Source organism: Janthinobacterium sp. BCJ23, assembly GCF_059617945.1.
The window spans coordinates 288358-336394 of sequence record NZ_JCAQAW010000006.1 but is presented as its reverse complement, the minus strand read 5'-3'; the positions used below and the strand labels follow the sequence as shown (position 1 = coordinate 336394).

The 48037-nt window shown below is 61.8% G+C and carries 38 protein-coding genes and 3 tRNA genes (1 of these 41 cut by a window edge); 14 read left to right on the top strand and 27 right to left on the bottom strand.

Going from position 1 to position 48037, the window contains the following annotated elements; genetic code table 11:
- Positions 1–174: 174 nt before the first annotated feature.
- The 4 genes from AC54AG_RS20215 to AC54AG_RS20200 form a co-directional block, all read right to left on the bottom strand.
- Positions 175–450 (bottom strand): hypothetical protein, encoded by a 276-nt coding sequence (locus tag AC54AG_RS20215; RefSeq protein ID WP_139248290.1) that lies wholly within the window; start codon positions 448–450, stop codon positions 175–177.
- A 312-nt stretch (positions 451–762) separates the two neighbouring features.
- Complete coding sequence (locus AC54AG_RS20210) at positions 763–1551, bottom strand: hypothetical protein (protein ID WP_456131023.1); 789 nt, start codon at positions 1549–1551, stop codon at positions 763–765.
- Positions 1552–1594: 43 nt separating this feature from the next.
- Complete coding sequence (locus AC54AG_RS20205; protein WP_034748568.1) at positions 1595–1807, bottom strand: hypothetical protein; 213 nt, start codon at positions 1805–1807, stop codon at positions 1595–1597.
- A gap of 404 nt (positions 1808–2211) precedes the next feature.
- Entirely contained in the window at positions 2212–2757 is a 546-nt protein-coding gene (locus tag AC54AG_RS20200; protein WP_139248277.1) for a hypothetical protein, read from the bottom strand.
- A 138-nt stretch (positions 2758–2895) separates the two neighbouring features.
- On the opposite strand from AC54AG_RS20200, the gene AC54AG_RS20195 reads away from it, so the two are divergent.
- Positions 2896–4335 (top strand): IS1182 family transposase, encoded by a 1440-nt coding sequence (locus tag AC54AG_RS20195; RefSeq protein ID WP_496631431.1) that lies wholly within the window; start codon positions 2896–2898, stop codon positions 4333–4335.
- Between the two features lie 226 nt (positions 4336–4561).
- Here the strand turns inward: AC54AG_RS20195 and AC54AG_RS20190 are convergent, their stop codons facing one another.
- The 3 genes from AC54AG_RS20190 to AC54AG_RS20180 all read right to left on the bottom strand — a co-directional run bounded on the left by AC54AG_RS20190 (position 4562) and on the right by AC54AG_RS20180 (position 9129).
- A complete protein-coding gene (locus AC54AG_RS20190) occupies positions 4562–5134 on the bottom strand; it encodes a TetR/AcrR family transcriptional regulator (protein ID WP_331776731.1) in 573 nt (190 codons plus the stop codon).
- Positions 5135–5214: 80 nt separating this feature from the next.
- A complete protein-coding gene (locus AC54AG_RS20185; RefSeq protein ID WP_496631430.1) occupies positions 5215–7641 on the bottom strand; it encodes a membrane-bound PQQ-dependent dehydrogenase, glucose/quinate/shikimate family in 2427 nt (808 codons plus the stop codon).
- Positions 7642–8082: 441 nt separating this feature from the next.
- On the bottom strand, positions 8083–9129 hold the full coding sequence (locus tag AC54AG_RS20180; protein ID WP_496631429.1) for an NAD(P)-dependent alcohol dehydrogenase: 1047 nt from the start codon (positions 9127–9129) through the stop codon (positions 8083–8085).
- A gap of 179 nt (positions 9130–9308) precedes the next feature.
- Here AC54AG_RS20180 and AC54AG_RS20175 point away from each other — a divergent pair, with 179 nt between their 5' ends.
- Entirely contained in the window at positions 9309–10256 is a 948-nt protein-coding gene (locus tag AC54AG_RS20175; protein ID WP_496631428.1) for an AraC family transcriptional regulator, read from the top strand.
- Here the strand turns inward: AC54AG_RS20175 and AC54AG_RS20170 are convergent.
- A complete protein-coding gene (locus AC54AG_RS20170; RefSeq protein ID WP_496631427.1) occupies positions 10238–13810 on the bottom strand; it encodes a hydantoinase B/oxoprolinase family protein in 3573 nt (1190 codons plus the stop codon). The genes AC54AG_RS20175 and AC54AG_RS20170 overlap by 19 nt on opposite strands.
- Before the next feature lie 144 nt (positions 13811–13954).
- On the opposite strand from AC54AG_RS20170, the gene AC54AG_RS20165 reads away from it, so the two are divergent.
- Positions 13955–15499 (top strand): bifunctional ADP-dependent NAD(P)H-hydrate dehydratase/NAD(P)H-hydrate epimerase, encoded by a 1545-nt coding sequence (locus tag AC54AG_RS20165; protein WP_070301857.1) that lies wholly within the window; start codon positions 13955–13957, stop codon positions 15497–15499.
- 117 nt (positions 15500–15616) lie between these two features.
- Here the strand turns inward: AC54AG_RS20165 and AC54AG_RS20160 are convergent, their stop codons facing one another.
- Positions 15617–16369 carry an ABC transporter ATP-binding protein gene (locus AC54AG_RS20160; RefSeq protein ID WP_046685128.1) on the bottom strand — a complete coding sequence of 251 codons (753 nt, stop codon included), beginning with the start codon at positions 16367–16369 and terminating at the stop codon, positions 15617–15619.
- Between AC54AG_RS20160 and AC54AG_RS20155 the strand changes: the two genes are divergently transcribed.
- A complete protein-coding gene (locus AC54AG_RS20155) occupies positions 16368–17057 on the top strand; it encodes an arylesterase (protein WP_496631426.1) in 690 nt (229 codons plus the stop codon). The genes AC54AG_RS20160 and AC54AG_RS20155 overlap by 2 nt on opposite strands.
- Before the next feature lie 231 nt (positions 17058–17288).
- Here the strand turns inward: AC54AG_RS20155 and AC54AG_RS20150 are convergent, their stop codons facing one another.
- The 8 genes from AC54AG_RS20150 to tig form a co-directional block, all read right to left on the bottom strand.
- Positions 17289–19214, bottom strand: coding sequence for a SurA N-terminal domain-containing protein (locus AC54AG_RS20150; RefSeq protein WP_496631425.1), 1926 nt, complete (start codon positions 19212–19214; stop codon positions 17289–17291).
- 410 nt (positions 19215–19624) lie between these two features.
- Positions 19625–19701: transfer RNA gene (locus AC54AG_RS20145), tRNA-Asp, on the bottom strand.
- A 17-nt stretch (positions 19702–19718) separates the two neighbouring features.
- A tRNA-Asp gene (locus tag AC54AG_RS20140) sits at positions 19719–19795 on the bottom strand.
- 125 nt (positions 19796–19920) lie between these two features.
- Positions 19921–20193 carry an HU family DNA-binding protein gene (locus AC54AG_RS20135; protein WP_010398442.1) on the bottom strand — a complete coding sequence of 91 codons (273 nt, stop codon included), beginning with the start codon at positions 20191–20193 and terminating at the stop codon, positions 19921–19923.
- Positions 20194–20397: 204 nt separating this feature from the next.
- The gene (gene lon / locus AC54AG_RS20130; RefSeq protein ID WP_086138046.1) at positions 20398–22809 is read right to left on the bottom strand and encodes an endopeptidase La; all 2412 of its coding nucleotides are present in this window, start codon (positions 22807–22809) and stop codon (positions 20398–20400) included.
- 276 nt (positions 22810–23085) lie between these two features.
- On the bottom strand, positions 23086–24354 hold the full coding sequence (gene clpX / locus AC54AG_RS20125; RefSeq protein ID WP_034751010.1) for an ATP-dependent Clp protease ATP-binding subunit ClpX: 1269 nt from the start codon (positions 24352–24354) through the stop codon (positions 23086–23088).
- A gap of 200 nt (positions 24355–24554) precedes the next feature.
- The gene (gene clpP, locus AC54AG_RS20120; protein ID WP_374106865.1) at positions 24555–25172 is read right to left on the bottom strand and encodes an ATP-dependent Clp endopeptidase proteolytic subunit ClpP; all 618 of its coding nucleotides are present in this window, start codon (positions 25170–25172) and stop codon (positions 24555–24557) included.
- 85 nt (positions 25173–25257) lie between these two features.
- Complete coding sequence (gene tig, locus AC54AG_RS20115; protein WP_034751396.1) at positions 25258–26598, bottom strand: trigger factor; 1341 nt, start codon at positions 26596–26598, stop codon at positions 25258–25260.
- A 600-nt stretch (positions 26599–27198) separates the two neighbouring features.
- Here tig and AC54AG_RS20110 point away from each other — a divergent pair.
- Both AC54AG_RS20110 and AC54AG_RS20105 read left to right on the top strand, forming a co-directional pair.
- Positions 27199–27381: a hypothetical protein gene (locus tag AC54AG_RS20110; RefSeq protein WP_034751016.1), complete on the top strand. Its 183-nt coding sequence runs from the start codon at positions 27199–27201 to the stop codon at positions 27379–27381.
- Positions 27344–28903 carry a hypothetical protein gene (locus AC54AG_RS20105; protein ID WP_496631424.1) on the top strand — a complete coding sequence of 520 codons (1560 nt, stop codon included), beginning with the start codon at positions 27344–27346 and terminating at the stop codon, positions 28901–28903. Before AC54AG_RS20110 ends, AC54AG_RS20105 begins: the two co-directional genes overlap by 38 nt.
- Positions 28904–28962: 59 nt before the next feature.
- Here the strand turns inward: AC54AG_RS20105 and AC54AG_RS20100 are convergent.
- The 3 genes from AC54AG_RS20100 to AC54AG_RS20090 all read right to left on the bottom strand — a co-directional run bounded on the left by AC54AG_RS20100 (position 28963) and on the right by AC54AG_RS20090 (position 33490).
- Positions 28963–29045 (bottom strand) — tRNA-Leu (locus AC54AG_RS20100).
- 186 nt (positions 29046–29231) lie between these two features.
- On the bottom strand, positions 29232–32330 hold the full coding sequence (locus AC54AG_RS20095; RefSeq protein ID WP_070301861.1) for an efflux RND transporter permease subunit: 3099 nt from the start codon (positions 32328–32330) through the stop codon (positions 29232–29234).
- On the bottom strand, positions 32327–33490 hold the full coding sequence (locus AC54AG_RS20090; RefSeq protein ID WP_496631423.1) for an efflux RND transporter periplasmic adaptor subunit: 1164 nt from the start codon (positions 33488–33490) through the stop codon (positions 32327–32329). The genes AC54AG_RS20095 and AC54AG_RS20090 overlap by 4 nt, the downstream gene beginning before the upstream one ends.
- Positions 33491–33778: 288 nt before the next feature.
- Between AC54AG_RS20090 and hpnC the strand changes: the two genes are divergently transcribed.
- From hpnC to AC54AG_RS20060, 6 genes are all read left to right on the top strand, one after another.
- Positions 33779–34660 carry a squalene synthase HpnC gene (gene hpnC, locus AC54AG_RS20085; protein ID WP_034751023.1) on the top strand — a complete coding sequence of 294 codons (882 nt, stop codon included), beginning with the start codon at positions 33779–33781 and terminating at the stop codon, positions 34658–34660.
- A 46-nt stretch (positions 34661–34706) separates the two neighbouring features.
- Positions 34707–35540 carry a presqualene diphosphate synthase HpnD gene (gene hpnD, locus AC54AG_RS20080; RefSeq protein WP_139092815.1) on the top strand — a complete coding sequence of 278 codons (834 nt, stop codon included), beginning with the start codon at positions 34707–34709 and terminating at the stop codon, positions 35538–35540.
- Positions 35533–36906, top strand: a complete 1374-nt coding sequence (hpnE, locus tag AC54AG_RS20075; RefSeq protein WP_496631422.1) for a hydroxysqualene dehydroxylase HpnE — start codon at positions 35533–35535, stop codon at positions 36904–36906. Before hpnD ends, hpnE begins: the two co-directional genes overlap by 8 nt.
- 124 nt (positions 36907–37030) lie before the next feature.
- Entirely contained in the window at positions 37031–37186 is a 156-nt protein-coding gene (locus AC54AG_RS20070; protein ID WP_161781480.1) for a hypothetical protein, read from the top strand.
- Between the two features lie 28 nt (positions 37187–37214).
- The gene (locus AC54AG_RS20065) at positions 37215–38003 is read left to right on the top strand and encodes a DUF1700 domain-containing protein (RefSeq protein ID WP_496631421.1); all 789 of its coding nucleotides are present in this window, start codon (positions 37215–37217) and stop codon (positions 38001–38003) included.
- Between the two features lie 10 nt (positions 38004–38013).
- The gene (locus AC54AG_RS20060) at positions 38014–38820 is read left to right on the top strand and encodes a head GIN domain-containing protein (RefSeq protein WP_496631420.1); all 807 of its coding nucleotides are present in this window, start codon (positions 38014–38016) and stop codon (positions 38818–38820) included.
- On the opposite strand, the gene AC54AG_RS20055 is transcribed toward AC54AG_RS20060, so the two are convergent.
- Positions 38807–40057, bottom strand: a complete 1251-nt coding sequence (locus tag AC54AG_RS20055) for a TIGR03862 family flavoprotein (protein WP_496631419.1) — start codon at positions 40055–40057, stop codon at positions 38807–38809. The two genes, AC54AG_RS20060 and AC54AG_RS20055, sit on opposite strands and share 14 nt — an antisense overlap.
- Before the next feature lie 152 nt (positions 40058–40209).
- Between AC54AG_RS20055 and AC54AG_RS20050 the strand changes: the two genes are divergently transcribed.
- Positions 40210–40443: a hypothetical protein gene (locus tag AC54AG_RS20050; protein ID WP_034751041.1), complete on the top strand. Its 234-nt coding sequence runs from the start codon at positions 40210–40212 to the stop codon at positions 40441–40443.
- 41 nt (positions 40444–40484) lie between these two features.
- Here AC54AG_RS20050 and moaD read toward each other — a convergent pair whose 3' ends face one another.
- The 3 genes from moaD to thrC are packed head-to-tail and all read right to left on the bottom strand — an operon-like array spanning position 40485 to position 43457.
- Entirely contained in the window at positions 40485–40739 is a 255-nt protein-coding gene (gene moaD, locus AC54AG_RS20045) for a molybdopterin converting factor subunit 1 (RefSeq protein ID WP_072453747.1), read from the bottom strand.
- A 10-nt stretch (positions 40740–40749) separates the two neighbouring features.
- Positions 40750–41976, bottom strand: coding sequence for a molybdopterin molybdotransferase MoeA (locus AC54AG_RS20040; protein WP_496631418.1), 1227 nt, complete (start codon positions 41974–41976; stop codon positions 40750–40752).
- The gene (gene thrC / locus AC54AG_RS20035) at positions 41976–43457 is read right to left on the bottom strand and encodes a threonine synthase (RefSeq protein WP_496631417.1); all 1482 of its coding nucleotides are present in this window, start codon (positions 43455–43457) and stop codon (positions 41976–41978) included. Before thrC ends, AC54AG_RS20040 begins: the two co-directional genes overlap by 1 nt.
- A gap of 270 nt (positions 43458–43727) precedes the next feature.
- Between thrC and AC54AG_RS20030 the strand changes: the two genes are divergently transcribed.
- Positions 43728–44468 carry an AAA family ATPase gene (locus tag AC54AG_RS20030; RefSeq protein ID WP_070301880.1) on the top strand — a complete coding sequence of 247 codons (741 nt, stop codon included), beginning with the start codon at positions 43728–43730 and terminating at the stop codon, positions 44466–44468.
- 176 nt (positions 44469–44644) lie between these two features.
- Here the strand turns inward: AC54AG_RS20030 and AC54AG_RS20025 are convergent, their stop codons facing one another.
- The 3 genes in view from AC54AG_RS20025 to kbl are tightly spaced (at most 46 nt apart) and all read right to left on the bottom strand, a layout consistent with a single transcriptional unit that may run on beyond the window.
- The gene (locus AC54AG_RS20025) at positions 44645–46057 is read right to left on the bottom strand and encodes an L-serine ammonia-lyase (RefSeq protein WP_072453750.1); all 1413 of its coding nucleotides are present in this window, start codon (positions 46055–46057) and stop codon (positions 44645–44647) included.
- A gap of 46 nt (positions 46058–46103) precedes the next feature.
- The gene (locus tag AC54AG_RS20020) at positions 46104–47069 is read right to left on the bottom strand and encodes an NAD-dependent epimerase/dehydratase family protein (RefSeq protein WP_496631416.1); all 966 of its coding nucleotides are present in this window, start codon (positions 47067–47069) and stop codon (positions 46104–46106) included.
- Positions 47070–47089: 20 nt separating this feature from the next.
- Positions 47090–48037: the 3' portion of a glycine C-acetyltransferase gene (gene kbl / locus AC54AG_RS20015; RefSeq protein ID WP_046685113.1), read on the bottom strand. The gene runs 276 nt beyond the window's last position; only the last 948 of its 1224 coding nucleotides appear in the window; its start codon lies beyond the right edge, outside the window; the stop codon is at positions 47090–47092.

Sequence of the window (48037 nt, the reverse complement as noted above, 5' to 3'; positions counted from 1 at the left end):
AATCAAGACGAACAACTCCCGTTTGGTTTCCTGACGTCCCATCATCGCAGCCTCCGTCTTTTCTTTGCTTAGACAGCGGCAAATCGTGAAGATCGCGTGCTCAACTGGAGTTTTTCAACGCAATAGGCCCAAAGCGGCCCATCAACCTTGGGCATTGTTTGGAAGGTTGCTCACCTATATTCCATAAATACGCTTGAGTTCAAGAATCCAAGAAAGCAAGCGTTCTTGAGCTAAGTCTTGCCGAGACTCAAACCCTTCCTCATCAAAATAACCTTCTGTTTCGATAGCATATTCGTGCCGTCGAAGTTCATGGGTAACACTAATCGGAACACCTTCAAGCGCTCGGATGCTATTGCTGAGAAAATCTACAAACGCATCGCGAGTCAACTCACCTTTGCCATAAGCCGAAAGTGAATCTTCCAGCCGTTCGAGAATCGAAAGATTTGACACCAAATTCCTCTTACTTTCCACTGGCGTTAACGAAATGCGACTGTCCGCTTCTGGCCTATTGTGTTGAAAAACGCCGGTACGTTGATGTTTAGATAGAAAACCTGTCAGCCTCGACTGGCCAGAACCGCCGCTATTGAACGATCACCGACTGCTTGGAGGTTCTAGGCATCCCGAAATGGTTGCCGCTCGACATTTTCAACACAATAGGCCGAAAGCGGAACTCCCCGAGAGCATGTCTATCTCGGCCTCCTGTGCCAAACATTATTGTTTTGTGCCTGACTTCAATAGGCGCGCTCCATTGAGGCAGCCGGATTAATCCACTGCATCGCTGAGCAGCGCATCCATCAGTGAAAAAACGTGACCGCATCCGGCGCAACATGCGCTGCCAAACAGGAAAGGTAAGCGAAACGCGATGTCATCCAGCAATGGCAAAGCGTCCGTTTGCGCTTGCAACCAGGCAAAGGCGGCAAGATGGGGTGAATTGTCGGCAGGGCCGGCAATCACCAGCAGCGTTTTCGCTGCTGGCGTAAAGACGGGATCCTCGGCGGCGACCGACAGCCCTTGCGCTACCGGCCAGACATAGAGCTCTACGCCGCAGGCAGGGCATGCCAGGCAGAACTCCTCGTTGGTAAAGCCGCCCAGCACTCGCGCCACGTCGGCAAATCCAGCGAATGAAGCGGCGGCCTTAAGCATGTAGATGCCAGTCACCGTGTCCTCGACCTGCCGCAAGTCGGAGGTTGCCATGGCAAGCGCGGCCGGGACTGCGGCATTAAAGGCCGCGACATAAGGGGATGCCTTCAATTCCTCGTCGAGGCCGGCGCTTTCATGAATCGATGCCGCCAGCGACAGCACGCCGGCGCGCAGGTCCGGCGATGTCACCGCGGCCAGGGAAACCAAGTGCGGGAATGTGGCGACTGACGCCGGATAAATCGAGCCCTGGTGACAAATATGGCCATACAAATCGTCCAGGGCCTCGGCGTCTCCCCGCCGCAGGTCTTGCAGCATCGCGGGAATTTTTTCAGCGCCGCCGTAGCCATCCGTCAGACTTGCCCATGCGGCAGAACGCAGATCGAGTGGTGTCGTTTCAGTGTGTTTTTCCATTGCATCAACTTAAACGATGGACGACAGACCGTCAAGCCTGACGCTACGTGGCCGTGTACTGCCCGGGACCGGTCCAGGCGATGATCCTGGACGGGCCGTTGATATGGCCTTGATCCCTGTAGTACGTTACCACCTCGGCCGCATTCCAGCCCCAGCCGGCGAAGAATACGGAGCGCAACGCGATCAGCCGAAGGATGAGCGATATACGCTCCTCGTCTTTTTTCACCGGCAAAATGAAATAGCCGTCCTCTTCCACAAAACTCAATGCCGCGATGGAACCGCCGCGTGCCGCTGCCGTCGCGTGGATGCGCGCTTGGGAGCCGGCTATACCTGCCTATGTGACTGCCGGGATACCCGACAGCGGCGCCAAAAACAAGGATTTCATAGGAAGGGTTTGATCTTCATGGGCTTTCCCGTGGTTTTTTGTCTGCTTATGGCCTATCGTGTTGAAAAACGCGGGTAGGTTGACGTTTAGCTAGAAATTCTGACAGCCTAGACTGGCCAGAACCGCCGCTATTGAACGATCTCCGACTGTTTGGAGGTCTGAGACCTCCCGAAATTGTTGCCGATCGACTTCTTCAACACAATAGGCCAAAAGCGGACGGTCAGTCGCCGCGGTTTTGCTTGAGCATGTCCTCGATCAGGACGGCAGGATATTGGTCAGACCTGCCGCTTTATCCCCGGTATTGCAGCGTAGACGTGCAGCACATCTCCATCAATATGTATCACCTGCGCCGGTGTTCCTTCGAACACGGGCGCAAGCAGCAAGGGGCGCAGGTCGCCACTTGCCACTGCCGCATCAAGAAATACCAGCAGCTCAGTGACGCTGGCCTGCGCCACACGGCCCTGGAAGATAACGCGCTTGCCGGCATGTGCGACCAGCTTGTGGGCCACGTAATATGCTGGCGCCGTCAACTGCATCCGCAAGTCGGTCATCGAATCGTATGCGACCAGCGGGCCGCCGCGCAGGACCGGCGCCAGCATGCTGAAAAACAGCGCATCGGCATCCGGTCCCGGCGCGACTTCCTGCTTTGCCAGCGCCGCAAAAGTGTACTCGTTCTTCATGCAGCCCTGGCCTGGTATGGGATGTGCCGACGAACGTCGATGTGTGCGGTTTTCATGGGCAAAGCATAGCACGGCGAGCAAGCATTCATTTGAATGCCGGTTGTGGCAGCCTTCAAGCATACGTGAGATCAAATGCTTCAATCCCACGCCAATTTCAACAGACTGCAAACGAACTTTGAAGGTCCGCTTCGGGGCCAGAGTGTGTGAAAACGCACCCCAATGTAAACGAGATTTTTTCTGAAGCGTTAATAGCTCATTTGACGTAATCAGGAGAGCAGGATGAAGCGTTTTGTCGAGGGAACCGACCGCAGCCAGAGTGTTCTCTTTCCCGAGCATCTGGATGACTACGTTGCAGAGGACAATATCGTTCGGATTGTAGAGGCATTCATTGAAGCGCTTGATCTCAGGACCCTTGGCTTTGCCGGTGCCGACCCGGCACGCACCGGTCGCCCGTCCTACCATCCTGCAGTTCTCCTTGGGATTTACATCTATGGTTACCTCAATCGAATCCAGTCGAGCCGCCGCCTGGAGCGTGAGGCGCAGCGTAATATCGAACTGATGTGGTTGACCGGGAGGCTATCTCCCGACTTTAAAACCATCGCTGACTTTCGCAAAGATAACGGCCCCGCCATCTGCAAAGTGTGCCGCCAATTCGTGCAGGTATGTCGCAGGCTTGATGTTTTCTCGGACAGCAGCGTGGCAATCGATGGCAGCAAGTTCAAAGCGGTAAATAATCGCGACCGAAACTTCACCAACAACAAGCTGGAAGCCCGCATTGAGCAGATCGAGGAAAGCATCAAGCGCTACATGGACGAGCTTGATCGCGCCGACCGTGATCCTGCGCTTGTCCCCGCAACTCGCGTGATGCGTATTAAAGAAAAAATCGCAGGTCTGAAAGAACAGATCGAAAGCCTGGGTGAGCTCGACAAGAAATTGAAGCAGACGCCAGATCAGCAGATTTCGCTGACTGATCCTGATGCACGCTCGATGTCGACCAGCGGACGCGGAACCGCCACCGTCGGATACAACGTGCAATCTGCCGTCGACACAAAGCACCACTTGATCGTGGCGCATGAAGTCACCAACATAGGAAATGATCGCGCCCAGCTGGCGTCAATGGCAAAGCAAGCCAATGAGGTGATCGGTCTGAAGCATCTAGAAGTGTACGCTGATCGCGGCTATTACAGCGGTCCCGAAATTTTGGCGTGCGAGGAATCGGGGATGGTGCCATTAGTTCCTAAACCGCTCACTTCGGGCAATCGTGCAAAGGGGCTATTCGATAAACGCGACTTCCGATATCTGCCCGAGAGCGACGAGTTCCAATGTCCTGCTGGAGAACGCGCAATCCGACGATTCAGCACGCTAGAAAAAGGGCTGCTGTTTTACAAATACTGGTCGTCATCTTGTCCCAAGTGCCTGATGAAATCTCAGTGCACCACCGGCGCAAATCGCCGTATCGCCCGCTGGGAGCACGAAGACGCCCTCGATAGGATGAGCAAGCGGATAGCTGAGCACGGAGACGTCGCGAGAATCAGGCGGCAAACAGTCGAACATCCATTCGGTACGTTAAAAGCTTGGATGGGTGCTACACATTTTTTAACTCGAACGTTACCACGCGTGAAAACAGAGATGAGCTTACATGTTCTAGCCTACAACTTGAAACGCATGGTGAACATCATGGGAAATCAGGGGCTGAAAGCGGCGTTGTTGGGGGCGTGAGCCCTTTTTAACTTCGACTCGCGCGTCGGGGAAAATCGGGGGCTTGCACGGAGCGGCCGCTCCCGATACAACAACTCGGGTTTTCACACAGCCTGGGGCGAAAGCAGACGAACACGACGGCCAGGGACAAGATGGCGAACAGCACTGATGCTATGACTAATGCAACGCTGCCCGACGGCTTCAGCTGCTCACCTTTCAGCACAGTCGGATTGCGGCCCTCCCGGGCCTAATCCGCCCTGCGTTCCACCCGCGCCACCACCAGCTCAATCAACTCCGCGATCAACGGCCGGAACGTGGCCGCATTACCGCCCTGCCCCAGCATCACGGTGCGCGTGGTCAGGTGCGAGAAGACGGCGTCGAACAGGATTTGCGGCAGGTTGGAAAATGAGGTATCGGGCGCGATGCGGCCCTGGGTGCGCTGCTGTTCCAGCAGGCGCAGGATGAGCGCATGCCACACTTGCGGGCCGTGTTCGTACCAGGTCTGGCCCACGGCCGGCACGGCGGCGGCGCCCGTGACGACGAGGCGGTAGAAATCCACGTGGCGGGGGCTGGTGACGACGGCTACCAGTTCGTCGAGGATCAGCTGCAAGCCCTGTTCCAGGCCCGCTTGCGACGTATCGAGCTGGCGCAGCGCGATGATGAAGTCGGCGCACAGGTATTCGACCACGGCCACCAGCAATTCCTGCTTGCTGCCGAAGTAGCGGTAAGCGGTGGCTTTCGAGCCGCCCGCCTCGGCCACGATGGCGTCCATGCTGACGCCGTCGTAGCCGGAGTCAAGAAAGAGTCTGGATGCCGCCACCAGCAGCTTTCGCCGCCGCTCCTCGCTTCGGGTACTCGGGGAAGCGGGAACGGTGCGCAACTGGGGCATGAAGCAAACTCTTACTGTGTCTTGGGAAGCGCGTATGCTATCACGTAATCCCCCCGGTCCGGGCTCTGGCGGGCGCCGCCCGCGACCACCACGACGTACTGGCGGCCCGACTTGGGCGACACATAGGTCATCGGCGTGCCTTGCGAACCGACAGGCATGCGCGCCTTCCACACTTCATGGCCGGTGGCGATATCCATGGCGCGCAAATAATAATCCTGCGTGCCCGCATAAAACACGAGGCCGGACGCCGTGCTCATGCCGCCGCCCAGAGTCGGCATGCCCAGCGGGATGGGCAGCCTCGCCTTGACGCCATTGACCACCGCATCCTGCACCGTGCCGGCCGGACGCTCCCACACTTTTTTCTTCGTCTTGAGGTCGATGGCGGCAAACACGCCCCACGGCGGGCTTTGGCACGGTATGCCCAGCGGCGAATTGAAGGCCTTGTGGTCGATGACGAACGGCGTGCCATCCATCGGATAGGTGCTGCCCACGCCGTGGCCAGCCGTCAGCTTGGCCACGTCCACCGTTTCGCGCGGCACCAGCTTGACCACTTGCGGCATGCGGATATCGTTGACGAACATATAGCCATTGCTTTCATCGACGGCCGCGCCGCCCCAGTTGAAGCCGCCGTAATAGCCGGGGTAGATCAAGGTCTCTTTCGTGCTTGGCGCCGTGAACTCGCCCTGGTAATTGAGCTTGCGGAAGCTGATGCGGCAGGCCAGCTGGTCGAAGAAAGTGGCGCCCCACATGTCGCGCTCCGTGAGCGTTTCCGCGCCGAGGGCCGGCATGCCCGTCGAGTATGGCTGCGTTTTCGACACCCAGTCGCCGGCCGCGTGCTCCTGTGGCACGGGTTTTTCCACGACTTCCGCAATCGGTTTGCCCGTGCGGCGGTCCAGCATGAAGATCTGGCCACGCTTGGTCAGCTGCACCAGCGCGGGGATCTTGCCGCCCTTGCCGTCCGGGACGTCGTACAGCGCCGGCTGCGCGGCCACGTCGTAATCCCAGATATCGTGGTGGACGGTTTGATACGTCCAGCGCTCGCGGCCCGTGGCCATGTCGAGGGCAACGATGGCCGAGGCGTACTTTTCCGTCAGCGGCGGACGCTTGCCGCCCCAGAAGTCCGGCTGCTCGTTCCCCGTCGGCAGGTAGACCAGGCCCAGTGCATCGTCGAATGCGGGCGCCGACCACATGTTCGGCGTGCTGCGCGTGTACGTCTGCCCTTCCGGCGGCAACTTGGTAATGGCTGGATTGCCCAAGTCCCAGGCCCACACCAGTTCCCCCGTGTCGGCACTGTAGGCGCGCACGACGCCCGACGGTTCATCGGTCGAGCGGCCATCGAACACCCAGCCGCCGAGGATGATCAGGTTGCGCGCCACCGTGGGCGCGGACGTGTAGGCGTAGTACGGCACGTTCATCTTGACCTTGCCCAGGCCGACCGTCAGGTCGACCGAACCCTTGTCGCCGAAGCCTTCGCACTGCTTGCCCGTCTGCGCGTCGATCTGGATCAGGCGCGCATCCATGGTCACTTGCACGATACGCTTGGCGCACGCTCCCGCGACAGGCGCGCTGGCCGCCTGCATGCCGTCAAAACGGAACGGATTCGTCACCTTCGCCGGCTCGTAATAGCCGACGCCGCGGCAGCGGTTCCACGTTTTGATGTTGGCCGGCTTCGGGTCGAAGGTCCAGCGCTCCTTGCCCGTATCGGCATCGAGCGCGATGACCTTGCTCGTCGGCGTGCACGTATAGATGGTGTCGCCGATCTGCAGCGGCGTGTTTTGCGATTCGGACGCGCCTTCGGCCAGCTCGCCCGAGCGGTAGGTCCACGCCACTTGCAGCTTGTCGACATTCTGCTTGTCGATCTGCGTGTACGGCGCGAAGCGCGTGCCCTTCGGCCCATAGCCGTAATGCGCCCAGTTGGCGCTGCCGCCATTCACCGCCGCGATCGCATCCTGCTGCGGCTGCACGGTGGCGTCAAGCACGCCGTGCGGCTTGAACATGGCAGCGAAACCGGCCACCAGCGCGACGGCGAGCAGCGCCGCGAAACCGCGCGACTGGCCAGTGTGCTTGCGCCCCGCCAGCCACGGATGCAGCAAGGCGGCCACCAGGCCGATGACGAGGAACGGCGCCAGGCGCGGTACCATGGGCCAGAAGGCGAAGCCGATTTCCCACACGGCCCAGACCAGGGTGGCGATGACCAGCGCGGCGACGATGCCGCTCGCCAGCGGTTTGCGGCGCAGATACAGCACGCCGGCGAGGAGCAGGCCGAGACCGGCCAGCAGGTAGTACCAGGAACCGCCGAGGGTAATAAGTTCGATGCCGCCGGCGGCCAGGGCCAGGCCGGAAAATCCGAGAAAGATGCCGAAAACCGTCAAGGCAAGCCGCTTGCCCCTGAAGACCGCCGGGATCGCCGGCGCTCCTTTATTTACTGAAGTGTCCATTTTTTATCCATGACGCCTCCCCTGCCCAGGCAAATACGCCGGGGATGGCTGGTTTTTTCAAATCTACGTAGTGAAACTGTACTGTACGGTTTCATTTTATGCCGATTTTTGATGCAAGGAAAGAAAAATTGACGCGGGAGCTTGATTTTTGGCGGGGATGGGGAGTTGGTGGGGGTGTCGGATTACGCGCTTGCGCGCCTCGGCGGCCCCGCTAATCCGACCTACCCGACCTAGCGGACTTGGCCGGGTTTAATGCGTAGGTTGGATTAGCGCAAAGCGCGTAATCCAACAAACACAGGTCAACCAGATAGCAGCCGGTTTTGCTTTTAAAGCATAGCGGTTGGAACGCCCGAAAAATGCCCAGGGCTAGGCGCCGCGTCGAAGACAGTACGAATAGTACGGCGAGACGCGGCAACAACGCCCTGGGCTTTTTCTCGAGCGTTACAAAGATGCCATGTCGATCACGAAGCGATAGCGTACATCGCTCTTGACTACCCGCTCAAACGCCTCATTGATATCTTGGATGCGGATGATCTCGATGTCCGACACAATATTGTGCTTGCCGCAGAAATCCAGCATTTCCTGGGTTTCCTTGATCGAGCCGATCATGGAGCCGGACAGGCTGCGGCGCGCGCCCACCAGGCCGAAGGCGTTCACGGGCGGCACGGCGCCGTCGGGGATGCCGACGATGACCATGTTGCCGTCGACTTTCAGCAGGTTGATATACTGGTTCCAGTCGATCGCCGCGCCCACGGTACAGATGATCAAATCAAACGTGCCCGCCAGTTTGGTGAACGTTTCCGCGTCGTTGGTGGCGTAGTAATGGTCGGCGCCCAGGCGCAGGCCGTCTTCGCGCTTCGACAGGGTCTGGCTCAGCACCGTCACTTCGGCGCCCATGGCGTGGGCGATTTTCACGCCCATGTGGCCCAGACCACCCATGCCCAGGATGGCGACCTGCTTGCCAGGACCGGCCTTCCAGTGGTTCAGCGGCGAATACAGGGTGATGCCGGCGCACAGCAGCGGCGCGGCGGCGTCCAGCGGCAGGTTGTCGGGAATCGACAGCACATAGCCTTCCTTGACGACGATGCTGTCCGAATAGCCGCCCTGCGTGGCCGTCTTGCCGTCCGCTTCGACGCCGTTGTAGGTCTGGATCAGGCCTGGCATGTACTGTTCCAGGTCCACGTTGCGCGTCTTGCAGGTGGTGCACGAGTCGACGAAGCAGCCCACGCCCACGTGGTCGCCCACCTTGAACTTGCTGACGTTGGCGCCGACGGCCGTGACGACGCCGGCGATTTCATGGCCGGGCACCATCGGGAAAGCGGCACCGCCCCATTCGTCGCGCGCCTGGTGGATATCGGAATGGCACACGCCACAGTATTTGATCGAGATGGCCACGTCGTCTTCGCGCGGGGCGCGGCGCTCGAACGTGAACGGTTGCAGTGCGGAAGTCGGGCCCAGTGCGGCGTAGCCTTTGGCGATGGTGGTCATGAAAACTCCTGTGTCTAGATGTGTGTGGCGAGGGATGACGCGTGCCATGCATGCGATTGCACAAGTGTGCCCGAGATGCCCGGTCGCCGTTACCGCGATCCTGCAAGACCTTTGCACGATCCTCCAAATCTGCGTAAGATCAGCCCCTGCCCTTCTTCGCCTCATGCATACTGAACGCCATGTCCACGCCACTTACTCCGCAAGATGAAATCGCCGCCCTGATCAGCCGCCACGCGCCGCGCACGGGCGACTACACGACGGCCATCGGCAACCTCAGTTTCCACCGCCAGTCCTCGGTCACGGAATCGCTGTTCCATGCGGCGCGCCCCAGCGTGGCCATCATCGCGCAGGGCGCGAAAGACGTCACCCTGGGCACGGAAACCTTCCATTACAGCCGCATGCAGTATCTGCTGACGTCCGTCGACTTGCCGGTGCAGGTGCGCGTGGTGGAAGCGAGCGTGGACAAGCCGCACCTGTGCGTGGTGCTGGGCATCGACATCGCCGACGTGGCTGCGCTGCTCGACAGCGAAAGCGGCAGCGACAACGTGGCGCAGCAGAAAATCCTGCCCGCCACGCGCGGCATTTCCGTCAGCGACGTGTCGGCCGAACTGCTCGACGCCATGCTGCGCCTCGTGCGCCTGCTCGACAAACCGGCGGAAATCGCCACTTTGGCGCCATTGATCCGCCGCGAGCTGACCTACCGTCTGCTCAATGGCCCCGTCGGTGCGCGCCTGCGCCATATGGCGCTGGCCAGCAGCCAGTCGCACCAGGTGGGGCAAGCCATCGACTGGATCAAGCACAATTATTGCGAGCCGCTGCGCATCGAGCACCTGGCCGGCATGGCGAACATGAGCATGTCGTCGCTGCACCACCACTTCAAGGCGATTACAGCCATGACGCCGATGCAGTACCAGAAGCTGCTGCGGCTGCAGGAAGCGCGGCGCCTGATGCTGGTCGAGCAGATCGACGCGGGCACGGCCGGCTACCGGGTCGGCTACGCCAGCGAATCGCAGTTCAGCCGCGAATACAGCCGCCAGTTCGGCCGCGCGCCCATGCGCGACGTGGGCCAGGTGCGTGCGCAGCTCAGCGGTGCCAATGGCGGCACGGCCTATTCCGTCTTGCCGTAAGCGCCGCCACCCGGCGTCTCGATCACGAACACGTCGCCGAAGCACATATCCGTCTTGCCGATATGGGGCAAGTGCTCCACCGTGCCGTCAGCCCGCTCCACGTAATTGCGCCCCAGCGCGCCTGCCTCGCCGCCGTCCATGCCGAAAGGCGGATGGATGCGGTTGTTCGACAAGATCGCCGCCGTCATCGGCTCCAAAAAACGCACCCGGCGCACGCCGCCATTGCCGCCGCGCCAGCGCCCCACCCCGCCCGAACCTGCGCGAATGCTGTAGCTGTCGAGCCGCACGGGAAAGCGCCACTCGAGGATTTCCGGGTCCGTCAGGCGCGAATTGGTCATGTTCGTCTGCACCACGTCCGTGCCGTCAAAACCGGGACCGGCGCCCGAGCCGCCCGATATCGTCTCGTAATACTGGTATTTGGCGCTGCCGAACGTGAAATTGTTCATCGTTCCCTGCGACGCGGCCATCGCTCCCAGCGCGCCATACAGGGCGTTGGTGATGCAGGTCGAGGTTTCCACGTTGCCCGACACGACGGACGCAGGATACTGCGGGTTGAGCATGGAACCGGGCGGGATGATCACCGTGAGCGGCTTCAGGCAACCCGCGTTCAGCGGTATATCGTCGTCGACCAGGGTGCGGAACACGTACAGCACGGCCGCCATGCAGACGGCGGACGGCGCATTGAAGTTGTTCGGCAGCTGGCTGGACGTACCCGTGAAATCGATGACGGCGCTGCGTGCAGCTGCGTCGACCCTGATCGCCACCTGGATGCGCGCGCCGTTATCGAGGTCCAGCGCGTAGCTGCCATCCTTCAAGGTCGTGATGACCCTGCGCACGGCTTCCTCGGCATTGTCCTGCACGTGGCCCATGTAGGCTTGCACGACCGGCAAACCGAAATGCGCGACCATCTTGTGCAGTTCCTCGGCCCCCTTCTGATTGGCCGCCACCTGGGCGCGCAGGTCGGCCAGGTTTTGCCGGGGATTGCGGGCCGGCCAGCTGGCGCCCGCCAGCAGGGCCAGTGTTTCCGCCTCTGCTAACCGCCCCGTGTCGCCGTCGACCAGTTTGAAATTGTCGATCAACACGCCCTCTTCCTCGATGCGCGTGGAGTCGGGCGGCATGGAGCCTGGTGTCGTGCCGCCGATATCGGCATGGTGGCCGCGCGAGCCGACATAGAACAGGATGGCGCCGCCCGCTTCGTCGAACACGGGTGAAATGACCGTCACGTCGGGCAGATGCGTGCCGCCGTGGTACGGGTCGTTGAGCATGTAGACATCGCCCGGCCGCATGGCGCCCGCATTGCGCGTCATGACCGTCCGGATGCTCTCGCCCATGGAACCCAGGTGCACGGGCATGTGCGGCGCATTGGCGATCAAATGGCCTTGCGCGTCGAAGATGGCGCAGCTGAAATCGAGCCGCTCCTTGATGTTGACGGAATGGGCCGTATTTTGCAGGCGCAGCCCCATCTGCTCGGCGATCGACATGAACAGGTTATTGAAAATTTCCAGCATCACGGGGTCGGCATTGGTCCCGATGGCATGGCGTTCAGGCAAGGCGGCGACCCTGCGCAAGACCAGATGGCCGTGCGCCGTCACTTCGGCGCGCCAGCCCGGCTCGATGACCGTGGTGGCATTGGCGTCGCTGACGATGGCCGGGCCATCGATGATGTCGCCCGGACGCAAGCTGTCCGCCGCATACAGGCCGCTTGGCCGCCAAGCACCGGCGCAGTACATATCCACCGTCTGCACGGACGCCAGCCCACCCGCGCGCGCCGCATGGGCAGGCGTGGCCACTTGCGGCGCATCGGACGCGCCGATGGCTTCCACGGAGATCGCTTCGACGATCAGCGCGCGCGCCGGCATCAGAAAGGAAAAGCGTTTTTTGTACGCCGTTTCGAACTGCGCCTGCATGCTCGCCACCGTATCGAACAGCACGACAAGGGCCGAATCCGTGCCTTCGTAGCGCAGGTGCACGCGCGACACCAGCGCGATGCGCTTCCCTTCCACGCCCTGGCGCAGCAAGTCGCCACGCGCCAGTTCGCCCAGTTGCGCGAATTCGCCGGCCAGGTCCGCGCCCAATGCCGCCTCGATGGCGCGCTCGCGCATGGCGCTCTGGTCGGCCAGGCCCATGCCGTAGGCCGACATCACGCCCGCCAGGCTATGGATGAACACCGTGCGCATGCCCAGCGCATCGGCCACCAGGCAGGCATGCTGGCCGCCTGCGCCGCCAAAGCTGGTCAGGGTGTATTCGGTGACGTCGTGGCCGCGCTGCACGGAAATCTGCTTGATGGCGTTGGCCATGTTGCCGACCGCGATGGCGACATAGCCTTCGGCCACCTGTTCCGGCGTCGAGTTCACCGTGCGCGCCAGCGCTTCGAACTGGGCGCGCACGGTGGCCATGTCCAGCGCTTCATTGGCGTCGGGGCCGAAGACGCGGGGGAAGAACGCAGGCTGCAGTTTGCCCAGCATGACGTTGCAGTCGGTGACGGCCAGCGGACCGCCGCGCCGGTAGCTGGCGGGGCCGGGATTGGCGCCCGCGCTGTCCGGCCCCACCTTGTAGCGGGCGCCGTCGAAATGCAGGATGGAGCCGCCGCCCGCGGCCACCGTGTGGATGCTCATCATGGGCGCGCGCATGCGCACGCCGGCGATCTGCGTCTCGAACACGCGTTCGAACTCGCCCGCGTAATGCGACACGTCGGTGGAGGTGCCGCCCATATCGAAGCCGATGACTTTATCGAAACCGGCCAGCGCGCTGGCGCGCACCATGCCGACGATGCCGCCCGCGGGGCCGGACAGAATGCTGTCCTTGCCCTGGAAGGCGCGCGCATCCGTCAAGCCGCCGTTCGACTGCATGAATTGCAGGTGCACGCCGGGCAGCTCGGCCGCCAGCTGGTCGACGTAGCGGCGCAAAATCGGCGACAGATAGGCGTCGACCACCGTGGTATCGCCGCGCGCCACCAGCTTCATCATGGGGCTCACTTCGTGCGACACGGACACCTGTGTAAAACCGGCCTCGCGCGCCAGCTGCGCCACCCGCGCCTCGTGCGCGTGATGGCGGTAGCCGTGCATCAGCACGACCGCAATGGCGCGCACGCCGCGCCCATAGGCCTGTTCCAGCGCCGTGCGCGCGGCCGCCTCGTCGAGCGGGGTCACGACGTCGCCATGGGCGCCCACGCGCTCATCGATCTCGATCACGTCGCCGTACAGCAGTTCCGGCACGATGATTTGGCGCGCGAACAGCTGCGGGCGGTTCTGGTAGGCGATGCGCAAGGCGTCGCGGAAACCGCGCGTGATGGCCAGCACGGTCGGCTCGCCCTTGCGTTCGAGCAGCGCATTGGTGGCCACCGTCGTGCCCATCTTGATGGCGCCCACCAGTTCGACGGGCAGCGGCGCACTAGGCGCCAGGTCCATCAGTTGGCGCATGCCTGCCAGCGCCGCGTCGCGGTACTGGCCAGGATTCTCCGACAGCAGTTTATGCGTGGCCAGGCTGCCGTCAGGACGGCGCGCCACGATGTCCGTAAAGGTGCCGCCCCGGTCGATCCAGAATTGCCAGTCCATCGCCTTGCTCCCATGCTTGTGTGAGATCCTATGTGAGATGGCTATTGTAGCCGCACAATTACGGCGCACCGCAGGCGTGCGCGCCTTGCCTTTCGCCCGCTTCGGCCTTATGTTGAAGACATGCTGACTAACGGAACACGCTCCATGAACCTGATCGACTCTGCCGCCCCCTTGTATTCCATCGCCGAACTGCGCGCCATCGAACAGGCGGCCATGCGCGACCTGCCGCAAGGGCTGCTGATGCAGCGCGCGGGCCAGGCTGCCGCCAGTGCCGCCCTGAAGCTGCTGCACGCCCAGGACGATGGCGAAGACGCGGGCCACCGGCGCGTCCTGGTGCTGGCCGGCCCCGGCGACAACGGCGGCGACGCACTGGAAGCGGCCGCGCACCTGGCCGGCAGCGGCACCGAGGTACTCGTCTGGCTGGCGCCCGAAGCGCAAGCCACGTCGCCCGAGCGCGAACAGGCGCTGAGCCGCGCGCGCAACAGCGCCGCGCGCTTCATGGATGCGGCAACGTCGATGGCGTCGGCCGCCGTGGGCGCGGCGCCATGGCACCTCGTCATCGATGGCCTGTTCGGCATCGGCGCGTCGCGCCCCCTGGACGGCGAATGCCGCGACATGGCGCAGCTGGTCAACAATCTCGATTGCCCCGTGCTGGCCCTCGACGCGCCCAGCGGCCTACACGCGGACACGGGCGCCATCGACGGCGTCGCCATCCGCGCCACGCATACGCTCACCTTCATCGGCGACAAGCCTGGCCTGCACACGGCGAATGGCCGCGACCATGCGGGGGATGTGGAAGTGGCGGAACTGGCCATCGATCCCTCCCTGCTGCCGCCCGCCAGAGCCCAGCTGGGCGGCCTGCACCTGTTCGCCCGCCATTTGCTGCCGCGGCGCCAGAACACGCACAAGGGCAGCTACGGCAGCGTGGCCATCATCGGTGGCGCGCAAGGCATGGCCGGCGCGCCCATCCTGGCGGCCCGCACGGCCCTGCATGCGGGCGCGGGACGAGTGTATATCGCGTTTCCCGACGCACCGCCCGCCTTCGACAGCGGCCAGCCGGAGCTGATGTGCCGGCACGCGAGGGACGTGGATTTCTCGGGCCTGCACTTCGCCGCGCTGGTGGCCGGTCCCGGCCTCGGCGACAAGGCCGGTACGGTGGAACTGCTGCAGCGTGCCATTGACAGCGACAGCCCCCTGCTGCTGGACGCGGACGCGCTGAACCTGATGGCGGCCGAGCCGGAACTGCAATCGGCGCTGGCCGTGCGCACGGGCGCGGGGGCGACGATATTGACACCGCATCCGCTGGAAGCGGCGCGCCTGCTCGACCTGACGGTGGCCGAGGTGCAAGCCGACCGCCTGGGCGCGGCGCGCCAGCTGGCCACGCAGCTGGGCGTCATCGTGGTATTGAAAGGTTCGGGCACGGTGATCGCCGCGCCCGATGGCCAGATTGTCGTCAACAACACGGGCGGCCCCGCGCTGGCGACGGCCGGCACGGGCGACGTATTGTCCGGCCTGTGCGGCAGCCTGCTGGCGCAAGGCTGGCCGGAATGGGAAGCGGCGATAGGCGCCGTCTGGCTGCATGGCGCGGCGGCCGATGCGCTGGTGGCCGCAGGCAGCGGCCCGATCGGGCTGACGGCCGGGGAATTGATACCGGCGATACGCCGGTTGATCAATGCCTTGTCGGCATAGGCATTTGGCGCGCTTGTGTTGGATTACGCTGCGCTAATCCAAGCTACGGCCCGGAGGTCGGATAGGTCGAGTAAGGTCGGATTAGCGGAACGCGTAATCCGACAACACCACCAGCAATCACACCAATCGACCAGCAGCAATCGTAATCGTGCGCCCGCAACGGGCCGCGATCGAGCTGTCATGCGTGACGAGCACCAGGGTCGAACCGCGTTCGCGGTTCAGCTCGAACATCAGCTGGATCACGGCTTCGCCGGTGGCCGCATCGAGACTGCCCGTCGGTTCATCGGCGAACAGCAGCGGCGGCTCCGTGACGAACGCGCGGGCCAGGGCCACGCGCTGCTGCTCGCCGCCGGACAGGTATTTCGGATAATGCTTCAGGCGGCTGCCCAGGTTGACCCTGCCCAGCATGGCTTGCGCCTTTTCCTTCGCATCCGGGTCGCCGCGCAACTCCAGCGGCAGCATGACGTTTTCCAGCGCCGTCAGGTGGGCCAGCAGCTGAAAGGACTGGAATACGAAACCAAGCTTTTCCTTGCGAAAGCCGGCGCGGCCGTCTTCGTCGAGGGCGAAGATATCGGTGCCATCAAGGATGACCTTGCCTTCGCTCGGCGTGTCCAGGCCGGCCAGCAAACCAAGCAAGGTGGACTTGCCGGAACCGGAGGCGCCGACGATGGCCAGCGTCTCCGCCGTTTGCACGGTAAAATCGACTTGATGCAGGATGGTCAGCTCACCATCGGCATCGGGTACGCGCTTGGCCAGCTGGACCACTTCGATGGCCGGCTGGGCATTTTGGCTGTTGGGTGCGGCGGGCCGCTGGGCCGCTGCGTCGGACGGGAGAAAACTGGTGGAAGTCGCTTTAGGGAATTCGGGCATGCTGATCTATCTTAAAAAATTTCGTGAACAAATAAGTGTCGAGGGCAGCAGCCGCATGCGGCGGCGCACCCTGTCCTTGCTTCCTGCGGCAGCCCTGCTGCTGGTATCGAGCATGACGAACGCCTATTCTGCACCAAAAACGCTGCTGGTGCTCGGCGACAGTCTGTCGGCCGAGTATGGGCTGGCGCGCGGCACGGGCTGGGTGGCGCTGCTGGAACAGCGGCTGCAAGCGCAAAAGAACGACACGCGCATCGTCAACGCCAGCATCAGCGGCGAGACCACGAGCGGCGGCCGCGCGCGCCTGCCTGCCCTGCTGGCCAAGCACCAGCCCGATGTCGTGCTGATCGAACTGGGCGCCAACGACGGCTTGCGCGGCTTGCCCGTGGCAGCCGCCGAGGCAAATCTGCGCGCCATGGGCGAGGCAGCCAAAAAATCGGGCGCGCAAGTGGTGCTGGTGGGCATGCGCATGCCGCCCAACTATGGCCGCGCGTATGGCGAACAGTTTTACGGCGTGTACGGCAAGCTGGCCAGGGAATGGAAGGCGCCACTGGTGCCCTTCATGTTCGAAGGCATCGCCGACCAGCCGCAGCTGTTCCAGGCCGACCGCATGCACCCGAATGCGAATGCGCATCCGACGATCTTGAGGAATATCTGGCCGCGGCTGGCGCCGTTGCTGGGGGCCAAATAAGCAAAAGGCTCGTGTTACCTCTAGCCCAAGGCAGAATCCGGGGTCAGACGGGGTCGCCGAGACCCGGCGGGGGGATATGCCCCAGTGGGGCATATCCCGATCGCGAAGCGACTGACCCCAGCTTTATGCTGACGATCCCGCTCGCGTCCATGGCACGCTCACTCCACAGACAAAATCCACAGACAAAAAAATAGCCGCTCAAGAGCGGCTATTTTTATGGGCTAAAACTGATTACGGCGCTTCCGGCGCTGCTGCAACCGGTGCGGTCACCGGCTTGACGATCTTCACCTTGGCCTTGGCTTTCAGGTACTCGACGTAATCGAACATTTCCTGTTGTGCCAGGATACCGCTGATCTGGTCTTTCTCTTGCTGGCGGCGCGCTGCGTCCACTTGTGCTGGCTGCTGCACCTTGGCGATGCGGTAGATGCCGTAGCCCAGGGCTGGCAGATCCACGCCCACATAGGCTGGCAGCTTGCTCGTGTCCGCTTTCATGACTTGCGCGATGGCGGCACGGTTGATGCCGTCCAGCTTGCTACGCGATACCCATTGTGCCGCGCCGAAACCGGTGGCGTCACCGGAAGCCTTCAAGGCGGCCAGCTTGGTCTCGCCCGCTTTCTTGGCCAGCTTTTCCGCTTCTTCCATGGTCACGCGCTGACGGATCATCGCTTCGACTTCGGCCAGCGGACGCTTCGAGGCAGGCTTGAATTCCACCACGCGGCCGGCGATCAGCACGTTAGGCGCGACGGTGACGGCTTCCGTGTTGCGCTTGTCTTTCAGCGAGTCGTTCGAGAAGATGGCGGTCAGGAACTTGGCGTTGTTGAACGGCGCCTTGCCCAGTGCTGGCGACGGCGTGCGCGACAGGTTGGCGACGGTTTCCACTTTCAGCTTCAGCTTGTCGGCCACCGGCTTCAGGCTGTCCGATTGCTCGTAGACCGTGTTGGTGAACGTTTCGGCCATTTCCGAGTATTTCTTGGCGGCAAATTGCTTGCGCAGGTCGGCCGTGATTTCGCCGCGCACTTCGTCCAGGGCACGGACGTGCTGTGGCTTGAGCGAGGTGACGGTCAGGATGTGGAAGCCGAAATCGGAAGCGACGACGTCGCTGATTTCGCCTTGCTTGAGTTTCGCGACAGCGCTCAGCAGCGGTGCCGGCAAACCATCCTTGCCAATCACGCCCAGGTCGCCGCCCTGCTCTGCGGACGCCGGGTCTTCCGACTTGGCTTTCGCCACGGCGGCAAAGCTGGCTGGCGCCTTGCGCACTTCCGCCAGGATGGCTTCTGCCTTGGCCTTGGCGGCAGCCTTGTCGGCGGCCGACGCGTCTTTCTTGACGGCTACGAGGATGTGGCTGGCCTGGCGCGCTTCTTCCGTCGTGTAGGCTTTCTGGTTCTTCGCGTAGTAGCCGGTCACGTCGGCGTCGGTGACGTCGACCTGCTCGCCAGCGGCGCTGTCATCCAACACGACGTACTCGACCTTGGCTTGTTCCGGGATTTCGAAGAACTTGCTGTTCTTGTCATAGAAAGCCTTGATCATGGCGTCCGTCACTTTGACTTCCGACACGTACTGGGCGATCGGCAGCAGCAGTTCCTGCACTTCACGCTCTTCCGAGGTAATGTCGGACAGGCGCTTGGAGACGGTGCTCGGCGCGAAGGCGGTGCCTTGCACGGCGCCAGCCAGTTGCTGCAGGGCCAGGTCGCTGCGGCGGCGCGCATCGTACATCTGCGGCGTCATGCCTTGGGCGGCCAGCATGGCCTTATAGCGTTCCAGGTCGAATTTACCGTCCGGCAAGGTCAAGCCTGGGATTTCCAGCACTTCCTTTTGCAGCACGGCATCGCTGATGACCAGGTGGCTACGGCCCACTTCGGCAGCCACGGCACGCTCGGCGATCAGGTTGTCGAGGATGCTCTGGCGCGCTTCCGGCGTGTCGAACATTTTCTGGTCGAACTGCTCGCCCATCATCTGGCGGTAGCGGTCGATCTGCTGGCGTTGCGCTTCTTCATATTGCTGCTGCGTAACGACCTGGTCGCCGACCTTGGCGATGGTGTTCGCGCCATCGCCGAAGCTTTGGTAGCCGCTGATACCGACCAGTGCAAAAGACGGGACGATGACCAGCATCAGGAGAAACTGCATCAAGCGTCGATGGGTACGAATAAATTCAAACATGGTCAGCCAATTCGGGATGAGTGGATCACTATAAAAAAAGGCGAACATGCGTTCGCCTTGATTTCTTCGGCGGAATGGACGGGACAGATGTCCACTTCCCCTTTAGATTCAACAACTTGGCGCTGGAACTAAAGCAGGATTCTGACGCCCAAGCCATTATCTCCTGATTCTACAATGCCCATAGCGCTATAGCAAGAGTAAATCAGGGCGCGCGCCCCGCCCTGGTGCCGCCTGAACGGCAAGGCGCGGGGCTTGAGCATTTAACACGGCGCAGCTTAAAGCGGATTTAAACGCGGGCGTTTTTATTCAAAACGGCAGGACGGGATTTTAAAAGCAGGTGCGCCGAGATAATCTGGCGCCGGAAAAGAAAAACCCGCGCTACTTATTCAGCAGCGCGGGCTTCTATATTCTGGCGGAGCGGACGGGACTCGAACCCGCGACCCCCGACGTGACAGGCCGGTATTCTAACCAACTGAACTACCACTCCTTAAGAGCGTATTTTTTTGGCGGAGCGGACGGGACTCGAACCCGCGACCTCCGACGTGACAGGCCGGCATTCTAACCAACTGAACTACCACTCCGAAAAATACACAGTACTACTTGCATTTGTATTCAGGGTTGCGATTCGTAGAACTTCAACCCTGAAATCGCGGCACCCGGAGGCGCCGCCAAATGTTTCCGGTGATTGTCACCTCACCGAAGTCCGTTAGTTTACTGCATCCTTCAAAGCTTTACCAGCTTTAAATTTTGGAACTTTTGCAGCTTCGATCGTGATCGCTTCTTTGGTACGCGGATTGCGGCCGGTACGCTCAGCGCGTTCGCTGACCGAGAAAGTGCCAAAACCAACCAGCGTCACGCTGTCGTTGTTTTTCAAAGTTTCCGTCACGCCGCCGATAACAGCGTCGAGTGCGCGCGCAGCGGCGGCTTTGGAAATGTCAGCTTTTTCAGCAATGTGGTCGATCAATTCAGTCTTGTTCACTAGCATCCCCAATTACAAAGGTATAAAACGTTTACCGTATCGTTGCGGCACTTTTGGCACCACAGCTGTCCGGCGAAAAAAATGTGCAGGCGTATTAAACAAGCCACACTGTATATGTGTCAAGCGCTTTGGGGGCGCAATTCACGTTTCAATATAAAACAAGCGCTCTAAAAGCGCTTGTTTGGGGAAAACAGGGGTAAAACGTTAGTGTTTTACTACCTCGCCGGCCGCGTCAGGCTTGGCCGCGGCGGCCGTGACAGCCTCCACCGCAGCGACATCCGCCAACGCTTCAGGCATGCGTTCGAGGGCGATTTCCAGCACTTTGTCGATCCAGCGCACCGGTACGATCTCGAGCTTGTTCTTGACGTTGTCCGGAATGTCGGCCAGGTCTTTCACGTTCTGCTCGGGAATCAGGACCGTCTTGATGCCGCCGCGATGGGCCGCCAGCAGCTTTTCTTTCAGGCCGCCGATCGGCAACACTTCGCCGCGCAAGGTGATCTCGCCCGTCATCGCCACGTCGGCGCGCACAGGGATGCCCGTGAAGACCGACACCATCGCCACCGTCATGGCCGCGCCAGCCGAAGGACCGTCCTTCGGTGTCGCGCCTTCCGGCACGTGGATGTGGATATCGCTCTTCTCGAACACGTCGGCCTTGATGCCCAGGCGCTGTGCCCGGCTGCGCACCACCGTGCGGGCTGCCTCGATCGACTCTTTCATGACGTCGCCCAGGGTGCCCGTGCGGATCACGCCGCCCTTGCCCGGCATCGACACGGCTTCGATGGTCAGCAGATCGCCGCCCACTTCCGTCCATGCGAGACCGACCACCTGGCCCACCTGGTTTTCTTTCTCTGCGACACCGAAATCATAGCGGCGCACACCGAGGAACTTGTCCAGGTTCTTCGAGTTGACGATGACTTTCTTGTCGGATTTCTTCAGCAGCAGCATCTTGACCACCTTGCGGCAGATCTTCGACACTTCACGCTCAAGCGAACGCACACCGGCTTCCCGCGTGTAGTAGCGGATGATGTCGCGCAAGGCCGACTCCGCCACCGAGATTTCCTCTTCCTTCAAGCCATTGTTCTTGATCTGCTTCGGCAGCAGATAACGCTGCGCGATGCTGGTCTTTTCGTCTTCCGTGTAACCGGACAGACGGATCACTTCCATGCGGTCAAGCAAGGCTGGCGGAATGTTGTACGAGTTCGACGTGGCCACGAACATCACGTCGGACAAGTCGAAATCGACTTCGATGTAATGGTCGGAGAACGTGTGGTTCTGTTCCGGATCGAGCACTTCCAGCAGGGCCGACGATGGATCGCCACGGAAATCGGCACCCATCTTGTCGACTTCATCGAGCAGGAACAAAGGATTGCGCACGCCGACTTTCGACAGCGATTGCAGGATCTTGCCCGGCATCGAGCCGATGTAGGTGCGGCGGTGGCCGCGGATCTCGGCTTCGTCGCGCACGCCGCCCAGGGCCATGCGCACGAACTTGCGGTTCGTCGCGCGGGCGATGGACTGGCCCAGCGAGGTTTTACCGACGCCAGGAGGACCGACGAAGCACAGGATCGGGGCTTTGAGCTTGTCGACGCGCTGTTGCACCGCGAGGTATTCCAGGATGCGTTCCTTGACCTTGTCGAGGCCGTAGTGGTCGCCTTCGAGCACTTTTTCCGCATTCGACAGATCGTTATTGACCTTGGATTTCTTTTTCCAAGGCAAGTTGACGAGGGTGTCGATGTAGTTGCGCACGACGGTGGCTTCGGCCGACATCGGCGACATCAGCTTGAGTTTTTTCAGCTCGTTGGTGGCCTTGTCGAGCGCTTCCTTCGGCATTTTGGCCGAAGCGACTTTTTTCTCCAGTTCGTCGAGGTCGGCGCCATCTTCGCCCTCGCCCAGTTCTTTCTGGATCGCCTTGACTTGCTCGTTCAGGTAGTACTCGCGCTGCGACTTTTCCATCTGGCGCTTCACGCGGCCGCGGATACGCTTTTCCACTTGCAGGATGTCGAGCTCGCCTTCGAGCTGGCCCAGCAGGTGCTCGAGGCGCTTGGCCACGCTGAAAATTTCCAGGATGACTTGTTTTTGCTCAAGTTTCAGCGGCAAATGCGCGGCCACCGTGTCGGCCAGGCGGCCGGCATCGTCGATGCCCGACAACGATGCCAGGATTTCCGGCGGGATCTTTTTGTTCAGTTTGACGTACTGGTCGAACTGCTGCACGATCGCGCGGCGCATGGCTTCGACTTCCGACTCGTCGCCCGGCTCGGACTCGAGCGGCGTCAGGTCGGCGATGAAGTGCGTCGGCGCATCGCTGATATGGTTGATACGGGCACGCTGCGCGCCTTCGACCAGCACCTTGACCGTGCCATCGGGCAGCTTCAGCATTTGCAGAATATTGGCGACGCAGCCAATTTCATAGATATCCGAAGGAGAAGGCTCGTCCTTCGCGGCTGCTTTTTGAGCGGCAAGCATGATGCTCTTGCCCTGCTCCATCGCAGCTTCCAGCGCCTTGATCGACTTTGGACGGCCAACGAACAGCGGTATCACCATATGCGGGAAAACGACGACATCCCGCAACGGCAATAACGGCAGTTGAGTTTGCTCAGTTAATTTGGAAGTTGTCATGGCGTACCTTATAGAAAGCGTGTTTACGATGTTGGCGCTCGCTGCCAAAACACAAGACCGGCGAGAATAAATAATTCTGTGAAACAAACATTTTTCTGTCTATTTCGCAAAACACACCCGCATGACGGTAATAAATGCAGTTTTCACAGTAAAAAAGCCACGCGCAGCTAAGCGCCGCGAGTGGCTTTCCGATTGAAGCCTGCACTCATTGATTTAAATTGTACTGCCATGCATTAAGGAATCAAAACCCTTTTTATGCATTTGTCTCAGCAGTAATCAATTTTCTCCGGAGGCCTTGGCAGTCTCTTGATAAATCAACAAAGGTTTGGCGCCACTGGTGATGGTATTTTCGTCGATGACGACCTTCACCACATTTTGTTCGCTCGGCAGTTCGTACATGACGTCCAGCAAAGCATGTTCCAGGATGGAACGCAAGCCACGGGCACCGGTCTTGCGTGCCAGTGCTTTCTTGGCGATCGCATGCAGGGCGGCCGGACGAATCTCCAGTTCCGCGCCTTCCATGTCGAGCAGCTTCGAATACTGCTTGATCAGCGCATTCTTCGGCTCGACGAGGATCTGGATCAGCGCCTCTTCCGTCAATTCCGCCAGGGTGGCGATGACGGGCAGACGGCCGACCAGTTCCGGAATCAGGCCGAACTTGACCAGGTCTTCCGGTTCCGCTTGCAGCATCAGTTCGCTGGCCGAGCTTTGCGACTTGCTGCGCACCGTGGCCGAGAAGCCGATGCCGCTCTTTTCGGAGCGGTTGGCGATCACTTTCGACAGGCCGTCAAAGGCGCCACCGCAGATGAACATGATGTTGGTCGTGTCGATCTGCACGAAATCCTGGTTCGGATGCTTGCGGCCGCCTTGTGGCGGCACGGACGCCATCGTGCCTTCGATCAATTTCAACAGCGCCTGCTGCACGCCCTCGCCCGACACGTCGCGCGTGATGGACGGATTGTCGGACTTGCGCGAAATCTTGTCGATCTCATCGATGTAGACGATGCCGCGCTGGGCTTTCTCGACGTCATAGTTGCAGCTTTGCAGCAGCTTCTGGATGATGTTTTCCACGTCCTCACCCACATAACCGGCTTCGGTCAGGGTGGTGGCATCGGCGATCACGAACGGCACATTGAGCATGCGCGCCAGGGTCTGTGCCAGCAGGGTCTTGCCCGAGCCGGTAGGACCGACCAGCAAGATGTTGCTCTTGGCCAGTTCGATGTCGTCTTTCTTGCCCAGGTGCTTGAGGCGCTTGTAATGGTTGTACACCGCCACCGACAGGATGCGCTTGGCAGTCTGCTGGCCGATCACGTACTGATCGAGCAAGGCGGCAATTTCTTGCGGCGTCGGCAGGTCGGATTTGGTACCGGTCACCGTCTCGATGCTCGACGTTTCATCACGAATGATGTCGTTGCACAGGTCGATGCACTCGTCGCAAATGAATACGGACGGGCCGGCGATGAGTTTCTTCACCTCGTGCTGGCTTTTGCCGCAGAACGAGCAATACAGTAATTTTTCGCCGCTAGAGGATTTTTTGTCTGACATAAGGCATTTTGGTTGGAACTGCATTAACAATATTGCAAAATCGCAAGCCGGATGATGGTTGCCGCCCGCAAAGGCCGCTACCCATGGCGCAAGTCAACAACGTGCACAAGCTCCATGCTACCCGAAATAAAAGCGAAACGCCCGAACGTTTGATCGCCCGGGCGTTTACTTACGTACTTAGCAATACCGGTAGGGGCTCATCAAGCGCGGCTGGTCAACACTTTGTCGATCAAACCATACTCAACGGCCTCGTCGGCGGACATGAAACGGTCGCGGTCGGTGTCCTTGGCGATCTGTTCGATCGACTGGCCCGTGCGCTCGGCCATGATGCCGTTCAAGCGGGTGCGCAGGTAAAGGATTTCCTTCGCCTGGATCTCGATATCGGACGCCATGCCCTGCGAACCACCGGACGGCTGGTGAATCATGATGCGCGAGTTCGGCAGCGAGAAACGCTTGCCCTTGGCGCCAGCGGCCAGCAGGAAAGCGCCCATCGAAGCAGCCATGCCCGTGCACAGGGTCGAGACGTCCGGCTTGATGAACTGCATGGTGTCGTAGATGGCCATGCCGGCCGAGACCGAACCACCTGGCGAGTTGATGTAGAGCGAGATTTCCTTTTCCGGATTTTCGCTTTCCAGGAACAGCAGCTGGGCGACAACCAGGTTGGCCATCTGGTCATTGACCGGGCCGACCATGAAAATCAAGCGTTCCTTCAGCAGGCGCGAGTAAATATCATACGAGCGCTCGCCGCGACCGCTTTGTTCCACCACCATCGGCACCAGGCCGAGCATCTCTGTGTCCAGCGCCGGATTACGGTTCATACCTGTCATTTCATTTCCTTGTGAAGCAGTTAGGGGATACCGCCCTCGCCTTTCGGCAAGAGCCGGCATCCCAATACCAACTGGTTTACGCTTGTGCGTTGCTTCCCATCAGTTCGTCGAAAGCAACTGCTTTCGTCGTGACTTTCGACAGGCCCAACACGTAAGTGACGACGTTTTCTTCCAATACAAGGGCTTCGATCTCACCCAGACGACGACGATCGCTGTAGTAGTACTTCAGCACTTCGCGTGGATCCTCGTAGCTTTGAGCGAAATCTTCGATTTGCGCTTTGACTTGCTCAGGCGTTGCCTGCAGGTTGTTGTCGCCCACCAGTTGCGACAGGATCAGGCCCAGGCGTACGCGACGCTCGGCTTTTTCTGCGAACAGTTCTGCTGGGAAAGGCACGTCCTTGACGTTCATGCCACGCTGCGCCATGTCTTGACGGGTCATTTCGGCCAGGCGCTCGGAATCCTGAGCGATCAGCGTTTTTGGCACTTCCAGCTCAGCAACTTTGATCAGCGCGTCCATGACGGCTTCCTTGTTGCGTGCTTTCACGCGGCCAGCGACTTCGCGTTGCAGGTTGACTTTGATGTCTTCGCGCATTTTGGCCAGGTCGCCATCGGCAACGCCCAGGGACTTGGCGAATTCGGCATCGACTTCCGGCAGGTGCGCCCATTCCAGCTTTTGCAGGGTGATGGTGAACGATGCGGTTTTGCCGGCAACGTCCTTGCCATGGTAGTCCTCTGGGAACGACAATGGGAACGTCTTGGCTTCGCCAACTTTCAGGCCCAGGGTCGCTGCTTCGAATTCTGGCAGCATGCGGCCTTCGCCCAGCACGAAAGCGTAGCCTTCAGCTTTGCCGCCTGGGAATTCAACACCGTCGATCGAGCCGACGAAGTCGACGGTCACGCGGTCGCCGTTGGCAGCGACAGCTTCGCCGCCGTCGCCGTGTTCGCCAGCTTCGCCCTTGGTGTGGAAGTGCACGCGCTGCTTGCGCAGGATGTCGATGGTCTTGTCGATTTCGGCTTCCGACACGTCGGCTTGCACGGTTTCGATTTCAACGGCCGTCAGGTCGCCGATAGCGACTTCCGGATACACTTCGAACGTTGCGTCGAAAGCCAGCTGGCCTTCGGCTGCTTCTTCTTTCGGCACGATGTTCGGGAAACCGGCCACGCGCAGATTGTTTTCGTTGGCGGCGTCGTTGAACGCGCGGCCGACTTTGTCATTCAGCACTTCCGATTCAATTTGGTAGCCGTATTGTGCTGCGACCATTTTCAACGGCACTTTGCCCGGACGGAAGCCCGGTGCCTTAGCCGTACGGGCTTGCACTTTCAGGCGCTTCTCAACTTCCGTGCGGACGTCCGTCAGCGGGAAGGAGATCGTGATACGACGTTCGAGTTTGCCCAAGGTTTCGACTGCAGTTGCCATGTAAAAAATCGTCCAAAAAATAAACACTGTTGGTGCGAGAAAAGAAGACCCGACCCCTTGCGCCATCACTGGCGGCAAGACATGGGTCCAGCTTCACTCGCTCGCATATTCATCTGTAAAAGTACTGAAAACAGGACGATGGACCTGGTCTACCCGGCTGAGGGAAAACCCGCACCAGGCACCAAACAATCCGCCGCTTCCAGTACTGCGACAGGGCTCCGAGCGTCCAGCCATGCGTCTAAGTATATGCAGGGCCGGCCATCATTCGGTAAAGCGTGGCATTATAACAAAGGACTTCGGGAAAGTGGCTGGCTTTGCAGCCCGGCCACAGAGGATACCAGCGGCGGCGAACGAATCGCCACAGCCTGGGGGTGCCCTGTCTTTACTCTTGCCCCGGCATTCTTTATTTCGCCAGAGACAGGCTTTCCAGCCTGCTTCGTTCATTAGTATATGCGAACTGGCGCCCCGTCCGAAACAAAGAAATGCGCTCACAGCGAAGATTTCGGGCAAAAAACCTTTGATTTACCTCAATTTGGCCATTTTTCAGGCAAACCTAAGTCGCGCGCGCCCTCTCCAAGTGAATTTAATGGAGAAAACATCATGAGCGACAGCACATCCGGCAGTTCCAGCAACGCCAAAGCCAAGCTGCAAATGGTCCTCAGCCGCCTGCTCGACGGCGTATCCGATGACGACCTGCAAAAAATCCAGACGGAAGTCGATGAAATGGAATTGCGCATGCGCGGCGATGGCCACCACGACCACGACCACCCCACCGTCGCCTGATCCGACAGTGGCTGCGCTTACCGTGCGCGCCGCGCCACCGGATGCGGACGTGCTGGCCGCCGTGGAAACGGCGCTGGCAACCCACCGCGCCTTTGGCGACAGCGGCTATATCCGCGACCAGCTGGCCATCGCCTACCGGCGGCGCCTGCATAAGCTGGGCAGCACCCTGCCCGAGGCCGCGCGGCTGGCCAGCCTGCTTGAGGGGGCGCCACCGGCGCGCCAGCGCCAGCTGCTGGGCGACACGGTGCTGCGCTGCGCCGTCCAGCACGCCATGCGCCAGTTGCATCTCGGTGACGAGTACGGCTTGCCGTTGCCGCAGTGCGCGGCATTGTTTCAGGCGGCCAGCGCACATCTGGACGCGGGCCTGCCCGGCGGCCCGCTGACGGCGCACTTGCCCGACATGGCGCGCCTGTACGGCGAGCGCCCACCGCAGGACAACGGCACTTACCTATGGCATGCCTGGCAGGAAGGTACGCCGTATGCGCGCGCCTTCCTTGACGTGATGGACGATAACTACGGCGCGCCACTGGCCACGCCCACGCCGCAGGAACGGGCCTTGCTGCGCCGCGGGCTAGGCTTGCTGGAAACCTTGCTGCCTCGCCTGACGGCCAGCGCGCTTTCTCACGTCCAATTGGTCGCCCTGTTTCCCAAGCTGGGCACGTGGCGCGGCAAGGCGTCCAGCTCGCAATTCCGCGTCAATGGCAGCGTGTTCCTGAACCAGGAACTGATCGGCAATCCCTGGTGGCTGGCCGAGCACTTGCTGCACGAGTCGCTGCACCAGAAACTGTACGACTTCCGCCACGGCCACAGCCTGCTGGCGCCCGACTATGCGCGCGAGGATGGTGCCAAGGTCTGCTCGCTATGGAATGCGCCCGATGATGAGGGCAATCACTATTGGGATGCCCACCGCACCCTGGCCGCCTTTCATGTGTATGTCCACCTGGCCTTGCTGTGCCTGCTGGCCGAGCAACAGGAGGCGGCGCTGTCGCCCCAGTACGGCCCCATCGGCCAGCACATGAGCGGCAGCCGGCGCGCCATCGACCGCGCCCGCTACCTGGGCGAACAGTTGCAAAGCACGACCTGGCCGGAACTGGGGCTGGCCGGGCGGCAGATGACGCACTGGCTGCTCGATGTGCTCGACGCCCTCGACACGCAACGGCGGCCAGGCGGCGCCACCGTGCATTTGCTGCTCGACCTGTACGAGCGCCAGAGCCGCAAGCTCGACACTTATCTGGCGCGGCAGCCGCCACCGCGCAGCGACACGCTGGCCGCGCAGGCGCAGCAAGAGCTGGCGATGACGCGCGAGGCGCTGCACCTGCTGGACAAAGAATTGCCGCCCTCAACGCAGGCGCACGAGCACAACTGGCCGCAGGCACGGCAGCGCGTCTTGCAGGCGCTGTGGCCGCTGACTGAAGATGATCATTTAATGGAAAGTAACGGCTACCCGCAGGCGCAGGCACTGATTGCGCAGATGGTGCAACAGTCGAGCCGGAAACTGGGCGCGATGGGCGCACTTGCTTAATTGACTGCTTTGGAGAAAATCTTGATGGTGCTGCACGTCCGGGCTGGCACAACCCGGATTGGTGCGGATGGGGAGACTCGAACTCCCAAGCCGAAGCACTGGCTTCTAAGACCAGCGTGTCTACCAATTCCACCACATCCGCATTTTGTACTACTGTGTGCTACTTGCTACAAACTGCTTCCCTGATTTTAACAACTCGGGAGCGATCTGGCTACCGTGGACTTATAGAGCAAGCCCGGAGCAAGCGCTCGGTAAAGCAAAGGCGGCATTCTACTGGATTTCCCAGAGGAATGCCGCCTTTTTTATGCCAGCGCCCTGGCGCTGGCGCCTAGCCTTCTTTTGCGCTCACCGGCTCTGGCCTCTTGACCCGGAACCAGGCCGCATACAGGGCCGGCAGGAACAGTAAAGTCAAGGCCGTCGCCAGGATCAGGCCGCCCATGATGGCCACGGCCATTGGCCCCCAGAACACGGAGCGCGACAGCGGGATCATGGCCAGCGCCGCGGCGGCGGCCGTCAGCACGATGGGGCGGCAGCGGCGCACGGCCGAATCGATGATGGCGTCCCACGGGGCGGAGCCATCCTTGATGTCTTGCTCGATCTGGTCGACGAGGATCACCGAGTTGCGGATGATCATGCCGAACAGCGCGATGATGCCCAGATTGGCCACGAAACCAAGTGGCCGGCCCAGCGCCAGCAAGGCAAAGGCGGCGCCCGCCACACCCAGCGGCCCCGTCAGGAAGACCAGCAGGGAACGCGAGAAACTGTGCAGCTGCAACATCAGCAAGGTGAAGATGATGAAGATGGCCAGCGGCAGGTTCGCCGAGATCGACGCTTCCGCCTCGCCGCTGTCGGCCGCCACGCCTTTCACCACGATGCGGTAGCCGGACGGCAACTTGGCGCGCAAGGCGTCCAGCTGCGGCGCCAGCTGCGTCGACACGGTCGCGCCCTGGATGCCATCGATCACGTCCGACTGCACGGTGATGGCCCATGCGCGCTTGTCGCGCCAGACGACACCCGGCTCCCACACGAAATGCGCACGGGCCAGCTGCGAAATGGGCACGGACTTGCCCGTCGCCGTCGGGATATTCGTGTCATTCAACACGGAAATCGTCGCCCGCTCTTCCAGAGGCTGGCGCACCTGGATGTCGATCAGCTTGTTGTCCTCGCGGAACTGGCCGATGACGGTGCCCGACAGGATCGTATTGGCCGCCTGCATCACCGTTTTCGAGGTGACGCCCAGCGCGCGCATCTTGTCCTGGTCCAGGTCCAGGCGCAGCACTTTCACCGATTCATTCCAGTTGTCATTGACGCCCAAGGTGTTCGGATTGGCGCGCATGATGTCCTTGACCTGGTCGGCGATGGCCCGCACACCCGCCACTTCCGGCCCCATGACGCGAAATTGCACGGGATACGGCACCGGCGGCCCATTCGGCAACAGCTTGACCCGGCCCCGCACTTCCGGGAAGTCCTTCTTGAAGACGTCGACGATTTGCTGGCGCAAGCGTTCACGGTCGGCCAGGCTCTTCGGCAAGACCACCACTTGCGACACATTGGTCTGCGGGAATATCTGGTCCAGCGGCAAATAGAAGCGGGGGCTGCCCGTACCGACATAGCTGGTCACGCTTTCCACGCCGTCGAGCTTGCCCACGAACGCTTCGAATTTCTTCACCTGCTTTTCATTCGCGGCAAACGTCGTGCCTTCGGGCGACCACAGTTCCACCATCAGTTCGGGACGGCTGGAATCGGGGAAGAATTGCTTTTCGATAAAGTTAAAGCCGTAAATCCCGAGCGCAAAGATGGCCAGCGTGGCGGCAATCGTCGTCTTGCGCCATTCCACGCACCAGGTGACGGCACGGCGGAAGCGGCGGAAGTTTGGCGTATCGAACAATTCATGGTCGTTATGCGCGTGCGGTTTGACTTTCAGCAAGATGTAGCCGATGTACGGCGTAAACACCACGGCCACCACCCACGAAATGATCAGGGCCAGCGCATTGACGGAGAACAAGGAAAACGTGTATTCGCCGGCGGCCGACTTGGCCAGGCCGATGGGCAAGAAGCCCGCCACCGTGATCAGCGTGCCCGTCAGCATGGGCATGGCCGTCGACGTGTAGGCGAACGTGGCCGCGTCGAAACGCGACATGCCCTCCTCCATCTTGCGCACCATCATCTCGACGGCGATGATGGCGTCGTCGACCAGCAAGCCCAGCGCGATGATCAGGGCGCCCAGCGAAATCTTGTGCAAGTCGATGTCGAGCAGGCGCATGAACAGGAAGGTGACGGCCAGCACCAGCGGGATGGTCAGCGCCACCACCAGGCCCGGCCGCACGTCGATGCGCAGCGGCTTCGTATGCAAGCCCAGCGCAACGAAGCTGACGGCCAGCACGATCAGAATGGCTTCGATCAGGGTATGCACGAATTCGCCCACGGAGGCGGACACGGCTTCCGGCTGGTTCGACACGCGCTGCAATTCTATGCCGACAGGCAATTCGCTCTTCATGCGCGTGACCGTTGCCTGCAAGGCCTTGCCCATGTCGATGATGTTGCCGCCCTTTTCCATCGATACGCCCAGGCCGATCACTTCCTTGCCATTGAAACGCATCTTGTCCTTCGGCGGATCGACGAATTCGCGTTTCACCGTGGCAAAGTCGCCGAGGCGGAAGGTGGTACCGTTGGCGCGCAGTTCCAGGTTTTCCAGATCCTTGACGGTCACCATGGCGCCCGTCACGCGTACTTGCAGATTATCGGTCGGCGTCACCAGCACGCCCGTGGCGTTGATGCTGTTTTGCGCGGACAGTTGCTGCACGATGGCGTCGAAAGGAATGCCCAGCTGGGCAAATTTCTTGTGCGAGAAGATGATATTGATCTTTTCATCCTGCACGCCGAACAGTTCCACCTTCGATACCTGCCCCACGGCCAGCAGCTCCTGGCGCACCTTGTCCGCGTAATCCTTCATTTCCGCGTAGGTAAAACCGTCGCCGGACAGGGCGAAGATGGAGCCGTACGTGTCGCCGAACTCGTCATTGAAGAACGGGCCCACGACGCCGGACGGCAAGGTGCCCTGGATGTCGCCGATCTTCTTGCGCACCTGGTACCAGGCGGCCGCCGTTTCCTTGGGCGGCGCCGATTCGCGCAACTCCAGCAAAATCAGGGTTTCGCCCGGCTTCGAATAACTGGTGATCTCGTCGATGTACGGCGTTTCCTGCAGTTTCTTTTCCAGCTTGTCCGTCACCTGCTCGGCCATCTGCAAGGCGGTGGCGCCGGGCCAGTACGCTTGCAAGACCATGGCGCGGAAGGTGAACGGCGGATCTTCATCCTGGCCCAGGCTGGCATAGCTGAGCATGCCGCCAATCAGCAGCACGGCCATCAGGTAGCGCGTCAGCGGGATGTGTTCGAGCGCCCAGCGCGACAGATTGAAGCCGCCCTTCATTTGGCCGCACCCACGGTGACGGCGGCAGCGGCGGCAGCCGGCTTGCTGGCCACGTCGGCGCCGAGGATGGTCACTTTCTGGCCCGGCTTGAGCAGGTTGACGCCGGCCGTGACCACCGTCTGGCCCGGTTTCACGCCCGACGCCAGCAGCAACTCATTACCGGCCACGCCGCCCACCGTCACGGGCACGAGCTTTACGGCGCCGTTTTCCACCACCCACACGGAACTTTGCGACTTTTCATTGAACAGGGCCGTCAACGGTACCTTGATCTGCGGCGTGGCCGTCTGCGAGGCGAACTGCACCACGGCCGTCATGCCCAGGCGCACTTGCGGCGCGTCCGGAATGCTGACCTTGGCGATATAGGTGCGCGTGGCAGCATCGGCCACGGGCGACACTTCCCGGATCTTGCCCGGCAGCGCCTGCTTCGGATCGGCCCACAGGCGCACGACCACATCCTTGACGCCGCGCAAGGTTTCCACTTTGTCTTCCGGAATGCCGATCACGACTTCCTTCTCGCCGCTCCTGGCCACTTGCACGACGGGCGCGCCGGGCGCCACCACCTGCCCCACTTCGGCCTCGATGCGCGTGACGACGCCATCGACGTCGGCCAGCAGGCTGGCATAGCCGGACTGGTTGGCCTGGCCACGGTACAGTGCCTGGGCCGCTTCCACGTTCGCCTGGGCCGCCTTGTAGGTGGCATCCTTGCCATCGAGCACAGCCTGGCTGACGAAATTTTTCTCGCGCAAATCCTGGTAGCGTTTCAATTCCGCGCGCGCCAAGTCGCGGCTCGTTTCCACGCTGACCAGCGAAGCCTTGGCCTGCGCCTGCGACAGCTGCAAGTCGACGGGATCGAGCTGCATCAGCACTTGCCCCTTCTTGACGCTGGCGCCCACGTCGACCTTGCGCGCGACGATCTTGCCGCCCACGCGGAAACCCAGCTGCGACACGACGCGGGGCACGACCTCGCCCGACAGCTCGGCACTGACGTCAACATTACTGCTCGACAACACGATCGCGCGCACGGGGCGCACGTCTTCCACTTTGACGGCAGGCTTGGAACAGGCCGCCAGAGTCAGCGCGAGGGCCGCGGCGGCAGTCAGCCGCAGGGCAGGAAGTGCGGATGCGCCGGTCTCGCGGCACAGGGTTTTCAGGGCAAACAAGGTATTTTCCTTTACTATGCGGGCTGCAATATTTTTATGCGGAGAAACTTTTTGCCTGCCCTTTGGGCCAAGACAAACTTTTTCGCACGCGATATCCTTAAATTTGTGACAATATCAGTTTGGTCGTGACGGGGAGTATTCTTCGCCTACTGACTTTCTGGTTATTAATTATAATCGTGCGTAAAAGTTTTTAGTGACTTTTGCGTCATTAATCTTGAGACGTACAACGTCCGGCCACACTCGAGCATTTGTGGTGCCGGACAAACGCAAGACTAGAGAAGTGTGTTCATGCCTGTAGACCATTACGAAAATTTTCCTGTTGCATCATTTTTACTGCCGCGCCGCCTGGTGCCCGCCGTCGAAGCCATCTATGCCTTCGCCCGCAGCGCCGACGACCTGGCCGATGAAGGCGACGCCACGCCGGCCGAACGCCTCGTGGCCCTGCACGCCTATGAAGAGGCGCTGGGCCGCATCGACCGCCACGAAGGCCACGCCGGCGAGAACGCCGCCATGTTCGAACGCCTGGCCGCCGTCATTGCCAAACACCAGTTGCCGCTGAAGCCGTTTTACGATCTGTTGTCCGCCTTCAAGCAGGATGTGGAAACGACGCGCTACGCGAGCTACGACGACCTGCTCGATTACTGCGCCCGCTCCGCCAACCCCGTGGGGCTGCTGATGCTGCACCTGTACGGTGCGGCCGATGAACAGAATGTACGCGATTCCGATGCCATATGTTCAGCTTTGCAACTAATTAATTTCTTGCAAGACGTCGCCATCGACCAGCAAAAAGAGCGCATCTACCTGCCGATGGAAGACTTGAGCCGCTTTGCCGTCTCCGCCGCCGCCTTCGAGCGGCCCGAGGCGCACGGCAAGTGGAGCGCCCTGATGCGCTTCGAAGTGACCCGCGCGCGCGCGCTGATGCTGTCCGGCGCGCCGCTGGCCCTGCGTTTGCGCGGGCGCATCGGCTGGGAACTGCGCCTGGTGGTGCAAGGGGGCTTGCGCATTCTCGAGTGCATCGAAGCCGTCAATTACGACGTGTTCCGGCGCCGTCCCAAGCTGGAGAAACGCGACTGGCTGATCATTTTCTGGCGCGCCCTGCGCATGTCGCGCAAAAGCCTGCATCAAGAGACACAAGTAAAAACGGCTTTTCCCCCGTCGCCCACTCTGTAAGACGATAGAATAGCGGCTTCGATCTGCAACCCTTGCTCTTTTGACTATGTCTCCCGACGAATACTGCCAACAAAAGGCCGCCCAGAGCGGCTCCAGCTTCTACTACAGCTTCCTGTTCCTGCCGGCCGAGCGCCGCAAGGCCATCACGGCCCTGTACGCGTTCTGCCGCGAAGTCGACGATACGGTCGACGAATGCACGGACGAAGCCGTGGCACGCACCAAGCTGGTCTGGTGGCGCAAGGAAGTCAAGGCCATGTACGAGGGCAACCCCACGCATCCCGTGATGCGCGCGCTGCAGCCGCACCTGGACATCTATAAACTGGAAGAAAAACATTTGCAGGCCATCATTGACGGCATGGAAATGGACTTGAACCAGACCCGCTACCTCGATTACCAGGCCATGAGCCGCTATTGCTGGCATGTGGCCAGCGTGGTCGGTATCTTGTCGGCCAGCATCTTCGGTGCGACCCGCCCGGAAACCCTGCTGTACGCGGAAAAGCTCGGCCATGCTTTCCAGCTGACCAACATCATCCGCGACGTGGGCGAAGATGCGCGCAAGGGGCGCATCTATTTGCCGATCAGCGAATTGCAGCAATTCAATGTGACGGCGGCCGACCTGCTGAATGCGCGCCATAGCGAAAACTTTGAAAACCTCATGCGTTTCCAGGTGGCGCGCGCGCAAAAGGCCTACGACGAGGCATTTGCGCTCTTGCCTGCCGAGGACCGCCGCGCCCAGCGCCCGGGGCTGATCATGGCCGCCATCTACCGTACCCTGCTCAATGAAGTCGAGCGCGACGGCTACCACGTGCTGAAACAGCGCATTTCGCTCACGCCGATCCGCAAACTGTGGCTGGCCTGGAAAACCTGGGTTCGTGGCTGACAAGGCCGTGAAGCAACGCTACGCCGTCATCGGCGCCGGCTGGGCCGGCTGCGCGGCGGCCATGGAGCTGGCGCGCGCCGGTCATTCGGTGACCGTGTTCGAGGCGGCGCGCACCCTGGGCGGACGCGCGCGCCGCGTCGAGCGAGAAAATACGCTACTCGACAACGGCCAGCACATCCTGCTGGGCGCGTACACGGAAACCTTGCGCCTGATCAAGCTGGCGGGGCAAGACCCTGCTGCACTGATCCTCACCTTGCCCCTGCAGATGCGCTATCCGGCGGACTCGGGCGGCATGGATTTCATCGCGCCGCGCCTGCCCGCGCCGCTGCACCTGGCGTGGGCCCTGCTGCGTGCCAAAGGTTTATTGCGTGCCGACAAGCTGGCCCTGATGCGTTTTTCCACGGCCATGCGCTGGATGGGCTGGCAGCTATATAACGATTGCACGGTCAGCGAGTTGCTGCAGCGCTTCGACCAGACGGAGCGCCTGAACCGGCTGATGTGGCATCCCTTATGCCTGGCCGCACTCAACACGCCGCCCGAGCGCGCCTCGGCCCGCGTCTTCATCAACGTGCTGCGCGACAGCCTGGGCGCATCGCGCCGCCGCGCATCCGACATGCTGATCCCGAAAGCGGATTTGAGTACCCTGTTGCCCGACGCGGCCGCCCGCTATGTGGAACGGCATGGCGGTGTAGTCCGCACGGGCGCCAAGGTCGACGCCTTGCAGGCGCTGGCCGATGGTTGCTGGCAGCTTGATGAGACCGGCACCTACGACGGCGTCATCATCGCCACCTCGTCCGTGCAGGCGGCCAGCCTGCTGCAGGGCTTGCAGGACGCCCGCCTCGACGAGGCTATTGGCCGCATGCAAGCTTTCACGCCGGAAGCCATCAGCACCTGCTACCTGCAATACGACGCCTCGGTGCGCCTGGACTTGCCGTTCTACGCCCTCGTCGATACGCCGGGGCAACAGCACTGGGGCCAGTTCGTCTTTGACCGGGGCCAGCTCGACAGCAAGCAGGCTGGCTTGCTGGCCGTCGTCGTCAGCGCGTCAAGCGCTGCCGCCGAGCAAGGCCATGGCCCGCTGGCGCAAGCGATCGCGGCGCAGCTGGCGCAGGTGCTGCAGCGCCCGGAACTGGCGCAACCTGCCTGGACCCAGCTGATCACGGAAAAGCGCGCCACGTTTGCCTGCACGCCGGACCTGGCCCGCCCAGGCAACGCCAGCGGCGTGCCGGGCTTGCTGCTGGCCGGCGACTACACGGCCAATGATGACCGGACGCAAGATTATCCGGCCACTATCGAGGCGGCCGTGCGCAGCGGCATGGCGGCGGCCAGAATGCTGACCACGGGCAAGGCGGCAAAACTGCCTTGACGGTGCATCCTGCCCTGGTGTCGCTCGCCCCCGCGAAATTGCAGTCTGTCGCACCGCGCTGGTGCGCTCGCGTGCGCTTGGGTACAGTCTGATCATCGACAACGTCCATGCCACAGGGAATACCATGCACACCACCTTGCACTTGAAAAACAGCTTGAAAGCCGTGGCGCTGCTCGCTTGTGTGGCGCTGGCCACCTTGATCGTCGTCAGCGTACAGCAGGCATCCCATGCGCCATTGCTGCTGAGCCAGGCAAGCATGCTGCTGCCGGCCATGGGCTGAAGCGGCAAAGCGGACTGACAGGAAGAATATGATGAACAAGCAAGATTATCTCGACGCACTGCGGCGCGCGCTGGAAGGCTTGCCACCGGATCTGGTGGCCAAGACCCTCGATTATTACGAACAGACCTTTATCGAAGGCGCCGCGGCCGGCCGCAGCGAGCGGGAAATCGCCGACGACCTGGGCGACCCGAAAAAAATCGCCCTCACCTTGCGCAGCAGCACCCACCGCCAGGCTTTCGAGCAAAAGAAAACGCCCGTCAACCTGCTGCGCCTGCTCGTCTCGCTCGTGGGCCTGGCCATCTTCAACCTGTTCATGGTCGTGCCTGCCGCCGTGTACGCGGCCCTGCTGGCCGCCCTGTATGCCGCCGGCCTGAGCTTTTACTTGGCCGGCATCGCTATCACGGCCAGCGGCTTGTCCGGCGCCAACGAACTGGTGCTCGACGGCCCGCTGCGCCACGTCTTCATCCATGACGATGACGGCGGCGAAGGCGGCGAACGGCGCGAAACGCGCATCACCATCGGCGACGCGGGTATCGAAGTCGATCACCTGCCCGGCCCCGTCAAAGCCGAGTCCGAGCCCGAGGCGCCGGGCGCTTCCTCGCGCGTGATTGAGCGGGCCGAAGCGCTGGCCGGTGGCGGCATCCGCATCTCCACCGACATGGACCGCGATGCGCGCACCACGCAAACCGTCTTCGGCGTGGGCATGCTGCTCGGCGGCATCGCCATCTTCCTGCTCAGTCTGGTGGTCACGCGCTATACCTTGATCGGTATCAAACGCTATGTCGCCATGAATGTTTCTCTGCTCAAAGGTCACTAGAAAGGCTGCCATGAAACGCTTGCTCAAAGTTGGCCTGTCCATGCTCTTGCTGGCCATGGTCCTGATCGCCATGTCGTATGCGGCGCTGCGCGCCAAGGGCATCAGCAATCCCAGCAGCGCCGCCGGCCGCGCCGTGCGCAGCGAAACGCGCCCGGTTGCCGCCAATATCAACAGCATCGACCTGGCCGGTCCCATCGACCTGGTGCTGCGCCGCGGCGCCACGCCATCGCTGAAAGTGAGCGGCGAGCAGCGTTTGCTGTCGAACGTCGACACGACGGCCGATGGCACGACCCTGCATATCGGCCCGAAAGGCATGCTGTTCCACCATCGCCAGCCGCTGCAGGTGGAACTGGTGCTGCCAGCCCTCGTGCGCGTGGAAGTACACGGCAATGGCGACAGCAAGATCACGGGATTTTCCGGCGACAGTTTTATCCTGGAATTGACGGGGTCGGGCGACGTCAGCTTCACGGGACGCTACAAGCAGGTGCAAGCGACGGTCAACGGCAGTGGCGACCTCGACATCAACGCTGGCAACAGCGACAGCGTGGTGCTGGAAATGGTGGGCTCCGGGCGCATCGCCGCCAGCGGCAACACGAAATTCCTCCGTGCCGACCTGAGCGGATCAGGCGATATCGATGCCGAGCACCTGGCCGCAGACAAGGCCAGCGTCAGCCTGCAAGGCTCGGGCACGAGCACCGTCTTCGTGCGCGACGCCGCCAACCTGACCCTGCGCGGCAGCGGCGACATTCACGTCCACGGCAACCCGCGCCAGCGCGAGACTCAGAAGAGCGGCTCAGGCGATATCACTTGGCATTGACCTTCTCTTCCAGCCAGCTGACGGCCTGCTCGCCGGCCGCCTTGCCTTGCGCCAGGCAGGCCGTCAGCAGGTAGCCGCCCGTCGGCGCTTCCCAGTCCAGCATTTCCCCCGCCACGAAGACGCCCGGCATGGCGCGCAGCATGCTGCCGTCGATGCCGTCGAACACCACGCCGCCGGCGCTGCTGATGGCTTCATCGATGGGACGCGGGCGTACGAGTGTCACGGGCAGCAGCTTGATGGCGGCAGCCAGCTTCGCTTCGTCGGCAAAGTCGGCCGCGCTCAGGCATTCGCGCAGCAAGCCCGATTTCACGCCCTTGATGCCCAGGCGGCTATTCAGGTGGCTGGACATGGAACGGGCGCCACGGGGGCGCGTCACTTCCTCGAACACGCGTTCATGGCTGTGGTCGGGCGCCAGGTCGAGCCAGATGGTGGCGCTGCCGTCGCGTGCGATCTGCTCGCGCAGCGCGGCCGACAGCGCATAAATCAGGCTGCCTTCCACGCCCCCCGCCGTGATGACGAACTGCCCCTGGCGCTTGATCCGCAAGCCGTCGATGTCATGCGCCGTGATGGCCACGGTCGTCAGCGGTTCGCCCGCATGGCGGCTGCTGAAATGCGCGCTCCAGTCCACGTCGAAGCCGCAATTGGCCGGCGCCAGCGCTTCCACGGCCACGCCCTGCCCTTGCAGCAGCGGCACCCAGGCGCCATCGGAACCGAGCCGCGCCCAGCTGCCGCCACCGAGTGCCAGGATCACGGCATCGAAGAAGTGCAGGCGTTCGCCGTCCGGCGTGGCAAACGCCAGTTGCCCGTCGCGCCAGCCCGTCCAGCGGTGGCGCATGTGAAATAGCACGCCCGCTTCACGCAGGCGGTGCAGCCAGGCGCGCAGCAGGGGCGCCGCCTTCATGTCCGTCGGGAAGACGCGGTTCGAGGAACCGACAAAGGTTTCCACGCCCAGGCTGTGCACCCAGTCACGCACCTTTTGCGGGCCGAACTGGTCCAGCGCAGGCTTCACCCGGTGCGCCTGCCTGCCGTAGCGCGAGACGAAGGGCTGGTAGCCTTCCGCATGCGTGATGTTCATGCCGCCGCGCCCCGCCAGCAGGAACTTGCGGCCGACGGACGGCATGGCGTCAAACAGTTCCACCTTGGCGCCCAGGCCGGACGCCGCCTGGGCGGCCATCAGGCCGGCGGGGCCGCCGCCGATGACGGCGATGTGAAACGGAGGGGAACTGGAGTTGGTCATGGCAAGCTGGAAGACGGTGAAAACCCCGGCATTTTAGTCGAGATAAGGCCGGTGGATGGCAAGAATGCCGAAAAATGATGCATACTGCGCGGACATGCCGCAACGATCGGCTTTGACTTCACGAGACAACGAGACGACAAGAGGAGAAACACATGGGCGCAGGATTCTGGATTTCCCGCTATTTGCTGGCCAGTTCGATTTTATTCATCATCCTGACGGTAGTCGAGTACAGCAAGGGCACGCCCAGCCAGGCCGATATCCTCAGCGCGCTGGCCTGGTCGCTGGTGGCCTCGGCCATCTTCATAGGCTCGAAATACTGGCGCTACCGGAAAGCCGTCGCCTGCGCCACGTGCAGCGGGGACAAACCAAAAACCAAGTCGCGATAAAAAATGGCCGCATCAGCGGCCATTTTCTTGAGTCAGTATTCTTAACCGCCCGTCACGGGCGGGAAAAACGCCACCTCGTCGCCGTCACCGATCACGGTGTCGGCATCGCACATCACCTGGTTGTGGGCCATGCGCAGCGCGCGGCCCTGCGCCAGCGCATACTCCCAGTTGCCGCCGCGGGCGATCAGCAGCGCTCTCACCGCGCCCACCGTCAGCGGCTCGGCTACTTCCAGCACTTCATGACCGGTGCCCACCAGCTCGCGCACGCTGGCAAAAAATCTCAGATTGATCTTCATCGATGCTTCCTCAGTACAGCAATTCGTTAAACGGGATAAAACGCAGCATGTCGCCGCGCGCAATCGACAGTCCCGGCGGGCAATCGATCAAGCCGTCGCCCCACACGGTGGACGTCAGCACGCCCGAACTCTGGTTGGCGAACAGTTCCAGCTCGCCCTCGTCATTGATTTTGGCGCGCAAGAACTCGTTGCGCTTGTCCGCCTTCAGGCGTTCGAACGCGGCCGGCAGCTTGTAGCTGCGCGGCGCCAGGTTCCCCGCCACGCCTTGCAGGCGCAAAATAAACGGGCGCACGAACAGCAAAAACGTGACAAAGCTCGACACGGGATTACCGGGCAAGCCGACAAAGAACGCCTCCCGCACTTCGCCAAACGCCAGCGGCTTGCCCGGCTTGACGGCGATCTGCCACATGTTCAAGCGCCCTTCCGCTTCCACGGCCGGCTTGATATGGTCTTCCTCGCCCACGGACACGCCGCCCGAGGTGATGATCAGATCATTGCCCTGGGCCGCCTGGCGCAGCACGGCCTTGGTCGCTTCCAGACTGTCGGGCACAATGCCCAGGTCCGTGATCTCGCAGCCCAGGTTTTCCAGCAAGCCGCGCAAGGTAAAACGGTTCGAGTTGTAGACGGCACCAGGCGCCAGGGGTTCGCCGGGCATGGCCAGCTCGTCGCCGGTGAAAAATACGGCCACGCGCAGTTTGCGCAGCACGGGCAGCTGCGCCAAGCCCACCGAGGCGGCCAGGCCCATTTCCTGGCTGCGCAAGCGCCGGCCGGCGCCGAGGATGTCGCCGCCGGCGCGGATATCCTCGCCCTGGCGGCGTACCCATTCGCCCGCTGCCGGCACGTGGTTGACCGTCACCACGCCATCCGCCACCGTGCACTGCTCCTGCATGACGACGCAGTCGGCGCCGTCCGGAATCAGGGCGCCCGTGAAGATGCGCGCCGCCGTCCCCGGTTGCAAGGGCTGGCCCACGTGGCCGGCCGCGATGCGCTGCGACACGGGCAAGCTGGCCGCGCCGCTGGCGCAGTCACTGGCGCGCACGGCGTAGCCATCCATCTGCGTGTTGTCGCGCTCGGGCACGTTCAGGGTCGACGTTTGCGCGGCCGCCAGCACGCGGCCGTTGGCGCGCATGGTGTCTACCAGCTCCACGTCGGCCACCGGGCGCGCCGCGCCCAGCATGAAGGCTTGCGCCTCGGCCACCGACAGCATCGGTTTGCGTACAGTGCTGGCGTCTGTCATCACAAGCCCGTATTGGCGGCGATATACGCCTTCATTTTCTCGACATCGGCATCCATCACGACGAACTTTTGCGGCAAGTCTTCGATGTTCTCGAAGCCGGCTGGCCGTTCCGCGTCCACGCCCAGCGCTTCGAGGATGGTTTCGTTGAACTTGGCCGCCAGCGCCGTTTCCAGCACGATCATCGGCACGTTCGGTTCCAGGTGCTCGCGCGCCACCTTGATGCCGTCGGCCGTGTGCGTGTCGATGGTGATGCCGTAGTCGTCGGCCACGTCGCGGATGGTGTCGAGGCGGTCCTGGTGCGTGGACTTGCCCGACTTGAAGCCATATTTGGCCACGAGCTTGAATTCGTCGCCATCGCTGCCAGGCTTGCCGGACAAGTCGAAGCCGCCATGCGTTTCCACTTTCGTAAACAGGGCACGCACGCGGTCGCTGTCGCGGCCCACGAGGTCGTAGACGAAGCGCTCGAAGTTCGACGCTTTCGAGATATCCATCGACGGGCTGCTCGTGTGGTACGTTTCGGCCGACTTGCGCACGCGGTACACGCCTGTGCGGAAGAATTCGTCGAGCACGTCGTTTTCATTCGTCGCCGCCACCAGTTTCGAGATCGGCAAGCCCATCATGCGGGCGATATGGCCGGCGCAGATATTGCCAAAGTTGCCCGACGGCACCGTGAACGACACTTTTTGCTCGTTGCTGGTGGTGGCCGCCAGGTAGCCGCGGAAGTAGTAGACGACCTGCGCCACGACTCGCGCCCAGTTGATGGAGTTGACGGTGCCGATCTTCTGCTTGGCCTTGAACGGCAAGTCGTTCGACACGGCTTTCACCATATCCTGGCAATCGTCGAACACGCCTTCGACGGCGATGTTGACAATATTCGGGTCTTGCAGGCTGAACATCTGCGCCGTCTGGAAGGCGCTCATTTTCTTGTGCGGCGACAGCATGAAGACGCGGATGCCCTTCTTGCCGCGCATCGCGTATTCGGCCGCGCTGCCCGTGTCGCCCGACGTGGCGCCGAAGATATTGAGTTCGGCGCCCGTCTTGGCCAGGGTGTATTCAAACAGATTGCCCAGCAGCTGCATGGCCATGTCCTTGAAGGCCAGGGTCGGGCCATTCGACAGCGCCTGCAGCATCAAGGTGGTCTGGCCGCCCTTGACGGCATTTTCTTCGAGCACGCGCAGCGGCGTGATGTCGGCCGCGTTTTCGCCGGCGCGGGCGTTCTTGTAGACTGCCTTGGTATAGGTTTTCGCCGTCAGTGCCTTCAGGTCCGCGGCCGGGATATCGGTGGCGAACTTCTTCAGGATTTCGTAGGCCAGGTCGGCATACGACAATGTGCGCCAGGCGTTGAGCTCGGCACCAGTGACTTGCGGGTAGTGTTCTGGGAGATACAGTCCGCCATCGGGGGCCAGGCCGCCCAGGAGGATGTCGGAGAATTGCTGCTGATTCGATGGCGCTTTATCAGCGCGGGTAGACACGTAGTGCATAAATTTGAAGAGTCCAGTTGAGCTGAGTGCGGTTGATCATGAATGGCAGCGGATATTATAGTGCCAGCCGCCGTCCAAGGCGAATCGCGTGGCGCCCGCCTGATCAAGATGTGACAATTGGAGCGCCTGCCCATTATCAAACAAGCCATAATTGCATGAGATCAAGCCAGGCGAACATGGCTGGCGTACGCACTGGCGCGCGCCGGCAATTTACGTCACACTGTGCTGAGTATCCCTTGCCATGATCAATATTGGAGTCGAGAACCGGCCATGTCGCTGAGTAAAAAACCGTATCTGCAAAGCGCCGCGCTGCGCTCCGACGCCGTCGTCGACCTCGATCACTATCCGTTCACCATTCCCGCCATCCGCGACTTCGTTCACATGGACTTCCACCGCGACGTGACGTTTTTCGTGGGCGAAAATGGCAGCGGCAAGTCGACCATGCTCGAAGCGCTGGCCGTGGGGCTGGGCTTCGGCAAGGATGGCGGCACGCGCAACGTGCGCATCGCCCTGCCGTCGGACGAGGAATCGGGCTTGCATGCGCATCTGCGCCTGAGCAAGAGCTACAAAAAGCCCGAGGACAGCTATTTCCTGCGCGCCGAGAGCTTTTTCAACGTCGCCACTTACATGGACGAGATGCCCGAATACCTGGGCAGCTACGGCGGCAAGTCGCTGCACGCGCAGTCGCACGGCGAAGCGTTCATGGCGACCCTGATCAACAAGCTGCGGGGCAAGGGTTTGTATCTGCTGGACGAACCCGAGGCGGCCCTGTCGCCGAGCCGCCAGATGGCGGCATTGTCCGTGATCCACCAGTTGGTGCAGGACGACTCGCAGCTGATCATCGCCACCCATTCGCCGATTCTACTCGCCTACCCGAACGCGAAGATTTTGATGTTTACGGGCGGCGGCATCCACGAAGTGGCGTATGAAGACACGGAACACTATGCCGTGACGCGCGATTTCTTGAATAACTACCCGAGGAGGCTGGAGCAGTTGTTTGAGGAGGAGTGAGTTTATCGGGAGACTACTGTGGTGGTGTCGGCTTACGCGCTTTGCGCTAAGCCGACCTACGCCGACCTACGCCGACCTACGCCCACCAACGCCCACCAACGCCGACCTGCGACATTGCCACTCACCGTAGGTCGGATTAGCGCGTGAGCGCGTAATCCGACAACACCATCAGGGCATCAACAGGCAGCGTGATTGACGGTAATCACATGCACGGCCAGCCCGCCCAGCGACGTTTCCTTGTACTTGTCCTGCATGTCCGCGCCCGTCTGGCGCATGGTTTCGATGACTTCGTCGAGGCTGACGAAATGCGTGCCGTCGCCCTTCAGCGCCAGCGAGGCGGCCGTGATGGCTTTCACGGCGCCCATGCCGTTGCGCTCGATGCACGGGATCTGCACCAGACCGCCGATGGGGTCGCACGTCATGCCCAGGTGGTGTTCGATGCCGATTTCGGCCGCGTTTTCGATCTGCTCGTTCGTGCCGCCCAGGGCTGCCACCAGGCCGGCCGCCGCCATGGCGCACGCCACGCCCACTTCGCCCTGGCACCCCACTTCGGCGCCCGAGATCGAGGCATTGCGCTTGCACAGCATGCCGATGGCCGCAGCCGTCAGCATGAAGCGGCGCACGCCGCCCACCGGGTCGCTGGGGCGGCAATCCTGCGCGTAGTAGCGCAACACGGCCGGGATGATGCCGGCCGCGCCGTTGGTCGGCGCCGTCACGACCCTGCCGCCGGCCGCGTTTTCCTCGTTGACGGCCATCGCGTACAGGCTGACCAGGTGTACGGCGTCGTGCGGCAAGTCGTTGGCGCGGTTGTCGGACGCTTTCGCCTCCTGCGCCAAGCGCCACAATTTCGCGGCGCGGCGCTTCACGTTCAAGCCGCCCGGCAGGTTGCCAGTCGTTTCCAGGCCGTGCGCGATACAGTCGCGCATGACGTGCCAGATGCGGTCCAGGCCCGCGTTCAATTCCTCGTCGCTGCGCTTGACGCACTCGTTCGCGCGCAGCATTTCAGGGATCGACAAGCCGCTTTCGACGCCATGCGCCAGCAACTGCTCCATGGTGTCGAAGGGGAAGACGACTCGCGCGCTGGCGGCCGATTCCACGGCCGCTTCGGCATGCGCCGCAGTTTGAACTTCCTCGGCCTCGCGGATAAAACCGCCGCCGATCGAGTAATACACCTTGTCGACACGGCTGCCATCCGCCAGTTTCAGGGTGAAACGCATGCCGTTCGGGTGTTCTGGCAGCGATTCGCTCTTGTGCCAGACGAGGCCCGTGGCGGCCGTGAATGGCACCACGTGCGTGCCCAGCAAGGCGATCTCGCCGGCCGCCTCGATGGCGGCCAGCTTGCTGTCGACTTCATCGGGTGCCACGTCCTGCGGCGTTTCGCCCATCAAGCCAAGAATGACAGCCTTGTCCGTCGCATGGCCCACGCCCGTCAGCGCCAGCGAGCCATACAGGGCCGCCTCGGCGCCCACTACCTGGTCCAGCGGACCGTATTCGACCAGAAAACGCCGCGCCGCCACCATCGGTCCCACCGTGTGGGAACTCGACGGCCCGATGCCGATTTTAAACAGGTCAAATACGCTCATGTCCATGTAGTGTCTCTTTATTTAGTATGTTTTATGAATGCCGGGGCTGAACTCAGGCCGCCTTGGCGGCTTGGCCCACGTCGACATTGGCCAGCATGTCCGTGACCATCTGCTCGACGCCGATCTGCGCCTTCCAGCCCCAATCGGCGCTGGCCTTGCTGTCATCCAGGCTTTGCGGCCAGCTGTCGGCGATGGCCTGGCGGCTGTCCGGCTTGTAGCTGATCTTGAAGTCCGGCACCATGCGCACGATGGCCTTGGCCAGCTGCTCGGGGTTGAACGACACGCCGGCCACGTTGTACGACGAGCGGATCTTGATCTGTGCCGCTGGCGCGTCCATCAGTTCGATGGTGGCGCGGATTGCGTCGGGCATGTAAATCATCGGCAAGGTGGTATTCGCATCGAGGAAGCAGTCATAGCGCTCGCCGCGCAAGGCCGCGTGGAAGATGGCGATGGCGTAATCGGTGGTGCCGCCGCCCGGAGGCGATTTGTAGCTGATGATGCCCGGGTAGCGGATGCTGCGCACGTCCACGCCATACTTGTTGAAGTAGTATTCGCACAGGCGTTCGCCGGCCAGCTTGCTGATGCCGTACATCGAGGTCGGGTCCATCACCGTCATTTGCGGCGTGTTCACTTGCGGCGTGTTCGGGCCGAAGGCGGCGATCGACGACGGCCAGAAGATGCGCAGCGGTTTGCCCGCCTCGCCGCGCTCGCGCGCCAGTTCCAGAATATTGAGCAAGCCATCCATGTTCAGGCTCCACGCCTTCAACGGCGCCGCTTCGCCCGTGGCCGACAGCATGGCGGCCAGCTGGTACACCTGGGTGATGTTCTCGTCGGCGATGATGGCCGCCAGGCCGTCCTTGTCCAGCACATTGAGCTGGGCGTAGCGCTTGGCCTGATACAGATTGTTCGTGCCGATGTCGCTGGCGATGACGTTGTCCGCGCCGTGCTGCTGCGCCAGCGCGCCCACCAGTTCACTACCGATTTGGCCGTTTGCGCCGATGACTAAGATGCGTTCCATGCTATTTTCCTGAAATCTTGTTAATTGGTAGTGGTAGTGGTCAGCAAACCGAGTTCCTTGCCCGCCTGTTCGAAAGCGGCCAGCACTTGCACCAGCTGTTCGCGCGTATGGGCCGCCGACAGCTGCACGCGCACACGGGCCTGGCCCATCGGCACGACCGGGTAGAAGAAGCCAGTCACCAGCACGCCCAGTTCATACAGACGGGCGGCGAATTTCTGCGCCACGGGGGCGTCGAACAGCATCACGGGCACCACCGGATGGGTGCCCGGCTTGATGGTGAAGCCGATGCGCTCGATCTCGCTGCGGAAGAAAGCCGTGTTGTCATGCAGGCGGTCGCGCAGTTCCGTCGACTTGGCCAGGCGTTCCAGTACCGACAGCGAAGCGCCGGCAATCGATGGCGCCAGCGTGTTCGAGAACAAATAGGGACGCGATTTCTGGCGCAGGGTGTCGATGACTTCCTTGCGCGCCGACGTAAAGCCGCCCATGGCGCCGCCCAGGGCCTTGCCCAGGGTGCCCGTGATGATGTCGATGCGGCCCATCACATTGTGGTGTTCGTGCGTGCCGCGGCCCGTCGCGCCCATGAAGCCGGAAGCGTGGCATTCGTCGATCATCACCAGCGCGCCGTACTGATCGGCCAGGTCGCAGATCTTGTCGAGTTGTGCAATCGTGCCGTCCATCGAGAACACGCCGTCCGTGACGATGACTTTATGGCGCTTGCCGGCGGCAATGGCCGCTTTCAGCTGCACTTCCAGGTCGGCCATGTCGTTGTGGGCGTAGCGGTAGCGGCCAGCCTTGCACAGGCGGATGCCGTCGATGATGGAGGCGTGGTTCAGCGCGTCCGAGATGATGGCGTCGTTTTCATCGAACAGCGGTTCGAACACGCCGCCGTTGGCATCGAAGGCCGCCGCGTACAGAATCGTGTCTTCGGTACCCAGAAAAGCGGAGATCGCCTGTTCCAGTTCTTTATG

Coding starts and splice junctions, on each gene's coding strand:
- thrC (WP_496631417.1), bottom strand. CDS start 43,457: ATGCACTACGTGTCTACCCGCGCTGATAAAGCGCCATCGAATCAGCAG.
- AC54AG_RS20195 (WP_496631431.1), top strand. CDS start 2,896: ATGAAGCGTTTTGTCGAGGGAACCGACCGCAGCCAGAGTGTTCTCTTT.
- AC54AG_RS20020 (WP_496631416.1), bottom strand. CDS start 47,069: ATGGAACGCATCTTAGTCATCGGCGCAAACGGCCAAATCGGTAGTGAA.
- AC54AG_RS20065 (WP_496631421.1), top strand. CDS start 37,215: ATGATGAACAAGCAAGATTATCTCGACGCACTGCGGCGCGCGCTGGAA.
- AC54AG_RS20170 (WP_496631427.1), bottom strand. CDS start 13,810: ATGGACTGGCAATTCTGGATCGACCGGGGCGGCACCTTTACGGACATC.
- hpnD (WP_139092815.1), top strand. CDS start 34,707: ATGTCTCCCGACGAATACTGCCAACAAAAGGCCGCCCAGAGCGGCTCC.
- AC54AG_RS20155 (WP_496631426.1), top strand. CDS start 16,368: ATGCTGATCTATCTTAAAAAATTTCGTGAACAAATAAGTGTCGAGGGC.
- AC54AG_RS20165 (WP_070301857.1), top strand. CDS start 13,955: ATGAACCTGATCGACTCTGCCGCCCCCTTGTATTCCATCGCCGAACTG.
- AC54AG_RS20185 (WP_496631430.1), bottom strand. CDS start 7,641: ATGGACACTTCAGTAAATAAAGGAGCGCCGGCGATCCCGGCGGTCTTC.
- clpX (WP_034751010.1), bottom strand. CDS start 24,354: ATGTCAGACAAAAAATCCTCTAGCGGCGAAAAATTACTGTATTGCTCG.
- AC54AG_RS20055 (WP_496631419.1), bottom strand. CDS start 40,057: ATGACCAACTCCAGTTCCCCTCCGTTTCACATCGCCGTCATCGGCGGC.
- lon (WP_086138046.1), bottom strand. CDS start 22,809: ATGACAACTTCCAAATTAACTGAGCAAACTCAACTGCCGTTATTGCCG.
- AC54AG_RS20175 (WP_496631428.1), top strand. CDS start 9,309: ATGTCCACGCCACTTACTCCGCAAGATGAAATCGCCGCCCTGATCAGC.
- AC54AG_RS20105 (WP_496631424.1), top strand. CDS start 27,344: ATGGCCACCACGACCACGACCACCCCACCGTCGCCTGATCCGACAGTG.
- AC54AG_RS20070 (WP_161781480.1), top strand. CDS start 37,031: ATGCACACCACCTTGCACTTGAAAAACAGCTTGAAAGCCGTGGCGCTG.
- AC54AG_RS20025 (WP_072453750.1), bottom strand. CDS start 46,057: ATGGACATGAGCGTATTTGACCTGTTTAAAATCGGCATCGGGCCGTCG.
- AC54AG_RS20095 (WP_070301861.1), bottom strand. CDS start 32,330: ATGAAGGGCGGCTTCAATCTGTCGCGCTGGGCGCTCGAACACATCCCG.
- AC54AG_RS20040 (WP_496631418.1), bottom strand. CDS start 41,976: ATGACAGACGCCAGCACTGTACGCAAACCGATGCTGTCGGTGGCCGAG.
- AC54AG_RS20050 (WP_034751041.1), top strand. CDS start 40,210: ATGGGCGCAGGATTCTGGATTTCCCGCTATTTGCTGGCCAGTTCGATT.
- AC54AG_RS20160 (WP_046685128.1), bottom strand. CDS start 16,369: ATGCCCGAATTCCCTAAAGCGACTTCCACCAGTTTTCTCCCGTCCGAC.
- AC54AG_RS20210 (WP_456131023.1), bottom strand. CDS start 1,551: ATGGAAAAACACACTGAAACGACACCACTCGATCTGCGTTCTGCCGCA.
- AC54AG_RS20110 (WP_034751016.1), top strand. CDS start 27,199: ATGAGCGACAGCACATCCGGCAGTTCCAGCAACGCCAAAGCCAAGCTG.
- AC54AG_RS20180 (WP_496631429.1), bottom strand. CDS start 9,129: ATGACCACCATCGCCAAAGGCTACGCCGCACTGGGCCCGACTTCCGCA.
- moaD (WP_072453747.1), bottom strand. CDS start 40,739: ATGAAGATCAATCTGAGATTTTTTGCCAGCGTGCGCGAGCTGGTGGGC.
- clpP (WP_374106865.1), bottom strand. CDS start 25,172: ATGAACCGTAATCCGGCGCTGGACACAGAGATGCTCGGCCTGGTGCCG.
- AC54AG_RS20060 (WP_496631420.1), top strand. CDS start 38,014: ATGAAACGCTTGCTCAAAGTTGGCCTGTCCATGCTCTTGCTGGCCATG.
- tig (WP_034751396.1), bottom strand. CDS start 26,598: ATGGCAACTGCAGTCGAAACCTTGGGCAAACTCGAACGTCGTATCACG.
- hpnC (WP_034751023.1), top strand. CDS start 33,779: ATGCCTGTAGACCATTACGAAAATTTTCCTGTTGCATCATTTTTACTG.
- AC54AG_RS20030 (WP_070301880.1), top strand. CDS start 43,728: ATGTCGCTGAGTAAAAAACCGTATCTGCAAAGCGCCGCGCTGCGCTCC.
- AC54AG_RS20150 (WP_496631425.1), bottom strand. CDS start 19,214: ATGTTTGAATTTATTCGTACCCATCGACGCTTGATGCAGTTTCTCCTG.